Origin of the sequence: Kitasatospora sp. NPDC057198 (assembly GCF_042670125.1) — a bacterium.
GTDB lineage: Bacteria > Actinomycetota > Actinomycetes > Streptomycetales > Streptomycetaceae > Kitasatospora.
The window spans coordinates 1-55426 of record NZ_JBHUWH010000003.1; the positions used below are offsets into that span (position 1 = coordinate 1).

The 55426-nt window shown below is 75.1% G+C and carries 52 protein-coding genes and 1 riboswitch (1 of these 53 cut by a window edge); of the genes, 22 read left to right on the plus strand and 30 right to left on the minus strand.

Annotated features, from left to right (window positions below; all coding sequences use genetic code 11):
• Window positions 1-365: 365 nt before the first annotated feature.
• Both ACFUEL_RS00590 and ACFUEL_RS00595 read left to right on the plus strand, forming a co-directional pair.
• Complete coding sequence (locus tag ACFUEL_RS00590) at window positions 366-1685, plus strand: diaminopimelate decarboxylase (protein WP_380233664.1); 1320 nt, start codon at window positions 366-368, stop codon at window positions 1683-1685.
• 21 nt (window positions 1686-1706) lie between these two features.
• Window positions 1707-1877: a hypothetical protein gene (locus ACFUEL_RS00595; RefSeq protein ID WP_380233665.1), complete on the plus strand. Its 171-nt coding sequence runs from the start codon at window positions 1707-1709 to the stop codon at window positions 1875-1877.
• Between the two features lie 56 nt (window positions 1878-1933).
• On the opposite strand, the gene ACFUEL_RS00600 is transcribed toward ACFUEL_RS00595, so the two are convergent.
• On the minus strand, window positions 1934-3397 hold the full coding sequence (locus ACFUEL_RS00600; RefSeq protein ID WP_380233666.1) for an NCS2 family permease: 1464 nt from the start codon (window positions 3395-3397) through the stop codon (window positions 1934-1936).
• A gap of 227 nt (window positions 3398-3624) precedes the next feature.
• On the opposite strand from ACFUEL_RS00600, the gene ACFUEL_RS00605 reads away from it, so the two are divergent.
• Complete coding sequence (locus ACFUEL_RS00605; protein WP_380233667.1) at window positions 3625-3897, plus strand: DUF2530 domain-containing protein; 273 nt, start codon at window positions 3625-3627, stop codon at window positions 3895-3897.
• Window positions 3898-3996: 99 nt separating this feature from the next.
• Complete coding sequence (locus tag ACFUEL_RS00610; protein WP_380233668.1) at window positions 3997-6420, plus strand: HAD-IC family P-type ATPase; 2424 nt, start codon at window positions 3997-3999, stop codon at window positions 6418-6420.
• Between the two features lie 173 nt (window positions 6421-6593).
• Here ACFUEL_RS00610 and ACFUEL_RS00615 read toward each other — a convergent pair whose 3' ends face one another.
• Window positions 6594-9881 carry a sacsin N-terminal ATP-binding-like domain-containing protein gene (locus ACFUEL_RS00615; RefSeq protein WP_380233669.1) on the minus strand — a complete coding sequence of 1096 codons (3288 nt, stop codon included), beginning with the start codon at window positions 9879-9881 and terminating at the stop codon, window positions 6594-6596.
• A gap of 193 nt (window positions 9882-10074) precedes the next feature.
• Window positions 10075-10950 carry a DUF3027 domain-containing protein gene (locus tag ACFUEL_RS00620; RefSeq protein ID WP_380233670.1) on the minus strand — a complete coding sequence of 292 codons (876 nt, stop codon included), beginning with the start codon at window positions 10948-10950 and terminating at the stop codon, window positions 10075-10077.
• Window positions 10951-11433: 483 nt separating this feature from the next.
• Here ACFUEL_RS00620 and ACFUEL_RS00625 point away from each other — a divergent pair, with 483 nt between their 5' ends.
• From ACFUEL_RS00625 to ACFUEL_RS00640, 4 genes are all read left to right on the plus strand, one after another.
• Window positions 11434-12774, plus strand: coding sequence for an MFS transporter (locus ACFUEL_RS00625; RefSeq protein WP_380233671.1), 1341 nt, complete (start codon window positions 11434-11436; stop codon window positions 12772-12774).
• Window positions 12775-12882: 108 nt separating this feature from the next.
• Entirely contained in the window at window positions 12883-13419 is a 537-nt protein-coding gene (locus ACFUEL_RS00630) for a hypothetical protein (RefSeq protein ID WP_380233672.1), read from the plus strand.
• A gap of 11 nt (window positions 13420-13430) precedes the next feature.
• The gene (locus ACFUEL_RS00635; RefSeq protein WP_380233673.1) at window positions 13431-14111 is read left to right on the plus strand and encodes a futalosine hydrolase; all 681 of its coding nucleotides are present in this window, start codon (window positions 13431-13433) and stop codon (window positions 14109-14111) included.
• Between the two features lies 1 nt (window position 14112).
• On the plus strand, window positions 14113-14964 hold the full coding sequence (locus ACFUEL_RS00640; protein WP_380233674.1) for a 1,4-dihydroxy-6-naphthoate synthase: 852 nt from the start codon (window positions 14113-14115) through the stop codon (window positions 14962-14964).
• A gap of 19 nt (window positions 14965-14983) precedes the next feature.
• Here the strand turns inward: ACFUEL_RS00640 and ACFUEL_RS00645 are convergent, their stop codons facing one another.
• Both ACFUEL_RS00645 and ACFUEL_RS00650 read right to left on the minus strand, forming a co-directional pair.
• Window positions 14984-15367: a cold-shock protein gene (locus ACFUEL_RS00645; RefSeq protein ID WP_014137515.1), complete on the minus strand. Its 384-nt coding sequence runs from the start codon at window positions 15365-15367 to the stop codon at window positions 14984-14986.
• A 325-nt stretch (window positions 15368-15692) separates the two neighbouring features.
• Window positions 15693-16826, minus strand: coding sequence for an alpha/beta hydrolase (locus ACFUEL_RS00650; RefSeq protein WP_380233675.1), 1134 nt, complete (start codon window positions 16824-16826; stop codon window positions 15693-15695).
• Window positions 16827-17031: 205 nt separating this feature from the next.
• Here ACFUEL_RS00650 and ACFUEL_RS00655 point away from each other — a divergent pair, with 205 nt between their 5' ends.
• The gene (locus tag ACFUEL_RS00655) at window positions 17032-17283 is read left to right on the plus strand and encodes a hypothetical protein (RefSeq protein WP_380233676.1); all 252 of its coding nucleotides are present in this window, start codon (window positions 17032-17034) and stop codon (window positions 17281-17283) included.
• Window positions 17284-17318: 35 nt separating this feature from the next.
• On the opposite strand, the gene ACFUEL_RS00660 is transcribed toward ACFUEL_RS00655, so the two are convergent.
• Window positions 17319-17927 (minus strand): HAD family hydrolase, encoded by a 609-nt coding sequence (locus ACFUEL_RS00660; protein ID WP_380233677.1) that lies wholly within the window; start codon window positions 17925-17927, stop codon window positions 17319-17321.
• Window positions 17928-18061: 134 nt separating this feature from the next.
• On the opposite strand from ACFUEL_RS00660, the gene ACFUEL_RS00665 reads away from it, so the two are divergent.
• Complete coding sequence (locus ACFUEL_RS00665) at window positions 18062-19096, plus strand: ABC transporter substrate-binding protein (RefSeq protein WP_380233678.1); 1035 nt, start codon at window positions 18062-18064, stop codon at window positions 19094-19096.
• 65 nt (window positions 19097-19161) lie between these two features.
• Here ACFUEL_RS00665 and ACFUEL_RS00670 read toward each other — a convergent pair whose 3' ends face one another.
• Window positions 19162-20085, minus strand: a complete 924-nt coding sequence (locus tag ACFUEL_RS00670; protein ID WP_380233679.1) for a hypothetical protein — start codon at window positions 20083-20085, stop codon at window positions 19162-19164.
• A gap of 49 nt (window positions 20086-20134) precedes the next feature.
• Between ACFUEL_RS00670 and ACFUEL_RS00675 the strand changes: the two genes are divergently transcribed.
• Complete coding sequence (locus ACFUEL_RS00675) at window positions 20135-20608, plus strand: hypothetical protein (protein WP_380233680.1); 474 nt, start codon at window positions 20135-20137, stop codon at window positions 20606-20608.
• A gap of 118 nt (window positions 20609-20726) precedes the next feature.
• On the plus strand, window positions 20727-23219 hold the full coding sequence (locus ACFUEL_RS00680; RefSeq protein WP_380233681.1) for a helicase-associated domain-containing protein: 2493 nt from the start codon (window positions 20727-20729) through the stop codon (window positions 23217-23219).
• Window positions 23220-23380: 161 nt separating this feature from the next.
• Here the strand turns inward: ACFUEL_RS00680 and ACFUEL_RS00685 are convergent, their stop codons facing one another.
• Entirely contained in the window at window positions 23381-23662 is a 282-nt protein-coding gene (locus ACFUEL_RS00685) for a hypothetical protein (RefSeq protein WP_030458111.1), read from the minus strand.
• Between the two features lie 169 nt (window positions 23663-23831).
• On the opposite strand from ACFUEL_RS00685, the gene ACFUEL_RS00690 reads away from it, so the two are divergent.
• Both ACFUEL_RS00690 and ACFUEL_RS00695 read left to right on the plus strand, forming a co-directional pair.
• Window positions 23832-25442 (plus strand): DUF2079 domain-containing protein, encoded by a 1611-nt coding sequence (locus ACFUEL_RS00690; protein ID WP_380233682.1) that lies wholly within the window; start codon window positions 23832-23834, stop codon window positions 25440-25442.
• A 71-nt stretch (window positions 25443-25513) separates the two neighbouring features.
• Window positions 25514-27145: a DNA repair helicase XPB gene (locus ACFUEL_RS00695; protein ID WP_380233683.1), complete on the plus strand. Its 1632-nt coding sequence runs from the start codon at window positions 25514-25516 to the stop codon at window positions 27143-27145.
• Window positions 27146-27151: 6 nt separating this feature from the next.
• Here ACFUEL_RS00695 and ACFUEL_RS00700 read toward each other — a convergent pair whose 3' ends face one another.
• The 5 genes from ACFUEL_RS00700 to ACFUEL_RS00720 form a co-directional block, all read right to left on the minus strand.
• Entirely contained in the window at window positions 27152-27325 is a 174-nt protein-coding gene (locus ACFUEL_RS00700; protein WP_344555032.1) for a hypothetical protein, read from the minus strand.
• Window positions 27326-27452: 127 nt separating this feature from the next.
• Entirely contained in the window at window positions 27453-28676 is a 1224-nt protein-coding gene (locus ACFUEL_RS00705; RefSeq protein ID WP_380233684.1) for an ABC transporter permease, read from the minus strand.
• On the minus strand, window positions 28673-29386 hold the full coding sequence (locus tag ACFUEL_RS00710; RefSeq protein WP_380233685.1) for an ABC transporter ATP-binding protein: 714 nt from the start codon (window positions 29384-29386) through the stop codon (window positions 28673-28675). Before ACFUEL_RS00710 ends, ACFUEL_RS00705 begins: the two co-directional genes overlap by 4 nt.
• Window positions 29383-30801 (minus strand): peptidoglycan-binding protein, encoded by a 1419-nt coding sequence (locus ACFUEL_RS00715; protein WP_380233686.1) that lies wholly within the window; start codon window positions 30799-30801, stop codon window positions 29383-29385. Before ACFUEL_RS00715 ends, ACFUEL_RS00710 begins: the two co-directional genes overlap by 4 nt.
• 156 nt (window positions 30802-30957) lie before the next feature.
• Window positions 30958-31461, minus strand: a complete 504-nt coding sequence (locus tag ACFUEL_RS00720) for a hypothetical protein (RefSeq protein ID WP_380233687.1) — start codon at window positions 31459-31461, stop codon at window positions 30958-30960.
• Between the two features lie 376 nt (window positions 31462-31837).
• Between ACFUEL_RS00720 and ACFUEL_RS00725 the strand changes: the two genes are divergently transcribed.
• Together ACFUEL_RS00725 and ACFUEL_RS00730 are read left to right on the plus strand one after the other, a co-directional pair.
• Window positions 31838-32779 (plus strand): hypothetical protein, encoded by a 942-nt coding sequence (locus tag ACFUEL_RS00725; RefSeq protein ID WP_380233688.1) that lies wholly within the window; start codon window positions 31838-31840, stop codon window positions 32777-32779.
• A 45-nt stretch (window positions 32780-32824) separates the two neighbouring features.
• Window positions 32825-33028 (plus strand): hypothetical protein, encoded by a 204-nt coding sequence (locus ACFUEL_RS00730; protein WP_380233689.1) that lies wholly within the window; start codon window positions 32825-32827, stop codon window positions 33026-33028.
• A 65-nt stretch (window positions 33029-33093) separates the two neighbouring features.
• Here ACFUEL_RS00730 and ACFUEL_RS00735 read toward each other — a convergent pair whose 3' ends face one another.
• On the minus strand, window positions 33094-33390 hold the full coding sequence (locus tag ACFUEL_RS00735) for a response regulator transcription factor (protein WP_380233690.1): 297 nt from the start codon (window positions 33388-33390) through the stop codon (window positions 33094-33096).
• A gap of 350 nt (window positions 33391-33740) precedes the next feature.
• On the opposite strand from ACFUEL_RS00735, the gene ACFUEL_RS00740 reads away from it, so the two are divergent.
• Entirely contained in the window at window positions 33741-35828 is a 2088-nt protein-coding gene (locus ACFUEL_RS00740) for a HelD family protein (RefSeq protein WP_380233692.1), read from the plus strand.
• A gap of 252 nt (window positions 35829-36080) precedes the next feature.
• On the opposite strand, the gene ACFUEL_RS00745 is transcribed toward ACFUEL_RS00740, so the two are convergent.
• The 5 genes from ACFUEL_RS00745 to ACFUEL_RS00765 form a co-directional block, all read right to left on the minus strand.
• The gene (locus ACFUEL_RS00745; protein ID WP_380233693.1) at window positions 36081-36767 is read right to left on the minus strand and encodes a copper homeostasis protein CutC; all 687 of its coding nucleotides are present in this window, start codon (window positions 36765-36767) and stop codon (window positions 36081-36083) included.
• A gap of 110 nt (window positions 36768-36877) precedes the next feature.
• Window positions 36878-37858, minus strand: coding sequence for a hypothetical protein (locus ACFUEL_RS00750; protein WP_380233694.1), 981 nt, complete (start codon window positions 37856-37858; stop codon window positions 36878-36880).
• Window positions 37855-38199, minus strand: coding sequence for a PadR family transcriptional regulator (locus tag ACFUEL_RS00755; RefSeq protein ID WP_380233695.1), 345 nt, complete (start codon window positions 38197-38199; stop codon window positions 37855-37857). Before ACFUEL_RS00755 ends, ACFUEL_RS00750 begins: the two co-directional genes overlap by 4 nt.
• Window positions 38200-38323: 124 nt before the next feature.
• A complete protein-coding gene (locus ACFUEL_RS00760; protein WP_380233696.1) occupies window positions 38324-41023 on the minus strand; it encodes an FtsX-like permease family protein in 2700 nt (899 codons plus the stop codon).
• The gene (locus tag ACFUEL_RS00765) at window positions 41020-41751 is read right to left on the minus strand and encodes an ABC transporter ATP-binding protein (protein WP_380233697.1); all 732 of its coding nucleotides are present in this window, start codon (window positions 41749-41751) and stop codon (window positions 41020-41022) included. Before ACFUEL_RS00765 ends, ACFUEL_RS00760 begins: the two co-directional genes overlap by 4 nt.
• Before the next feature lie 140 nt (window positions 41752-41891).
• Between ACFUEL_RS00765 and ACFUEL_RS00770 the strand changes: the two genes are divergently transcribed.
• Both ACFUEL_RS00770 and ACFUEL_RS00775 read left to right on the plus strand, forming a co-directional pair.
• Entirely contained in the window at window positions 41892-42530 is a 639-nt protein-coding gene (locus tag ACFUEL_RS00770) for a hypothetical protein (protein ID WP_380233698.1), read from the plus strand.
• 78 nt (window positions 42531-42608) lie between these two features.
• Window positions 42609-43148, plus strand: a complete 540-nt coding sequence (locus ACFUEL_RS00775; protein WP_380233699.1) for a DUF5336 domain-containing protein — start codon at window positions 42609-42611, stop codon at window positions 43146-43148.
• A gap of 6 nt (window positions 43149-43154) precedes the next feature.
• Here the strand turns inward: ACFUEL_RS00775 and ACFUEL_RS00780 are convergent, their stop codons facing one another.
• From ACFUEL_RS00780 to thrC, 7 genes are all read right to left on the minus strand, one after another.
• Window positions 43155-43451, minus strand: a complete 297-nt coding sequence (locus tag ACFUEL_RS00780) for a DUF4031 domain-containing protein (RefSeq protein ID WP_380233700.1) — start codon at window positions 43449-43451, stop codon at window positions 43155-43157.
• Window positions 43448-43807, minus strand: coding sequence for a hypothetical protein (locus ACFUEL_RS00785; RefSeq protein WP_380233702.1), 360 nt, complete (start codon window positions 43805-43807; stop codon window positions 43448-43450). Before ACFUEL_RS00785 ends, ACFUEL_RS00780 begins: the two co-directional genes overlap by 4 nt.
• Window positions 43808-43829: 22 nt before the next feature.
• Window positions 43830-44384, minus strand: coding sequence for a Uma2 family endonuclease (locus ACFUEL_RS00790; RefSeq protein ID WP_380233703.1), 555 nt, complete (start codon window positions 44382-44384; stop codon window positions 43830-43832).
• A 174-nt stretch (window positions 44385-44558) separates the two neighbouring features.
• Window positions 44559-46181: a chaperonin GroEL gene (groL, locus tag ACFUEL_RS00795; RefSeq protein ID WP_123553427.1), complete on the minus strand. Its 1623-nt coding sequence runs from the start codon at window positions 46179-46181 to the stop codon at window positions 44559-44561.
• 331 nt (window positions 46182-46512) lie between these two features.
• Complete coding sequence (locus ACFUEL_RS00800; RefSeq protein WP_014137493.1) at window positions 46513-46719, minus strand: cold-shock protein; 207 nt, start codon at window positions 46717-46719, stop codon at window positions 46513-46515.
• A 581-nt stretch (window positions 46720-47300) separates the two neighbouring features.
• Window positions 47301-47579, minus strand: a complete 279-nt coding sequence (locus tag ACFUEL_RS00805; RefSeq protein WP_380233704.1) for a MoaD/ThiS family protein — start codon at window positions 47577-47579, stop codon at window positions 47301-47303.
• Between the two features lie 39 nt (window positions 47580-47618).
• Window positions 47619-48899 carry a threonine synthase gene (gene thrC, locus ACFUEL_RS00810; protein ID WP_380233705.1) on the minus strand — a complete coding sequence of 427 codons (1281 nt, stop codon included), beginning with the start codon at window positions 48897-48899 and terminating at the stop codon, window positions 47619-47621.
• A gap of 17 nt (window positions 48900-48916) precedes the next feature.
• A riboswitch (SAM riboswitch) is annotated at window positions 48917-49044 on the minus strand.
• 138 nt (window positions 49045-49182) lie between these two features.
• Between thrC and ACFUEL_RS00815 the strand changes: the two genes are divergently transcribed.
• From ACFUEL_RS00815 to ACFUEL_RS00825, 3 genes are all read left to right on the plus strand, one after another.
• The gene (locus ACFUEL_RS00815; protein WP_380233707.1) at window positions 49183-50181 is read left to right on the plus strand and encodes a glucosyl-3-phosphoglycerate synthase; all 999 of its coding nucleotides are present in this window, start codon (window positions 49183-49185) and stop codon (window positions 50179-50181) included.
• A 50-nt stretch (window positions 50182-50231) separates the two neighbouring features.
• Window positions 50232-50702 carry a hypothetical protein gene (locus ACFUEL_RS00820; RefSeq protein ID WP_380233708.1) on the plus strand — a complete coding sequence of 157 codons (471 nt, stop codon included), beginning with the start codon at window positions 50232-50234 and terminating at the stop codon, window positions 50700-50702.
• 71 nt (window positions 50703-50773) lie between these two features.
• Window positions 50774-52243 carry a trehalose-6-phosphate synthase gene (locus tag ACFUEL_RS00825; RefSeq protein ID WP_380233709.1) on the plus strand — a complete coding sequence of 490 codons (1470 nt, stop codon included), beginning with the start codon at window positions 50774-50776 and terminating at the stop codon, window positions 52241-52243.
• A gap of 72 nt (window positions 52244-52315) precedes the next feature.
• On the opposite strand, the gene otsB is transcribed toward ACFUEL_RS00825, so the two are convergent.
• The 4 genes from otsB to ACFUEL_RS00845 all read right to left on the minus strand — a co-directional run.
• The gene (gene otsB / locus ACFUEL_RS00830; protein ID WP_380233710.1) at window positions 52316-53164 is read right to left on the minus strand and encodes a trehalose-phosphatase; all 849 of its coding nucleotides are present in this window, start codon (window positions 53162-53164) and stop codon (window positions 52316-52318) included.
• Between the two features lie 46 nt (window positions 53165-53210).
• Complete coding sequence (locus tag ACFUEL_RS00835) at window positions 53211-53441, minus strand: DUF3263 domain-containing protein (protein WP_380233711.1); 231 nt, start codon at window positions 53439-53441, stop codon at window positions 53211-53213.
• Window positions 53442-53486: 45 nt separating this feature from the next.
• Window positions 53487-54749, minus strand: coding sequence for an extracellular solute-binding protein (locus ACFUEL_RS00840; RefSeq protein WP_380233713.1), 1263 nt, complete (start codon window positions 54747-54749; stop codon window positions 53487-53489).
• 215 nt (window positions 54750-54964) lie between these two features.
• A protein-coding gene (locus ACFUEL_RS00845) for a DeoR/GlpR family DNA-binding transcription regulator (RefSeq protein ID WP_380233714.1) crosses the window boundary here: on the minus strand, window positions 54965-55426 show its 3' portion. It continues 327 nt past the right edge of the window; only the last 462 of its 789 coding nucleotides appear in the window; the start codon falls outside the window, past its right edge; its stop codon occupies window positions 54965-54967.

Below are 55426 nucleotides of genomic sequence, written 5' to 3' on the forward strand. Positions count from 1 at the left end.
CACCGGATCCGCCCGTCGATCCGGTGCCCGCGCACCGCCCCGGCCCGGTCCGGGCGCCGGACACCGCCGCCCGCGCCGCCGAAGGCCCCGCACCCGGTCTCCCCCGCCCGTCCGCGCCCGCCGGACGCCCCCGCCCGGACCGCCCGCACCGCTCCGGCCCGGCCGGTCCGCCGCCCCGGACCGCGCCGGCCGCAACCGGCACCCGCGGCGGCGCCCGGCCGCCGGTCCGACCCGGGGAACCCGGCCCGGCCGGTACTACTCGGCCCCCGCGCCCGCGGCCATCCTGGAAGCACGGCCCCGGCGCCGGTCCGCCGGCCCGGCCCCTCCCTCCTTCCCGAGCACCGACCCGTGCGGAGTGTGTCCCCATGCCCGAGCACCGCCCCTCCCCGCCCCCGATCAGCGCCGAGCGGCGCGAACTCGTCCTGCGCGCGGCCGTCCGGCAGGGCCTGCTCGACCCGGAGCGGGCCCCGCTGGCCGCCTTCCTCGACCTGGACGCCGTCGCCGGGACGGTCGCCGCCCTGCACGCCGCGTTCCCCGCCGGCCCGGAGGTGCGGCACGCCTTCGCCGCCAAGGCCAACCCGCTCGGACCGGTGCTGCGCCGGCTGCGCGAGCTGGGCATGGGGTGCGAGGTGGCCAGCCCCGGGGAGTTCGCGCAGGCGCTGGCTGCGGGCTTCCCGCCGGAGCTGATCGTGCTGGACTCCCCCGCCAAGACCCGCGCCGAACTGGATCTCGCGCTGGACCTCGGCGTCAGCGTCAACATCGACAACTGGCAGGAGCTCGCCCGGGTCGACGCGGTCCTGGCCGGCCGCCGCAGCTCCTCCCGGATCGGCGTCCGGATCAACCCGCAGGTCGGTGGCGGCCGGATCGCCGCGATGAGCACCGCCACCGCCACCTCGAAGTTCGGCGTCCCGCTCGCCGACACCGGCAACGCGGCCCGCCTGGTCGAGGCGTTCCGCGCCCGCCCCTGGCTCACCGAACTGCACTGCCACGTCGGCTCCCAGGGCGTCGACCTGGACCTGATGGCCACCGGCATCGCCGGCACCGCCGCCTTCGCCGAACGGATCAACCGGGAGCTGGGCCGCCGCCAGGTCACCGGCATCGACATCGGCGGCGGCCTCCCGGTCAACTTCGCCGGCGACCGGATCGCCCCCGGCTGGGACGCCTACGTGGAGCGGCTGCGCGCGCACGCCCCCGTCCTGTTCGACGGCCGCTACCGGCTGACCACCGAGTTCGGCCGCTCCGTGCTGGCCAAGTCCGGCTTCGTCGCCTCGTACGTCGAGTACACCAAGGTGGCCGGCGGCCGCCCCATCGCGATCGGCCACGCCGGCGCCCAGGTCGCCACCCGCACCGTCTTCGCGCCGGACAGCTGGCCGCTGCGGATCAGCACCCACCACCCCTCCGGCGCCGCCAAGCACGGCGTCCCCGTCCTCCAGGACGTGGCCGGCCCGTGCTGCTTCGCCGGCGACCTGGTCGCCCGGGCCCGCCCGCTCCCCCTGCTGGAGCCCGGCGACCTGTACTGCCTGCTCGACTGCGGGGCCTACTACCCCTCCAACCACTTCTCGTACAACAGCCTCCCCGAGCCCGCCGTCCACGGCGCCACCACCGCCCCCGACGGCACCGTCCGCTTCGAGACCCTGCGCGCCGCCCAGAGCATCGACGACCTGGTCGCCCGCACCACCGCCTGACCCTCCGACGAAGGACCGCCCGTGCCCCGCACCCGCCACCCCCGCCGCTTCCCGCCCGCCGACCGCACCCTGCTGGTCGTCATCGTCATCCTCCTGGCCCGCACCCCCGACCCCGCCCACCTGCTCGCCGCCGCCACCCTCCTCACCACCCGCCTCGCCCCGCTCCCGCGAACGCGCCCGCACACCCCCTGACACCCCGAACGGCCCTCCCCCGCAACAGGCGGAAGAGGGCCGTTCGGGGCGGGGCGTCAGAGCAGGCCGAGGGCCGGCATCAGGTAGTAGAAGGCGAAGACGGCGGCGACGCCGTACATCGCGACCGGGACGGTGCGGCCGCGGCCCGCGACGAGGCGCAGGACGCAGAAGGTGATGAAGCCGAAGCCGATGCCGTTGGTGATCGAGTAGGTGAACGGCATCATCACGATGGTGACGAAGGCGGGCATCGCGATGGTGTAGTCGGACCAGTCGATCTCCTTGACGGAGTTCGCCAGGATCAGGAAGCCGACGGTGACCAGGGCCGGGGTGGCGGCCTGGGCGGGGACCATGGTCGCGAGCGGGGTGAGGAAGAGCGCGAGCAGGAAGAGCGCGCCGGTGACGATCGAGGCGAAGCCGGTGCGGGCGCCCTCGCCGACGCCGGCGGTGGACTCGACGAAGCAGGTGTTGGCGGAGGCGGAGGTCGCGCCGCCCGCGGCGGTGGCGATGCCGTCGACCATCAGGACCTTGTTGATGCCCGGGAGGTCGCCCTTCTCGTCGAGCAGGTGGGCCTCGTCGGCGACGCCGAGGATGGTGCCCATCGCGTCGAAGAAGCAGCTCATCAGCACGGTGAAGACGAACAGGATGCCGGTCAGCACGCTGACGTGCTGGAAGCCGCCGAACAGGCTGAAGTGGCCGACCAGGCCGAAGTCGGGGGTGGCGACGGGGTTGCCGGGCCAGGCGGGGACGGTCAGGCCCCAGCTCTTGGCGGAGAGGTCGGCGAACTGCTGGATGACCACCGCGACGGCGGTCATCACGGCGATGGAGATCAGGATCGCGCCGGGCACCTTGCGGACGACCAGGGCCATGGTGAGCAGCAGGCCGAGGATGAAGATCAGCACGGGCCAGCCGTGCAGGTGTCCGCCGACGCCGAGCTGGAGCGGGACGGTGGTCTGGGCGGCGTCCGGGATGCGGGTGACGAAGCCGGAGTCGACCAGGCCGACCAGGGCGATGAACAGGCCGATGCCGATCGCGATGGCCTTGCGCAGGCCGAGCGGGACGGCGCTCATGACGCGCTCGCGCAGGCCGGTGGCGACCAGCAGCATGATCGCGAAGCCGGCCAGGACGACCATGCCCATGGCGTCGGGCCAGGTCATCTGGGGGGCGAGCTGGAGCGCCACGATGGTGTTGACGCCCAGGCCGGCGGCGAGGCCGATCGGGACGTTGCCGATGACGCCCATCAGCAGGGTGGTCAGACCGGCGGTGAGCGCGGTCGCGGTGACCAGCTGCCCGCCGTCGAGGTGCGTGTTGTTCATGTCCGTGGCCGAGGCCAGGATGATCGGGTTGAGCACCAGGATGTACGCCATCGTGAAGAACGTGGCGACACCACCGCGGATCTCGCGCGGCAGGGAGGAGCCCCGCTCGGAGATCCGGAAGAAGCGGTCCAGGGCGCCGGACGGGGGCTGCGGCGCGTTCTGGGAGGGCTCGGGCGACGCGGTGGTCGACTGGGCCTGCGGAGACATGTCGGGTGTCCTCGATCGGGGGGAGGCCGGGGGAGACCGGGTGGAGCGGGGTTGGGGGGATTTTCAGTATGTCGACACCGGTCGTGCACGCGCCATCTTCGCGCGTAGAGTCAGCCCATTACGGTCACCACCGGTCACGTTCGGGCCTTCCGGGTTGCGCGGGCCCCCGCACCGCCGACCCGACCGCCACTGCCGGAGCGCCGGGGCCGCCCCGTAGGCTAGGGCCCATGCCCAAGACCGCTCTGCGCGCCGCTCCCCCGCCCCTGGAGGGCAACGACGTCGCCATCGTCGGCACCGGCACGGTGCTGTGGTTCGTCGGCTTCGTGGCGCTGGTGCCGTTCCAGGGGTGGCTCTCCGACCACGGCCACGGCAGCTGGCCGTGGATCTGCCTCTCCGGCGGCCTGCTCGGCCTGATCGGCCTCAAGTACTGCACGGCCCGCCGCGCCGCGATCCGCCGCGCCCGCGCCGCCGCCGAGACGGCCGGGGAGCCGGTCTCCTAGCAGGCCCCGGACAGCAGGCCCCGGACCCGCCACCCGTCCGGCCGGAATCCGTCCCGAGGCGGGGCGCACCGGACAAAACGCCCACCTAGAGTCGGTGCCATGACGCACTCCGCGGAAGGCACCGCCCCGCACGGCCCCGGCGCGCACCCCACCGGTGCGGGCGGCGCGTACCACCCCGGGCTGAGCGCGGCCGAGGTCGCCGAGCGGGTCGCCCGCGGGCAGGTCAACGACGTCCCGGTGCGTTCCAGCCGCTCGGTGCGGGAGATCGTCCGGGCCAACGTGTTCACCCGGTTCAACGCGATCATCGGGGTGATGTTCGGCATCATCCTGGTGGTCGGCCCGATCCAGGACGGCCTGTTCGGCCTGGTCATCGTCGCCAACACGGCGATCGGCATCGTCCAGGAGCTGCGCGCCAAGCAGACCCTGGACAGCCTCGCGCTGATCGGCGAGGCCCGCCCCCAGGTCCGCCGGGACGGCGCCGCCGTGCAGGTCACCGCCGGAGAGATCGTGCTGGACGACACGGTGCTGCTCGGCATCGGCGACAAGGCCGTGGTGGACGGCACCGTCACCGAGGCGGACGGCCTGGAGATCGACGAGTCGCTGCTGACCGGCGAGCCCGACCCCGTCCTCAAGCACCCCGGCGACCACGTGATGTCCGGCTCCTTCGTGGTGGCCGGCGCGGGCGCGTTCACCGCGACCAGGGTCGGCAGGGAGGCGTACGCCGCCAGGCTCGCCGAGGAGGCCAGCCGGTTCACCCTGGTCAGGTCCGAGCTGCGCACCGGCATCGACCAGATCCTGCGCTTCATCACCTTCCTGCTGGTGCCGACCGCGATCGGCCTGGTGATCAGCCAGCTCGCGGTGCAGCGCAACGACTGGAAGGAGGCGGTGCGCCGGATGGTGGCGGGCATCGTGCCGATGGTCCCCGAGGGCCTGGTGCTGCTCACCTCGGTGGCCTTCGCGATCGGCGTGATCCGGCTGGGCCGCAAGCAGTGCCTGGTCCAGGAGCTGCCCGCGATCGAGGGCCTGGCCCGGGTCGACACCGTCTGCCTCGACAAGACCGGCACCCTCACCGAGGGCGGCATGGACCTGGTCGACCTGCGCCCGCTCCCCGCCCCGGACGGGGAGCCGCCGACCGACCGGGCGGTGCTGGCCGAGGCGCTCGGCGCGATCGGCGCCGCCGACACCCGCCCCAACCCCAGCATGCGGGCCGTCGTCGACGCGTACGGGCCGCCGCCGGAGGGCCGCTGGCGGCTGCTGGAGGCCGTTCCGTTCTCCTCGGCCCGCAAGTGGAGCGGCGTCCAACTGCTCGAACCCGGCGGCACCGAGGGCAGCTGGCTGCTCGGCGCCCCGGACGTGCTGCTCCCGGCCGGCTCCCCCGCGCTCGCCGAGGTCGACGAGCTCGGCGCGAAGGGCCTGCGGGTCCTGCTGCTGGGCCGCAGCCCGCTGCCGCTGGACGACCCCGACCCCGCCGCCCGGCTGCAACCGCTCGCCCTGCTGGTCCTCCAGCAGCGGCTGCGCGAGGACGCCGCGGACACCCTGCGCTACTTCCGCTCCCAGGACGTCCGGGCCAAGGTCATCTCCGGCGACAGCGCCGTCTCGGTCGGCGCCGTCGCCGCCCACCTCGGCCTGCCCGGCGCCGACACCGCCACCGACGCCCGCACCCTGCCCACCGACCCCGCCGAGCTGGCCGAGGCCGCCGACCGCACCGCCGTCTTCGGCCGGGTCACCCCGCAGCAGAAGCGCGCCCTGGTCGGCGCCCTGCAGTCGAAGGGCCACACCGTCGCGATGACCGGCGACGGCGTCAACGACGTGCTCGCCCTGAAGGACGCCGACATCGGCGTGGCGATGGGCACCGGCTCGGACGCCACCCGGGCCGTCGCCCAGATCGTGCTGCTGGACGACCGCTTCGCCACCCTGCCCTCGGTGGTCGCCGAGGGCCGCCGGGTGATCGGCAACATCGAGCGCGTCGCCGGGCTGTTCCTGGTCAAGACCGTCTACTCGGTGCTGCTGGCCCTGCTGGTGGTCTTCACCCAGGTGCCGTACCCGTTCCTGCCCCGGCACTCGACGGTGCTGTCCTCGCTGACCATCGGCATCCCGGCGTTCTTCCTCGCCCTCGCCCCCAACAACGAGCGCGCCCGCACCGGCTTCGTCCGCCGCGTCCTGCGGCTGGCCGTCCCCGGCGGCCTGATCTGCGGCGCGGCGACCTTCACCGCCTACGCGCTGGCCCGCGGCGACGACGAGACCACCCTGAAGGCCGACACCTCGGTCGCCACCCTGACCCTGTTCATCACCGCCATCTGGGTCCTCGCCATCGTCGCCCGCCCCTACACCTGGTGGCGCCTGCTCCTGATCGGCACCATGTCGGGCGCGTTCGCCCTGGTCCTGGTGGTCCCCTGGCTCGCCGACTTCTTCCAGCTCCAACTCGCCGGCTGGCGCGACCCGCTGACCGGCGTCGCGATCGCCCTGATCGCGGGCTGCCTCCTGGAGGCCACCTCGCGGATCTTCGTCGAACGGAACCCCTAACGGAGCGCGAGATCAGGGGCCCGGGGAACGGCGGGTCCGAGCTGCTGACGGCCGGAGCCCATCGAAGGTCCGTGCTGCTGCGTGCCGTAACGGAACCAGAAGCGGCGGCACCCAACGGCAGTGAACCGCCAGCAGCCACGAGCTCGCCGTTCCCCGAGCCCCTGGCGGGGGCTCTACTCGTAGTCGCGCGCCGCCAGCAGCTCGTACGCCCGGTCCGGTTCGGTGAGGGCGGCGAGGATCTCGAAGCGGCGGTGCCACTGGTGGACGGACCAGGCGAGGCCGGCGGCGAGGCCCTCGGGGGTGGCGGCGTGCAGCAGGCCGGGTACGGGCGGGACGTCGAACTCGTCGTCCTCGTCGGCGGCTTCGGTGTCCTCCGGGTCGTAGGGCAGTTCGGGGGCGCTCGCCCCGGTGTCCCAGCGCCAGGCGACGTGGGCCTCCTCGCCGTCGGGGCCGACGACCAGGAGTTCGTCGTGCTCCTCGTAGACGGCGGGGCAGCCGGGGAGGAGTTCGCGGACCACGGCGGGGGTGCGGTGCAGGGTGCCCTCGGAGAGGACGCGGCCGCCGGCCACCTCGCTGGCCAGCGAGACGTGCAGGCGCTCGGCGAGGGCGGGGGCGAGGAGCGGGTGGACGGGCAGCACGGCGTGGTCGTGGAGGAGTTCGACCAGGTCGGGGGCGTCGGCAACGACCGCGGTGGTGGCGTCCGCGATGACGGTGCGGTCGTCCCGGCGGCCGGTCTCGGTGTCCAGCGGGGCGAGCGCCCGGACGACGTCCAGCCCCTCCACCCGTTCGGCCGGGAGGGCGGCCAACAGGCTGTAGATGCCGTGCAGTTGGCGGTGGCTGACCTCGGAGCGCGGGTCGGTGAGCCGGTCGATCAGCTCCTCGGGGCCGTGCGGTTCGGCGAGCAGCGCGTTCAGCGTGGTGCGCACGCCGAGGGCGTGCAGGAACTGCGGGTCGAGGTCGGTGCGGGCCTCGTCGTAGAGGCCGCGCAGCAGCGGGTCGGCCCCGGCGGCGCGCAGGCCGGCCGGTTCGCGGCCGTCCAGGACGGGGTGGTCGCGCAGCCACCAGGCGGTGTACGGGGGCAGGTCGGTGTAGCTGCCGTCGGGCAGCAGGGTGCGCACGGGCGTCACCACGGCGTCCCGGTACGGGGGCTGGGCGAGCAGGGCGAGGGCTTCGGGCCAGGCGTCGTCGGCGACCAGGTCGAGGTCGCGGACGGCGAGCAGTTCGGCGGCGACCGGCGGAACGCCCAACTCCCCGGCGTCGTCGGCGTGCAGGGCTTCGAGGGCGTCCTCGCACCATTCGGCGAGGCCGTCGGGGGCCTCGTCGATCAGGCCGGTGGGGCGGCCGCCGGCGGCCCGGTCGGCTGGGGCGGTGGGGTCGAGGCGCTCCAGGTCGTCGGGGTCGAGGACGACGTCCTCGGCGCGGACCAGGGTGAAGGCGGTGAGCGCGCCGACCGCGGCCAGCACGTCGGGGCCCCAGCGGTCGTACAGGTCGTCGTCGACGAAGGCGGCGTCGTCCTCGTCCACCAGGCGGGCCAACGGGCTGTCGGGGAGCAGGAGTTCGCCGGCGCGGGCGAGTTCGCCCTCGTCGTCGGGGAGGGCGAGGCGGGCCAGCCAGGGGTGTTCGCCGGGGGCGGGGGCGGCGGCCTTGACCAGGGCGAGGACGGCGTCGGCGAGGTCGACGGCGGCGTCGTAGTCGTCCTCGCCGAGTTCCAGCGAGCGGGCGACGGCGGCGCGCACCTCGGGGGTGTCCAGGACGCCGGCGGGGGTGGCGGTGGCGGCGCCGAGCCGGCCGAGCAGCGGGTGGGCGGCCTCGGGGTGGGCCAGGCGCAGGTCGAGCAGGTCGAGGGCCTCGGCGAGGGTCTCGGGGTAGCCCTCGTAGCCGGCCCAGTCGGCGGCGTCGGAGGGCAGCAGGACGCGGCGCGGGCCGGTGACGGTGCGGCCGTCGGCGAGCGGGACGGGCAGCGCGCCGAGGGCTTCCGGGTCGGCGCCGGCCAGCGCCGCGTACAGGCTCCGCCACCAGGCGGGTCGGCGTTCCAGGCCGCCGAGTTGGTCGACCACCTCGGCGAGCGGGGTGCGGCGCACGGCCAGGGTGCGCAGTTCGGTGCGGCGCTCCAGGCCGGCCGGGAGCAGGCCGGGGAAGATCGGGGCGAGCGCCTCGACCACCGAGTGGTCGGCGCCCTCGAGCACGACGGCGTCGCGCGGGCGCAGCGCGGGGGTGCCCTCCTCGGCGCCCTCCGGGTGCGGCAGGAAGGGCGTCTCGGGCAGGCGGGCCAGCACGGCGGTGCGCAGCGCGTTGTCCAGGGCGCCCTGGCCGAGCGGGGCGGGGACGAGGTCCAGCGAGTGGAGGTCGGCGCCGCGGGCGCGCAGCAGGTCGGCGTAGGCGTCGGCGGCGCGCTCGGTGAGGAAGTCGGTGAGCGGGCCGGGTGCGACGTGCCGCCGGGTCGGGTCGAGCGGGTAGGAGGCGATCAGCAGCGCGGGCACGCCGAGCGGTTCGTCGCTGGGCGTGGGCGCGTGCAGCACGGCGGCGGTGCGCGGGCGCTGCGGGCGGCCGGCCTCGTCGACGGGGACGGCCCAGGTGAGCGTCCAGTGCGGGCGGGCGCGCTCCTCGGTGGTGCGGTCGGCGAGGAGTTCGGGGGCGGCGGTGCCGAAGGCGCTGACGGTCTGCCAGGTGGTGCTGTGCCCGCCGTCGGTGATGGTGACGGTGGGGAGCTGTTCGGGGCGCGGCGGGTGCGCGGTGCGGGTGAGGGTGCGCACGCCCTCGGGGGTGTCGACGACCACCTCGGCCAGGCCGGGCAGGGTCAGCAGCAGGGCGTCGTCGACCTCGGCGAGCAGCCGCCGGGTGAGGTCCTCGGCGGCGGCGTCGCGCAGCGGCAGGACGACCACGGTGTGGTAGCCCTCGGGGGCCTCGCCCTCGGCCGGGAACGGCACCCGGAGCACCGGCAGGTGGCCCTCGCGGCGGGTCAACTCCTCGGTGAGCTGCGGGATTCCGGCGACCAGCGCGCGGGCGTCGGTGAGCGACCAGCGGACGCCGCCGGTGTGCCCAAACACGGCGGGCTCGTCGCTGACGGCCAGCACGGCGGCGAAGCCGACGCCGAACCGGCCGACCACCTCGCGCTCGTCCTCCCGCTTGGCGGAGGCCCGCAGGGTGGACAGCGACTCGACCGCGGCGGCGTCCAGCGGGGCGCCGGTGTTGGCGGCGGCCAGTACGCCGTCGCGCAGGGTCAGCCGGAGCCGGCCGGTGACGCCGGCCCGGGCGGCCGCGTCGGCGGCGTTCTGGGCGAGTTCGACGATCAGCCGGTCCCGGTAGCCGCCGAGCGCGAGTTCCTCCTCGGCGTTGGCGTCCTCCCGGAATCTGGCGGGCGCGGCCGTCCAGGCGGTGAGCACGGTGTGCCGCAGCCGGGCCGTGTCGAAGACGTCCGACTCCTCGGGGGACGCCGCGCTGCCGATGATCCGAGACTCCACGTGCCGAGCCGCCCTTCGCGTGGTCTGCGTACGAGTCGGCATTCTGCCAGTCGTCCCCGACGGGCCGTGCGCGGAACCGGGGGCGCGGGGGGCTGCGCGCGGCGGGGGCGGACGTCAGCAGGACCGCGGCACGGGCGGTGGGTTGCCGCCGCTTCGCGGTCCTGCTGTGCGCGCACCTGTCGGAGCGCGGCGCTTACGCGTGGCCGAGTTCCTCGGCGGGCGCGTCCGGTTCGACCGAGCCGGAGGCGCGGTCGGGGTGCAGCGGGAGGGGTTCGACGACGGTCTCGTCGAGGATGAGTTCGCTGGGGACGGGCGGGGCCGGCAGGACGGCGGCCTCGGAGTGGGCGCCGCAGCCGTAGGCGAGCGAGACGACCTGGCCGTCGGCGGGGCCGAACTCGTTCCCGCAGACGCCGAACGCCTGGCCGAGCGAGCCGCCGATCGGGACGAGGAAGCCGCAGGTGTCGCAGGAGGCGGGGGCGGACTGCGCCATCGGGGTCTGCGGGCCGTACGCGGTCTCCCAGCGTTCGGCGGCCTGGTGCAGACCGTGCCGGGAGAGCACCCGGGGCCGGACCAAGCCGAGTTCCTCGGCGATCGCGCTGATCTTGGCGCGGGCGGGCGCCGGCTGGATGTCGGCGGGCGGGGCCTCGTCCTCGGCGGCCTCGGCGAGCGCCGAGTTGGGGGCGATCTCGTCCTCGCCGGTCCAGCCGGGTTCGAGGCGCAGGTCGTCGGCGCCGGTGGGCAGCAGGTCGCCGGGGCCGAGGTCGCCGGGGCGCAGGCGCTCGCTCCACGGGACCCACTGCGGGGCGAGCACGGCGCCCGCGCCGGGGAGCAGGGCGACCTCGTCCAGGGTGACGTTCTTGGCGCGCGGGGCGCGGGCGACGGTCACCGCCCAGTGCCAGCCGCGGTAGGCCGGGTCGAGGCATTCGAAGGTGTGGGTGACGACGCGCTCGGCGTCCGCGCTCGCCTTCACGTGGGGGCCGACGACGGCCTCTCCGACGCTGTCCACCACGGCCCGGCGGGCGAGGTCGACGGCCTCTGCACAGAGCCGGTCAGGGGTACGGCTTCGCATAGCAGCACTCACGGCGTCGGTTCTCTCCCAGTCCTGTCATCCTGCGGCCCGCGGCGGCTCCCGGCGGGCGGGCCCGCGCCGGCTGCCGCTTCGGGTGTCCGGGCGACCCCCGCGAGCACGGGGCCGGTCCATTCTGCTAGACCCGGGACCACTCCGTGGCCGGGCCGCGCCGCCCAGGTCGGCCACCCCCCTGCGGGAGGCCGGGCATGCGCGTAGTGCAGGCTACCCGCCGGTCGGCGGTGCAGCACAGTCCGGGCCGTGGGGGCGGGCGCGCCGACGCCCGGACAATCACTCGTTAGGTCGGCGATTCTCGGGCAGGATGGGTGTGTGGCGGAGGAGAAACCGCCGCAACACGGACCGCGTCCCGGGCCGTCCGAAGGCCGTTCCGGGGCGTCCGCCGTGTCGCGGCCGCACCCGGTGGCCCCCGGTGAGCCGGAGGCGGCCGAGGCGCGCCCGACGGACCGTCAGGAGGAGGCGCCGACGGTGCGCGCCCGCGGTTTCTGGGCGCGCCGGGCGTCGGCGGTGGGGGTGCGCACCGGCCGGCTGGTGCACGGGACGGGCCGGCGGATCCGGCGGGCGACGTCGGCGGAGGGCGCGGGCGAGTCCGGCCTGGCGAAGCTGATCGAGCTGCACGCGCTGAACTCGTTCGGCGACATGCTGATCACGGTGGCGCTGGCGTCCACCATCTTCTTCTCGGTGCCGACCGGCGAGGCCCGCGGCCGGGTCGCGCTGTACCTGCTGATCACGATGGCGCCGTTCGCGGTGCTCGCCCCGGTGATCGGCCCGCTGCTGGACCGGCTGCCGAACGGCCGCCGGTCGGCGATGGCGATGTCGATGCTGGCGCGGGCCGCGCTGGCCTGGGTGATGGCGGCGACGGTGACCGACGGCGGGCTGGCGCTGTACCCGGAAGCGCTGGGCGTGCTGGTGGCGTCGAAGGCGTACGGGGTGGTGCGCAGCGTGGTGGTGCCGCGGCTGCTGCCCGCCCAGTTGTCGCTGGTGAAGGCGAACTCGCGGGTGACGCTGGCGGGTCTGCTGACCACGCTGGTGGCGGGCGGGGTGGGCGGGCTGCTGCACCTGCTCGGGCCGGGGTGGCCGCTGCGCGGGGCGTTCGTGGTGTTCGTGATAGGGACGCTGATGGCCTTCCACCTGCCGCACCAGGTGGACTCGGCGAAGGGCGAGCAGCGGGCGGAGCTGCTCTCCGGGCCGCCGGAGCCGCGCCCCAAGGGGGTGCTGCGGGCGGTCGGCCCGTCGGTGGTGATGGCGCTGCGCGGGGTGGCGGCGCTGCGCTGGCTGGTCGGGTTCCTGGTGATGTTCCTGGCGTTCCTGATCCGCCGGGAGCCGCCGGGCGGCCTGCCGGGGACGGTCGCGCTGGGCCTGGTCGCGGCGGCGGCGGGGCTGGGCAACGCGCTGGGGTCGGTGCTGGGGTCGTGGCTGCGCACCCGCGGTTCGGAGGTGCTGGTGACGTCGGTGCTGGCGCTGGCGACGGTGGCGGCGGGCGCGGCGGCGCTCTGGTACGGGGTGGTGACGGTGACGGTGGTGGCGGGCGTCGCGGGGATGGCGGCGTCGCTGGGGAAGCTGGCGCTGGACGCGCTGATCCAGCGGGACGTGCCGGAGGCGGTGCGGACGTCGGCGTTCGCCCGGTCGGAGACGGTGCTACAGCTGTGCTGGGTGGCGGGCGGCGCGGTGGGCATCGCGCTGCCGCTGAACCCGGTGCTGGGGCTGACGGTGGCGGCGGCGGTGATGACGGTGATGCTGCTGTGGACGTTCCGCTCGCTGCTGCGGGTCGGGCCGCGCCGGCCGGCGGCCCGGCCCCGGGTGGCCTGAGCGACGGCCCCGGCCGGGATTGCGCGGCGCGCCCGCGCACGGCCTAACCTCGGACGACTCGGGCACCCCGGCGTCGTGTGATCACGGAAGGCGAGTAGCCTCTTGCGCATGAGCCTCAGCACCCGTGCCATCGCCGGTATCGCCGGCGTCGTCGTCGTCGGCGCCGCCTCCCTCGGTACCGGTATCTACTGGGCGAACGACGCCGGCAAGCCCCGCGAGAACGTGGCGACGATGGTGGTCGGCACCTCCACCACCACCGCGGCCCCCTTCTGCTACAACGACGGCAAGCCGATCGAGACGGCCGCGCTCAACGCCTGCGCCAAGAAGGCCCAGACGGACAGCGAGAACAAGAAGCTTCCGCGCCTGGACGTCCGGTCCAGCGACCGGATCGGCGTCGGGGTGCCGAAGGACCTGGCCGAGAAGGGCTGGTACGCGATCACCGACGGCGGCGGCAGCAGCAGCAGCGGCGGCGGCCGCGCCACGATCATCAGCAACGCCCAGGGCGTGACGTACTCCGGCTCGAAGCCCGCGTCCGGTCTGCTGGCCAGCGGCGACCTGACCTCGGTGACGGTGGTCTCGCAGGACTCGAAGACCGACGACATCTACGCGGTGTGGTTCTTCGACCTGAACAACAAGACCAGCTGACGCTCCGGTCGATGACCGCTGAGCGCACCGACGAGCAGCCCGGCCCCGCCGCCGGGCTGCTCGTCGTCGTGGCCGTGGAGGCGGAGGCCGAGGCGGTGCGGCGCGGGCTGGGCGCGGGTTCGGGGGCCGGGGTGCTGGCCGCCGGGGTCGGTCCGGCGGCCGCGGCGGCGGGGACGGCGGCGGCGCTGGCCCGCGGCCGGTACCGGCTGGTGCTGTCGGCGGGCATCGCGGGCGGTTTCGCGCCCGCCGCGCCGCTCGGCTCGCTGGTGGTGGCGGACGCGGTGGTGGCGGCCGACCTGGGCGCCGAGACGCCGGACGGTTTCGCGGACGTCACCGAGCTGGGGTTCGGCACGGTGCGGCACCCGGTGCCGCCGGGCCTGGTCGCGGCCCTCGCGGGGGCCTGCGGCGGGGCGGTCGGCGAGGTGCTGACGGTGTCCACGGTGACCGGCTCGGCGGAGCGCGCGGGGGCGCTGCTCAAGCGGCACCCGCGGGCGCTGGCCGAGGCGATGGAGGGTTTCGGGGTGGCCGAGGCGGCCGCCCGGTTCGGGCTCGCGGCCGGTGAGCTGCGGGCCGTGTCCAATGCCGTCGGGCCGCGCGACCGCGCGTCCTGGCGGATCGGCGAGGCGCTGGCGGCCCTGGAGCGGGCCTTCGCGGCGCTGCCGCCGCTGCCCCACCTGCTCAAGGAGGTCTGAGATGGCCGAGCCGCTCAGCGTCGCGTACTCGCCCTGCCCGAACGACACCTTCGTCTTCCACGCCTGGGCGCACGGCCTGGTACCGGGCGCCGGCGCGCCCGAGGTCAGCTTCGCGGACATCGACGTCACCAACGGGCTGGCCGAGCGCGGCGAGCTGGACGTGCTGAAGATCTCCTACGGCCAACTGCCCTGGGTGCTGGACGAGTACGCGCTGCTGCCGTGCGGCGGGGCGCTCGGCCGGGGCTGCGGGCCGCTGGTGCTGACGGCCGGTCCGGTGGAGGCGGCGGCGCTGGCCGGGCGGAAGGTCGCGGTGCCCAGCGAGCGCTCGACGGCGTACCTGCTGTTCCGGCTGTGGGCGGCGGAGGCGGTGCCGGGCGGGTTCGGCGAGATCGTGGTGCTGCCGTTCCACGAGATCATGCCGGCCGTGCGGGCGGGCGAGGTGGACGCCGGGCTGGTGATCCACGAGGCCCGGTTCACCTACCAGCGGTACGGGCTGCACTGCCTGGCCGACATGGGCGAGGCGTGGGAGGCGGCCACCGGGCTGCCGATCCCGCTGGGCGCGATCGTGGCCCGGCGCTCGCTGGGCGCCGAGCGGCTGCGCGAACTGGCCGACACCGTGCGGCAGTCGGTGCGGGCGGCCTGGGCCGACCCGGCGGCCTCCCGGGAGTACGTGCTGGCGCACGCCCAGGAGATGGACCCGGCCGTCGCCGACCAGCACATCGCGCTGTACGTCAACGAGTTCACCGCGGACCTCGGCGAGGAGGGCTACGCGGCCGTGCGCGGCCTGCTCACCCGGGCCGCCGGGCAGGGACTCGTCCCCGCCGTCGACCCGGGCGCGCTGGCCTTCCCCTGAGCGGTCGTCAGGGTGGGGGTCAGACGTCGAACTGGTCGGCGATGGCGCGCAGCACCATGGCGATCTTCTGCCCCTCCGGCTTGCCCGGGTAGCGGCCGCGCTGCAGGCCCGGCAGGACGCTGTCCAGCTTGGTGATCAGGTCCTGGACGATCGGGGCCATGTCGTCGGCGCTCTTGCGCTGGGCGGCGGCCACCGAGGGCAGTGCGTCGAGCAGTTGGACGCTCATCGCCTGGTCGCCGCGGTGGCCGGCGGCGACGCCGAACTCGACCCGCTGGCCCGGCCGCAGCGTGGTGACGCCCGCGGGCAGCGCCTTGGTGTGGACGAAGACCTCGCCGCCGTCGTCGCGCGACAGGAAGCCGTAGCCCTTCGTCTCGTTGAACCACTTGACCTGGCCGGTGGGCATCTCGAACAGTCCTCGGTATCGGGTGCGTGCGGCCCCCTCGGGCCGCGGGTGGATGTGCGGACGGGCGCCCCTGGCGGGCGGCCGGTTTCGCTCAGTGGAGCAATGATCCCTCAGCGTTCACCGGAACGGCGAAGGGATTCCGGACCGGGGCGCGGCCGTGCCTCGCGCCTGCTGCGCCGTCCACTGGCTCACACCCCCGATCGGTGACGGGCGGGCGTTCGTGGACCATCCGTCAGGTCCGCCCGCGCGATGGCTGCATACCCGGGCGCGGCGAGGGTCGAAACTCCTTGCGCGCAGGGAGTTGCGCGCTGTGACGCGTGGCCGGTCAGGCGGGGTCGGCCAGGTGGTCGGAGAGCCAGCCGAGCGAGGTCGGGAGCATCCGGGACCAGGTGCTGAAGTTGTGGCCGCCGCTGTCCAGGGTGATCGCGGAGACCTTGGTCGCGGTGCCCTTCGCGGCGGCCCGGAACCGCTCGGTCTGGTCGTAGTAGTCGCCGTCGCCCTCCCGGCTGCCGCCGACCAGCAGCGCGGTGGCCGGCGCGGGCAGGTGGGCCAGGCGCCATGCGAGGTCGGCCCGGTCGCGGCGGGCCCCGTCGCCGCCGAACAGGTCCCCGGTGGTCGGGTCCTCGGCGGCCCGGTAGTAGCCGGACAGCGACACCGCGGCGGCGAACACGTCGGGGTGGCGCATCGCCAGTTTCAGCGCGCAGTAGCCGCCGGTGGAGTTGCCGATCACCCCGAGGGAGCCGGGCCCGGTCGCGATCCGGTAGGAGGCGCGCAGCGCGGCGGGCACGTCGGCGCTGAAGTAGCGGTCGCTCTGCGGGCCGCCCGGCACGTCCTCGCACTCGGTGTCGCGGGGCATCGCCGGGGAGGGCCGCATCAGCACCAGCACGGTCGGCCTGGCGCTGCCCCGCTCGGTCAGCTTCAGCTGCACGGACGGGTAGTTGAGCTTGGTGACCAGGTTCTTCGCGTCCCCGGGGAAGCCGGTGATCGCGATCACCGCGGGGAAGCGCCGCTCCCGGTAGCCGGGCTGGAAGTACTGCGGCGGCAGGTAGACGTAGCCCTCGGTGGACAGGCCGGTGGACGCCCCGGGCAGCCGGACCTTCTCCAGCCGGCCGACCTGCTCGGGGGCCCGGCCGGTGGCGCCGGTGCCCTGGACGTTCTCGGTGGACAGCTGCTGGACGCCCGGGTCGCGGCCGAGCAGCTGGTTCTGGATGGTCACCGGGCCGTCCGCGCCGGTGCCCAGCAGGTCGTCCCAACTGCTGTAGAAGGCGAAGTAGTTGTTGGCCAGCAGGGCGAGCGTGCAGAGCACCGACAGCTGGGTGCCGGCGATGGTGCCGAGCCGGCCCAGCACCGGCAGCCAGCCGCGCCCGGCCAGCCGGGGCCAGAGCAGGACGGTGCCCGCCACCGCCAGCACCGACAGCAGTGCCGACAGCGCCAGCACCTTGTGACTGGTCAGTCCCATCCCGCCGCTCGCCCCGCTCGTCCGTCGCCGTTCCCGCTCTTGTTCCGATCATCAGCATGCCTGAGGGATTCCTGGGAATCCTGAGCGTTCAGTCGGAGTGCGCGTCGCCGCGCCCCCGCCGAACGGAGTCGCCGCGCCCCCGCCGAACGGAGGGGGCGCGCGGTGGGAGAATCGGGGGAGCGACCCGCGCGAAGGAGTGGTGAGAGTGAGCGACCGGCCCGGCAGCACCGGAGACGTCCTGGTCCGCGTCGGCGGCATCGTGTTCGGCCTCGGCATGCTGTCCGTCGTCGCGGTCTTCGTGCCGTACGTCTTCGACCTGACCAGGCTGCCGTCCTTCGCGTACTGGCTGGCGATGCTGATGCCGCTGGGCCTGCTGGTGGCGCTGTCCGGCCTGTTCGCCGACGCCCGGGCGGGCGCCCGGCGGCGGCGCGCGAAGCAGGTCGCCGCCGCGGGCTGAGCGCCGCGGGCCGGGCGGCGACGGGCCGGCGGGCCCTACGCGGCCAGGTGGCCGGCCAGCCAGGCGGGGAACTCGGTGAGGTCGCGCAGCACCGCGTCCGCGCCGGCCGCGGTCAGCTCGGCCGCGCCGTACGGGCCGGTGGCCACCCCGACCGCGACGGCCTCGGCCGCCCGGGCACCGCGGATGTCGCCCAGGTGGTCGCCGACGTAGACGTCCGCGCCGTGCGCGCGCAGCGCCTCGCCCTTGGTCTCCGCCCACAGGTCGCCGACCAGCGCGTCCACCTCCAGCCCGAAGGCGTCCAGGTGGCGGCGGGCGTTCGGCTCCCACTTGCCGGTGATCACCAGCACCCGGCCGCCCGCCGCCCGGACGGCGGCCACCGCGGCCAGCGCCCCGGGCAGCTCCAGCGTCGGCGCGATGGCGTGCTCGACGTACAGCTCCCGGTAGCGCTCCACCACCGCGTCCAGCCGCTCCGCCGGGTACCAGTTGGCGAGCTCCCGCACCAGCGGCGGCCCCAGCCGGCTGACCACCAGGTCGGAGTCGATGACGGTGCCGGTCTCGGCGGCCAGCACGTCGTAGGTGGCCTTGATGCCGGGGCGGGTGTCGAGGAGCGTCATGTCGAGGTCGAAACCGACGGTGAGAGCCATGCCGCCAGCCTAGCCAGCGGGGTTTCCGGCCGGAAAAGCCGGGGGCAAAACCGCATTGCGGACATACTTGCCCGTACCGCCCCCGCTGCCCGCCCCGTCCGACCGCTCCGTCCGACCGCCGCCGGAGGTCCCAGGTGCCACCCCCGCTCTCCCGCCGGGCCGCCCTCGCCGGGCTCGGCGCCGCCCTGCTCGCCGGCTGCGGCCCGCACGTGCTGCCCGCCGAACCGCCGCCGTCCGGTTCCGGCACCGGCACCGCACCCGGTGCCGCACCCGGCACGCCCACCGCGCCCGTGCCCAGCCCGAGCCCCAGCCCGCGCCCCGACGTCACCGTGGCCTCGGCCGACGGCCCGGTCACCGTGCCCGGCGGGGCGGTGCGGGTGGTCGTCCTGGGCACCGCCGAACTGGACTCCGCGATGACCCTGGGCATCACCCCCGTCGGCGCCGCCAAGGCCCCGCTGGACGCCGCGCTGCCCGACTACTGGCCCGCCTCCCGGCTGGCCGGGGTCGCCGTGGTCGGCGACGTCGGGGCCGCCCCCGACACGGCGGCGATCGCCGCCCTGCGTCCGCAGCTGATCCTCACCGACCTGACCCGCGACGCCGACCGCACCGGGGCGCTGCGTGCGGTCGCCCCGACCGTCGCCACCCGGACCACCGGCGCGTCCTGGAAGGAGGACTTCCAGCTGCACGCCACCGCCCTGGACCGGCGCGAACAGGCCGCCGCCGTGGTCGCCGCGTACGGGCGGCACGTCGACCAGGCCCGGGGCGCGCTGGACGCGGCCGGGGCCGCCGGGACGCGGATCAGCCTGGTCCGGTTCGTCGAGGGCTCGCCCGGCGTCCGGCTCTACGCCCGGCAGAACTTCCCCGGCAGCGTCCTGTCCGACCTCGGCCTGCCCCGCCCCGACGCGCAGAACGCCGACCGGCCCGACCTCGGGACCGCCCCCGAGCAGCTCACCGCCGCCGACGGCGACCTGCTGCTGTACGCGGGCTACGGCGACCCCGGCCGCAACGGCCTGACCGCCGCCCTCGCCTCCCCCGCCTGGCACGCCCTGGGCGCCGTCCGCGCGCACCGCGCCTTCCCGGTCGACGACCAGCTGTGGTTCCAGGGCGTCGGCTACACCGGCGCGCACTTCCTGATCGCCGAACTCCTGCACGTCCTGGGCGCCGACTGAACCCGGGCCGGGCCGTCAGCCCCGCGGCGCATCAGCCCTCACGGCGCGTCAGCCCCCGCGGCGCGTCAGCCCTTGCGGCGGCGCAGCGTCACCGCCAGCACGAACAGCGCCGTCAGCAGCGCCGCCACCCGCAGCACGCCCGGCGCGGCCGCCCAGGTGATCGCGCCCGCGTCCGTCCCCGGGGACAGCGGGCTGCCCCAACGGCCCTTCTCCCGGCCCCAGTTCCACACCGTCAGGCCGGTCACCGTGATCAGCGGGATGCCCAGCACGGCGAACTTCTTCATCAGGTCGGTCCAGCCCCGCGACAGGTACGCCACCGCCCAGCCGAGCAGCATCACCAGCAGCATGCCGGTCGCCGCCCCGCCCAGCAGCAGGGCCGCCCCGAGCAGCAGCAGCGGCGCGGGCTTCCGCACCCCCGCCGCCGCGGGCGGCGGCGCCGACGGGGCGTCGGGGGCGCCCTTCGGCCTGCCGAACAGCGCCGCCAGGACGATCCGGCCCACCCCCGGCCGCGGCTTCCCGGGCTCGGGCGCCGGCCCGGCCTCCGGCTCCGGCTCCGGCTCCGGCGCGGAGCCGGGGCCGGGGTCGGGTTCCGGTGCGGGCTCGGGCTCCGCCGGGTCGTCGTAGGTGACGGTCCATCCTGGGCTGCCCGCGCCGGGCCCCGGGCCGTCCAGGTCCTCCGTGTACGCGAAGACCTGGTCGACCTCGGCCGGGGAGGACCGGGGCGGCGCCGCCGGGGACGGCTTCGCCGGCGGGGGCACCACCGGGGGCCGGGCCGGAGCCGGGGGCGCTGCCGGTCGGGCCGGGGGCGCTGCCGGTCGGGCCGGGGGCGCGGGGTCCGGCGCGTCCACCGCCTGCTTGGGCAGGTAGACGCTGTCCCCGCCGTCCGCCCCGTCCACCGGTCCGCCCTCGCGCCACCAGGAGCCGCCCGCCATCGCCCCGTCACCCGCCCTCACGTCCACGAACCCGCCGCCCACCGAGACGGTACCCACCCGCACCCTCCCGAAGCGAGCGCCGTCCGGCCCTGGGACACTGCCCACCGTGCGCACGACCCACTGGGACGCGGGGGACCCGCGCCGCCTGTTCCCCGCCCTCGACGACCCGTCAGCCCTGCTGCCGCCCCTGCGCGCCGCCGCCGGGGCGCTGCGCGAGTTCGCCGAACGCTTCGGCGGGGACTGGCAGTTGAGCTGGCACGAGCTGCCCGCCGGGCTCTGCGGCCTGTCCGGGTACGCCGAGGGGCCCGGCATGTGGTGCGAAGCCGAACTGGACGCCCCGCGCGACCCGCTCGAATGGCACCCGCTGCCCGGACCGCCCTGGGAGCTGTCCGTCCGGACCGCGGTGCGCTGCGCGGCGCCGGTCGACTGCGGCTCGCACCGCGTCCACGAACTGCCCGAGCGCGCCTTCGACGACCCGGTGGCCGCCGTCACCGCACTCGCCGAGGGCGTCCGGTGGGCCGTGGAGCGCGCCCTCGCCGCGCCGCCCGACAGCTGGGCCCGGCACGCCCGGCGCTGCTGAGCGGGCCCGCCGGCCCCGCCCCGGCGGGCGCCCCGGCCCTGCTCGGCGGGCACCGGTTCACCCCGAGTTCCGCCGCCGTTCTGGGCCCGGACGGGAGGCGTTGACTAGTCTGGACCGGATGACCGCACCGCAGAGCGCGCCGCGCGCCACCCGCGCCACCGCCCCCCGCACCCTGGCCGAGGAACTCCGCGGCCGGGGCGACGAGGCCGTCGCCGCGCTGCTCAGGGCCCGCCCGGACCTGCTGAACCCGGTGCCGACCGACCTCACCCAGCTGTCCGCGCGGCTCTCCAGCCGGGCATCCGTGCTGCGCGCCCTGGAACGGCTCGACCGGTTCACCCTCCAGGTCGCCGAGGCGCTCGCCGCCGCCCCCGAGGGCGCCTCCGACACCACCGTGCGCAACCTGCTGACCGGGCCCGCCCGGGTCAAGCCGCACCCCGGCGCCGAACCCGTCGACCGGGCCGCCGTCGCCGCCGCCTTCCCCGCCGCGCTCGACCGACTGCGCGAACAGGCCCTGCTGTGGGGCCCGGACTCCGCGCTGCGCCTGGTGCTGGCCGTCCGCGAGGCGCTCGCCCCCAGCGCGCTCAACCCCGGCCGCACCGGCCTCGGCCCCACCTTCGCCGAGGCCACCACCGGCATGTCGCCCGCCCGGCTGCAACAGCTGCTGGCCGGCGCCGGCCTGCCGCCCACCCCGGACCCGGTCTCCGCCGTCGCCGCGCTCACCGCCCTGCTCGGCGACCGCAAGCGGCTGGGCGCCCTGCTCGACCAGGCCCCGCCGCCCGCCCACGGCCTGCTGGAACGCCTGGTCTGGGGCCCGCCCACCGGCACCGTGCCGGACGCCGCCCGGCAGGTCACCGCCGAGGAGGCCCGCAGCCCGGTCGAGTGGCTGCTCGCCCGCGGCCTGCTGCTGCCCTCCAGCCCCACCTCCGTCGTGCTCCCCCGCGAGCTCGCCCTGCACCTGCGCGGCGGCCGCACCCACCGCACCGCCGACCCGGCCCCGCCCGCCGTCGCCCCCGTCGTCGAGCGCGACCCGGCCACCACCGACCGCACCGCCGCCGGACAGGCCCACGCCGCCGTCCGCACCGTCGAGGAACTCCTCGAAGCCTGGAGCCTCACCCCGCCGCCCACCCTGCGGGCCGGCGGCCTCGGCGTGCGCGACCTCAAGCGCGCCGCCGTCCTGCTGGAGGGCTCCGAGGCCGACGCCGCGTTCTGGATCGAACTCGCCCACACCGCGGGCCTGCTCGCCCCCGACGGCGAGGTCGACGAGGTGTGGGCCCCGACCCCCGCGTACGACGGCTGGCTCCAGCAGGACACCGCCGAACGCTGGACGCTGCTCGCCCGCGCCTGGCTCGCCGCCACCCGGATCGGCCGGCTCACCGGCACCCCCGACGGCAAGGGCCGACCGCGCGCCGCCCTCGGCCCCGAACTCGACCGCACCCTCGCCCCGTCCGTGCGCCGCGCCGCGCTGACCCGGCTCGCCGAACTCCCGCCCGGCACCGCCGCCGCCGCCGACGCCCTGCTGCCCGCCCTGCGCTGGCACCGCCCGCTGCGCGGCGGACCCACCGGCCCCGACGGCCACGACCTGCGCGACCAGCTCACCGGCTGGACGCTGCACGAGGCCGAACTGCTCGGCGTCACCGGCCGCGGCGCCCTCGCCGCCCCCGCCCGCGCCCTGCTCGACGGCGCCGACCCCGCCCCCGTCCTGGCCCCGCTGCTGCCCGAGCCGCTCGACCACGTCATCCTGCAGCCCGACCTCACCGCGATCGCCCCCGGCCCGCTGCTCACCCCGCTCGCCCAGGCCCTCGCCCTCGCCGCCGACATCGAGTCCAAGGGCGGCGCGACCGTCTACCGCTTCACCCCCGACTCCGTCCGCCGCGCCCTCGACGCCGGACGCACCGCCGCCGACCTGCAAGCCTTCCTGGCCCAGCACTCCCGCACGCCCGTCCCGCAGCCGCTCGCCTACCTGATCGACGACGTCGCCCGCCGGCACGGCATCCTCCGGGTCGGCGCCGCCTCCTCCTACCTGCGCTGCGACGACCCGCGCCTGCTCGGCGAGGTGCTCGCCGACCGGCGCGCCGCCGAACTCCGGCTGCGCCTGCTCGCCCCGACCGTCCTCGCCGCCCAGGCCGGGCCCGAGACGCTGCTCACCGTCCTGCGCGCCATGGGCTACGCGCCCGCCGCGGAATCCGCCGAGGGCGACGTCGTCATCACCCGCCCCGACAGCCGCCGCACCCCGCCGCGCACCCCGCCCCTGCCCGTCCCCGACGGCCCCGCCCGCCCCGACGACGCCCTGCTCGGCGCCGCCGTCCGCGCCATCCGGGCCGGCGACCGGGCCGCGACCGCCGTCCGCAAGGACGCCGTGGCCGGCCCCGCCGCGAACAGCGCCGTCCCGCGCACCGCCGCCGCCGACACCCTGGCCGCCCTGCAGACCGCCGTCCTGCTCGGCGAACGCATGTGGATCGGCTACATCAACGCGGAAGGGCTCTCCTCCCAGCGCGTCATCGACCCGGTCAAGGTCGAGGGCGGCTTCGTCACCGCCTACGACCACCTCTCCGACGAGGTCCGCACCTTCGCCCTGCACCGCATCACCGGCGTCGCCGAGGTCGAGGAGTAGCCCCGCCCGGGGAGCCGGAACCGGAGAACGCGAAACCGGGGGCGCGGGGAACCGCGCGGCCGACCGAGCACGCACGGCCGGATCGCGGAGCAGGACACGGACTCGCACTGTCCCGCGATCCTGCTGACGTGCTCCTCCCGCCGTGCCCCCGGGTCCCGCGCCTACTTGCCCGCGTGCTGCTTCGCGTCCTCTTCGGCCTTCTGCTTCTTCGCCTCGTCCACGATCGCGTGCGGGTCCGGCATCTTCGGCTCGACGCCCGTCAGCAGGCCGGTGCCGGTGAAGGCGACGGTGCCGATCAGGCCGCCGGGCTGGCCGATGTCGGCGACCTGGTCGAGGGCCATGGCCTCGGTGTCGGCGGCGTGGGCGGGCGCCGCCCCGAGGGCGGTGGCGAGGGCCGCGCCGGAGAGTGCCAGGCCGGCCAGGAATCGGTTGGGCTTGATCATGCCCTGTCCAACGAGCGAGCCCGGCGCGGGTCACTGTTGCGGCGGGTCGGCTTCCGCTTCAGGACGCGCCGGGGCCGCCGCAGGACCGGCGGTTAGACTGCGGAGCGACCGGGGGTGGTGGGTCCACCCGTGCGCACGGGCCGTGTCGGCCCCCGACAGGACCGAAACCGTGACCACTACCTCCGCCTTGCAGCCCCCCGCCGCCCGTGGGGCCGCGGCCCGCGCGTCCGGGGTCCGGGTCCGGCTGTCGTCCCGCCGGTCCCGCACCGTGCTGCTGACCCTGCTGTGCTTCGCCGCCTGCCTGGCGCTGGGCGTCCAGCAGTGGACCTCGCTCCAGTTGGGCGGCTTCGACCTGGGCATCTTCGACCAGGGCGTGCGCGGCTACGCGCACTTCGGGCTGCCGGTGTCGACGCTGAAGAGCGTGCACCACGAGTTCCCGCCCGGGTTCTCGCTGCTCGGCGACCACTTCTCGCCGGTGCTGGCGCTGCTCGCCCCGCTGTACTGGATCTGGGACGACCCGCGGATGCTGCTGGTCGGCCAGGCCGCGCTGTACGCGGCGGGCGTCCCGCTGGTGCGCCGGATCGCGACCCGGGCGTTCGCGGACGCGGAGCAGCGGGTCCGCACCCGGGTGCGGGACGTCGCGGCGCTGGTGTACGGCCTGGGCTGGCCGCTGCTGATCTCCTCCCGGAGCGGTTTCCACGAGGTGGGGTTCGCCGTCCCGCTGTTCCTGCTGCTGTTCGAGCGGGCGGGGGCGCGGCGCTGGGGCGGGGCCGCCCTCGCGGCGCTGCTGCTGTGCGCGACCAAGGAGGACGTCGGCCTGGCGGTGGGCGCCTTCGGCGCGGTGCTGCTGTGGCGCGAGCGCGGCGGCGCGGACCGGCGGGCCAAGGTGCTGGGCTGGGCGCTGCTGCTGGGCGGGCCGCTGTCCAGCGCGGTGGAGATCACCTACCTGATCCCGGCGATGGGCGGCGTCCCCGGCTACTACTGGAACTACGAGCAGCTCGGCGCGGACGGCGGCGAGGCGCTGCGGCACGTGCTGGGCAACCCCTGGCTGCTGGTCGAGTCGGCGTTCTCCAGCCCGCTGAAGCCGATGCTGCTGGGCTGGCTGGTGCTCACCACGGCCGCCCTCCCGCTGCGCTCGGGGACGGCCCTCGTCGCGCTGCCGCTGCTGGCCGAGCGGGTGTTCTCCGACAACCCGAACCACTGGTCGATCGCCCGGCACTACGACGCCTTCCTGTGGCCGATCCTGGTGACCGCCGCGATCGAGGCCCTGGGCGTGCTGTGGTCCCGCGGCCTGCACAGGCGGGCCCGCCGCCTCGGCACCACCGCCGCCGTCCTCTCCCTGGCGGCCTCCGCCGCCCTCGGCCTGTACCACCTGGCCGTCCCGTACGAATGGCAGCCGAAGGCCCCCACCGCGGCACTGGCCCGGGCGGCGAAGCTGATCCCGGACGGGGCCACCGTCGAGGCCGACAACCAGATCGCCCCGCGGCTGACCAACCGCACGAAGGTGATGCTGGCCGACGGCACCCCGCGCGGCCAGGAGTACGTCATCCTGCGCTACACCCAGCGCGCCTTCCCGTTCCAGCGCGACCCGGAGCAGGCCGAGTACCGCGCCCTGCTGCTCGCCCACGGCTACCAGGAGCTCTTCGACCAGGACGGCGTCACCCTGCTGCACCGCACCGGCACCGGGACCGTCCCCGGCACCCACCTGCCCGGCCCCGGCTCCACCCCGTACGAGGAGAAGATCCCGCCGGACGTCGGCCACGACTTCTTCCTGGGCTGACCGCCGGGCCCGGTGGCCGCGCCGATGCGGCACACTGGAGGTTTGGCCCGCGCGGAAGGGGATGCACAGGCGTGGACGGACCGCTGATCGTGCAGAGCGACAAGACGCTGCTGTTGGAGATCGACCACCCGCGGGCGGCGGAGTGCCGGCGGGTGATCGCGCCGTTCGCCGAGCTGGAGCGGGCGCCGGAGCACGTGCACACGTACCGGGTGACGCCGCTGGGGCTGTGGAACGCGCGGGCGGCGGGGCACGACGCGGAGCAGGTGGTGGACGCGCTGGTGACGTACTCGCGCTACCCGGTGCCGCACGCCCTGCTGGTGGACGTCGCGGACACCATGGCGCGGTACGGGCGGCTGCAGCTGCAGAAGCACCCGGTGCACGGGCTGGTGCTGACCACCACCGACCGGCCGGTGCTGGAGGAGGTGCTGCGCTCGAAGAAGATCGCGCCGCTGGTGGGGGCCCGGGTCGACCCGGACACCGTGGTGGTGCACCCCTCGGAGCGCGGGCAGATCAAGCAGGTGCTGCTGAAGCTGGGCTGGCCGGCCGAGGACCACGCCGGGTACGTGGACGGCGAGGCGCACCCGATCGACCTGCGCGAGGACGGCTGGGAGCTGCGCCCGTACCAGCGGCACGCGGTGGACGGCTTCTGGCACGGCGGCTCGGGCGTGGTGGTGCTGCCGTGCGGCGCGGGCAAGACGCTGGTGGGCGCGGCGGCGATGGCGGAGGCCAAGTCGACGACGCTGATCCTGGTGACGAACACCGTCTCGGCCCGGCAGTGGAAGCACGAGCTGGTGAAGCGGACCTCGCTGACCGAGGACGAGATCGGCGAGTACAGCGGCACCCGCAAGGAGATCCGCCCGGTCACCATCGCCACGTACCAGGTGATGACGACCAAGCGGAAGGGCGTGTACGCGCACCTGGAGCTGTTCGACGCCCGCAACTGGGGCCTGGTGGTGTACGACGAGGTGCACCTGCTGCCCGCGCCGGTGTTCAAGTTCACCGCGGACCTCCAGGCCCGCCGCCGGCTCGGCCTGACCGCGACGCTGGTGCGCGAGGACGGCCGGGAGGGCGACGTGTTCTCGCTGATCGGCCCGAAGCGGTTCGACGCCCCGTGGAAGGAGATCGAGGCGCAGGGCTACATCGCGCCCGCCGACTGCTGCGAGGTGCGGGTGACGCTGACCGACTCCGAGCGGCTGGCGTACGCGACGGCCGAGCCGGAGGAGAAGTACCGGTTCTGCTCGACCACGGCGACCAAGCGCCGGGTGGTGGAGCGGCTGGTGGCCAAGCACGCGGGCGACCAGACCCTGGTGATCGGCCAGTACATCGACCAGTTGGACGAGCTGGGCGAGGCGCTCGGCGCCCCGGTGATCAAGGGCGAGACCTCGAACGCGCAGCGGGAGAAGCTGTTCGAGGCGTTCCGGTCGAAGGAGATCGGCGTGCTGGTGGTCTCGAAGGTCGCGAACTTCTCGATCGACCTGCCGGAGGCCACCGTCGCGATCCAGGTCTCGGGCACCTTCGGCTCCCGCCAGGAGGAGGCCCAGCGGCTGGGCCGGGTGCTGCGTCCGAAGGCGGACGGGCACGCGGCGCACTTCTACTCGGTGGTCGCCCGGGACACCGTCGACCAGGACTTCGCGGCGCACCGCCAGCGCTTCCTGGCGGAGCAGGGCTACGCGTACCGGATCGTCGACGCCGACGACCTCTGAGCGCGGCTAGAGCTTGACGCCGTCGCGCCCGAGGAACAGGACGCGCGCGGCGGTGTCGAGCACGATGCCGACGTTGCGGACGGCGTTGGCGACGGGGTGGCGGCGGCGCTCCTCGGCCGGGTGCGCGCCGTGGACGCGGGGGGCGCCCTTGGCCTGCGGGTTCACTCGTTCGGTGGTCATGTCTCCACGGTATGTTCACGACCGGGGCGGGCACATCGGCCGAAAGGCCCGTACCTGCGGTGGCGCGCCTCGTCCTGCGGGTGTACGGCCCCTACCCCGGCCCCCGGGGGTTCCCCGGGGGCGCGGGTCAGCGGCGCAGCGCCTCGGCGGGCTGGATCCGGGCGGCCCGCCAGGCGGGGTAGACCCCGGCCAGGACGCCGGTGGCCAGGCCGATCGCGGGGGCGGCGGCCACGGTGAGCGGGTGCAGGACGGGCGTCCAGTCGCGGACGACCGCGATGGCGACGACGGTGCCGGTGCCGAGGCAGGTGCCGACGAGCCCGCCGAGCGCGCCGAGCGCCCCGGACTCGGTGAGGAACTGCAGGGTGACGTGCCGGCCGCGGGCGCCGAGGGCCCGGCGCAGCCCGATCTCGCCGGTGCGCTCCAGGACGGCGACCAGGGTGGTGTTGGCGATGCCGACGGCGCCGATGGCCAGGCAGACCGCGGCGAGCAGCAGGAACAGCTGGTCGAGGTCGGAGGTGACCTCCTCGCGCAGGCTGCGCGGATCGGGCGGCGAAACGGACTTCAGGTACTCGGGGTGGTCGGGCCGCAGCGCGGTGGGCGCCTCGTCGGCGACCTGCGCGGCGGCGCCCATCCGGGTGCTGACGATCATGCGGGCGCCGGAGTCGGGGAGGCCCCAGATCCGTTCGGCGGTGGTGCGGGGGACGAGCACGGCGAGCGCGAACTCGGGGCGGCGCGGGCTGTCGTCGATGACGCCGACCACGGTGAAGGGCTGGTCGCCGACGAAGACGGCGGGGTGGGTGTCGAGGGTGGTGATGCCGAGCCGGTCCGCGACGGAGGAGCCGATCACGGCGACCTCCCCGTCGACGGCGGCGGGCAGCCCGTCGTAGAGCCGGCCCTCGGTGACGTGCGCCCCGGCGGCGAGCAGGGCGCCGGGCGAGGCGGCGACCACGGAGATCCGTTCGCCGCTCCCGGCGCCGGTGCCGACGGGCGAGGAGCGCACCGGGTCCTGGGTGCGGACCGTCCAGTGCACCCCGGCGTGCTCGACGCCGCCGAGCCGCTCGATCCGCCGGTCGGCGTCGGCGGGGAAGGCCGGTCCGGCGAACTCGTCCTGTTGCCGGGCGATGTCCTCGACGTCGACCTGGGTGGCGGTGAGCGGGTCGAAGCGGGAGCCGATCTGCGAGGAGGTGGTGGCGGTGAGCCCGAGGACGGCGACGAAGGTGCCGACGCCGAGGACGGTGCCGAGGGCGGTCAGCGCGGACCGGGCGGGGCGCTGCAGCATCCCGGCCAGTGCCTCGGAGAACAGGTCGCGAACGGTCAGCCGGGACGGTTCGACCGTCCGGCGGCGCCTCATGCCCGCGCCTGTTCGGTGAGGACGCCGTCGCGGATGGCCAGCACCCGGCTGCCGCGGGCGGCGACGGCCGGGTCGTGGGTGATCACCAGCACGGTCATCCCCTCGGCGTGCAGGTCGTCGAGCAGCCCGAGCACGTTCTCGGTGTTGGCGCTGTCCAGGTTGCCGGTCGGCTCGTCGCACAGCAGGATCGACGGCCGTCCGACCAGGGCCCGGGCGATGGCGACGCGCTGGCGCTCGCCGCCGGACAGCCGGGTGGGCAGCGCGGCGGCGCGGTGCCCGAGGCCGACCTGGCGCAGCGCCTCGCGGGCGCGGGCCAGGCGCTGCCGGGGCTTCTCGGCGCGGTAGACCATGGCGAGGGCGACGTTCTCGGCGGCGCTGCGGTGCGGCAGCAGGTGGAAGGACTGGAACACGAAGCCGATCCGGCGTCCGCGCAGCGCGGTGCGGTCGGCGTCGCCCAGGCTCGCGGTGTCGATGCCGTCGAGCAGGTAGCGGCCGGCGGTGGGGCGGTCGAGCAGCCCCGCGATGTTCAGGAAGGTCGACTTGCCGGAGCCGGACGGGCCGATCACGGAGACGAACTCCCCGCGTCCGACGGTCAGTTCGGACGGCCGGAGGGCCTCGACGGCGGGCGGCCCCGGGTAGCTGAGGCCGACCCCGCGGAACTCGATCACCGGCGGCCCGGCCGGGTCCCGGACGGTTCCCGGCCCGGTCACGGCCTGCTGCCCTTGCGCACCCCGGTGACGACCCGTTCGCCCTCGGCGAGGGCCGCGCCGCCCTCGGGGGCGACCTCCACGTAGCCGTCGCCGGTGGTGCCGGTCCGCACCGGCACCGTGCGCCGCCGCCCGTCGGGCTCCAGGACGGCGAGCGTGGTGCGGCCGTCGGCCCCGGCGGTCACCGCGGTGACCGGGACGACCAGGACCGGCCCGTCGGTGGCGGCGGCCTCGACGGTGAGCCGGACGTCCTGGCCCGCGAGCCGGCCGTCGAGCGGCCCGTCGGGCTGGACGACCATCGGGTAGCCGCCCGGCACGCCCTGCCCGACCCCCTGCCCGACCCCCTGCGCGGTACCGCCCTGCGCGCCGCCGTCCTGCGCGGCCGGGGCCGGCTGGCCGGGCTGGTCGGCGACCGAGAGCACCTTCGCGGACGCCTGCACGCCGCTCACCTCGGAGACGATCTCGACCCGCTGGCCGGGCCGGACCAGCCCCTTCTGATAGGCGAGCAGGCTGCCGCGGACCTCCAGCGCGCCCGCCGAGACGGTCAGCACGGTGCCGGACACCCTGCTGCCGACCTTCACCGCCACGCCGTCCACCCGGGCCGGGAAGCCGGACAGGAAGACCAGTTCGGCTGCGGGCACCATCGGTCCGTCGGCCGCCCGGAGTTCGGCGAGCGCCTTCCGGGCATCGGCCAGGTCCTGTCCGGCCCGGTCGAGCGCCCGCTGCGCCGCCCGGTCGCCGGCCGGGGCGGCGGCCCTGGCGTCGGTGGCGTCCTGGACGGCGCGCTCGCCCTGGGTGACCGCCTGCTCGGCGGCCTTCAGCGCGGCACCGCCGTCCGCGGCGGCGGGCAGCGGGTCGTAGCCCAGCGAGCGGTAGAACGCGGTGACGGCGGCCTTCGTCCCGGCGCCGTACACGCCGGGCCGGTCGCCGCCGCTGCGGTGGCCGAGCGCGGCCAGCGCCTGCTGGAGCTGGGCGACGTCGTCGCCGGTGACGCCCGGCTTGAGGTCCCGGTACACCGGCAGCGCGCCCTGCAGGGCGAAGACCGGGCGCCCCGACACCTCCGCCAGCAGCCTGCCCTGCTCGACCGGGCTCCCGGCCGGGAGCGGCAGCCTGGTGACCACCGCCCCGCCCGCCGCACCCGAGACCACCGGCGCGACCTCCACCGACTGCCCCGCGACGACCGTGCCGCGCAGGATCACCGAGTCCTTCAGCACCCGCCGCTCGACCTGCGCCGTCAGCACGTCGGGCGGCGGCGGGGCGCTGTCCGCCGCCACCTGCGCGGGCGACTTCACGAACGCCGCCGCCCCGATCCCCGCCCCGGTCAGCAGGACCGCGCCGACCGCGATCCCCACCACCCAGCGCCGCCGGCTGCCGCTCCCGTGCTCGCGCCCGGTCGTCTCGTCAGGATGCTGTTCCACCGATGTCCTTCGTTCCGGGGCCGCCGCGGCCGGTCGCCGACCTCGGCCGAGGGGCCCTCAACTCCGCCGTTCCACAGAAGAACCGCCAGGTGCCGCCCGCCGGGCGGTCCCGTCCCCGCGCCCCGGGAGACGCACCCGTCCCCCGCCCGGCGGCCGTCAGTAGGCCGGCCCGCCGTCCCCGCCCGGCGGGGCGACGCAGGCGCGGTAGGCGGCCAGCGCGGTCGGGTCCTCCTGGAGCTTGCGGGCCAGCGCGTCGTCGAGGTCGACCTGCCGCCCGGACGGATCCGGGTCCGGGTACTCGGGCACCCCGTGCTCGCGCATGCAGCGCGCCTCGTCCTTCGCCGCCTCCGGGTCGACCTTCCGCGGGGTCGGGCTCGGCCGGACGGAGGCGCACTTCTCCTCGGCCCGGATCCCGACCTCCACCGGTGTCCGGTCCTTGTCGAGGACCGTGTCCGTGTCGGGGTTGGTCGTCATGACGGCGCCCTCGGCAACCATGCAGGCGATGTACGCCTTGCTCTCGGGCCGGACGGAGGCCGCGGCTGCGGAGGTCGTCTCCTGGTCGTCCGGCGTTCCACGGGTACAGCCCGCCAGCAGCAGGGACGCCCCCAGGAGCGCCCCGACCGCCACGGTCGCGGCCCGCCGTGTCCGTTGTGCCCGCATGGCTCCCGCCCCTCGCCCGGACCGACCGCATCGCCGTCAACTCGCGGTAATAGTAGGAGGGTTGACGGAAAGAGGTAACTGTCCGAACGGACAGTGGCCGACCCGTTCGGGCACGTGCTGAACTCCCTGGGCCGGAGCCGCACCGTCGCGCCGGGTCTGAGCGTCGCCGCGCCGAGCACCGGCGCGCTCGCCACGGCCGGCACCGCGTCCGCCGGGTTCGGCCTGCACTACCACCGAACCAGGGCGTCTGCGACTGGGTTCCCGAGTGCACGAAGAGCAGCGCCTCCAGCGACTTCAAGAACCGGATCCCCTCCGCGTCCTTCGTCCGATCCGCCGGACGGAACCGACGCACCCGCCCCGCCCGTGGAGGCCCCCGATGAACCGTCCCCGCCCCGTCGCGGCCGGCCTGCTGCTCGTGGCCGTCCTGCTCACCGCCGGCTGCGACGGCGACGCCAAGTCCTCCGACAGCGGCGAGCCCTCCATCGGCACTCCCGCCCAGCTGCTCGACAGCAACCAGGTCGCCTTCCCGCTCCAGGCGTACGAGGCGAGCCCGCAGCAGGTGGCCGTCCTCGAACAGGCCCAGGACGTGCTGATCGGCCAGTGCATGAAGCGCTTCGGCTTCGACTTCCGGCCGATGCCCGCCTCCCCGCCGGACGAGGTGGGCCGCAACGCCTTCCGCTACGGCGTCTCGGACCCGGCCCTGGTCGAGAAGTACGGCTACGGCCGCCCGCACGGGACGACCCGGCCCGACGCCGGGCGGCCGAGCATGGGGCCGAACGAGCAACTGGTGCTCAGCGGCGGCGACTCGCTCACCCCGCAGGACCTCCCGAACAACCAGGAGGGGGCGGAGAAGCGCGGCGGCGGCACCGAGGTCAACGGCCGGCGGGTCCCGATCGGCGGCTGCGGCACCGAGTCCGCGCTGAAGCTGTACTCCCCGACCGCCGCCACCGTGGACATCCAGTTCGCGCAGAACCTGGAGCAGCAGGCCAACAGCGACTCCCGCAGGGACTCCCGGGTGGTCAAGGTGGTCGCCGACTGGTCCGCCTGCATGGCCGGCAGGGGCTACCGCACCGGCAACCCGCTCACCGCGATCAAGGACATCGGTCTCGGCGGCGACCGGATCTCCTCCCCCGAGGCCGTCACCGCCGCCCGCGCCGACCTCGACTGCAAGCGCAGCACCAACCTGGTCGGCATCTGGTCCGCCGTCGAGACCGCCTACCAGAAGCGCCTGGCCGAGAAGAACGCCCAGACCCTCGAACTGGCCCGCACCCAGCAGGACGAGCGGATGCGGCTGGCCGATTCGCTGCTGCACCCCTGAGCAACCGGCTGCCCGCCGACTCCCTTATCGAATAGGCGAGTCGGTGTGCTGCTGGTACTGGCCGAAGGGGCGGTCACCGTCCCGCCGCCACCATGTCGGACTCCTCGGTCCGGGGTGTCCGCCCCGCGCCGGACCGGTCCGGTGTTCGCCCCGGCCGACTCGGACGGGGACTTCTCCGACGACACCCACTCCGGTTCCACGTCATCGGCCGCCTTCGCCGACCAGGTCTCGTCGGCCTACCGGGGCTGACCCCGGCGGGGCACGCGTGAGCCGCTCCCTGCCCGTAAGCGCCGGGCAGGGAGCGGCCACCGACATCATCGCACCCGCGCGCCCAGCGCCCCCGGCCGGGAGAAGGACCACTCGTAGGCGATCACCGCTATCTCCACCCTGGTCCGCAGGGAAAGCTTCTTGGCGATCGACCCGAGGTGGAATTTCACGGTGCTTTCCGAGATTCCCAGGTTCCGGGCGATCATCCGGTTGGACAGGCCGTCCGGCAGCAGGGCGAGGACCTCCGCCTCCCGTTCGCTCAGACCACCCACCCGGTCGAGCGCCGCCCGGACCCAGTACGGCACTTCGGCCTCGGCCTCGGCCGCTCTCGCAACTCTTTCCATTGCGCCACCCCCGCCACCCCCGTGGTCCCGGAATTCTCGGAGCGCCCGCCGGAAGGCCGCCGGGAACTCCCGGCGATCCTACCTATGGTCCAGACCATTCATCCGGGAAAGCCGAAATCCCGTACGGGTAAAGGAACATCGGGGTGGAACTCCGCACCGGACGCACCGGCGCCCCCGGGGCGGCGATCCGTGCACGGCTATACTGTCCGGTCTGCCCCTCCCGAACCGTGGTGCCAGCACCTCCGGCAGCCGTGGGAGTGCCGGCCGTTCGGCAACCGGCCGGTGTCCTTTCACCGTGAGCCCAGACGAGTCCGCCGCCCCCTTGTGCCGGGCGGCCGGGAAGGTCAGCCGTGCACTCCCCCACCCCTACCAACACCGCCGCGCCCACCGCCGACAGCGGCGCCGACACCGGTCCGCTCGGCCGCGAGCGCGCCCACCTGGCCGCCTCCAGGGCCGCGCTGACCGCGATGCGCGAGGACGTCGAGGCGCTCGACCTGCGCGACGTGGCGGGCACCTGGGTGTCCGCCCAGGTGCTGCAGAAGCAGATCGACGAGCGGATCAAGGCCCTCGCCGACCTCTCCCACACCCCGCTGTTCTTCGGCCGCCTCGACTACCTGCACGCGATCAGCGAGGCCGCGTCCGAGGGCAGCGGCGGCGAGCGCTTCTACATCGGCCGCCGCCACGTGCACGACGCCGGCGGCGACCCGATGGTGATCGACTGGCGCGCCCCGGTCTCCCAGCCGTTCTACCGGGCCAGCCGCACCGAGCCGATGGACGTCGCCAAGCGCCGCCGCTTCGGCTACACCGGCGGCGAGTTGACCGCCTACGAGGACGAGAACCTCTCCGACCCGGACGAGGCCGACACCGGCTCCGCGCTGCTCGCCGCCGAGATCGAGAAGCCCCGCGTCGGCCCGATGCGCGACATCGTCGCCACCATCCAGCCCGAGCAGGACGAGATCGTCCGCGCCGACGTCACCGGCACCATCTGCGTCCAGGGCGCCCCCGGCACCGGCAAGACCGCCGTCGGCCTGCACCGCGTCGCCTACCTGCTGTACGCGCACCGCGAGCGCCTCGCCCGCACCGGCACCCTGGTGGTCGGCCCGAACCGCTCCTTCCTCCAGTACATCGAGCAGGTCCTGCCCGCCCTGGGCGAGTTGGACGTCGCCCAGGCCACCGTGCAGGAGCTCGTCGGCCACGTCGAAGTCCGCGGCACCGACAGCGCCGGCACCGCCCGGATCAAGGGCGACGCCCGGATGGCCCGCGTCCTGCGCAACGCCGTCCGGGCCGGGATCACCCTGCCCACCGAACCCTGCACGGTCGTCCGCGGCTCCCGCCGCTGGCGGGTGCCCGCGTACGAACTCGAGGAGATCGTACGGGAGTTGATGAACCGCGAGATCCGCTACGGGGCCGCCCTGGAGGCCCTCCCGCAGCGGATCGCGCACGCCGTCCTGGTCAAGATGGAGCAGGGCGGCGAAGCCCCCGACGACCGGGTGCAGGACGCCGTCGCCCGCAACGCCGCGGTCAAGGCCACCGTCAAGGCGTGCTGGCCCGCCGTCGACCCGGTCAAGCTGGTGCACCGGCTGCTCGGCGACCCGGAGTTCCTCGCCACCGCCGCGGACGGGATCCTGGACGCCGGTGAACAGGCCGCCCTGCTCTGGGCCAAGCCCCCGCGCAGTGCCCGCACCGCGCCCTGGTCCGCCGCGGACGCCGTCCTGATCGACGAGGCCGCCGACCTGGTCCACCGCACCCCCTCGCTCGGCCACGTGGTCGTCGACGAGGCCCAGGACCTCTCCCCCATGCAGTACCGGGCCGTCGGCCGCCGCTGCACCACCGGCTCCGCGACCGTCCTCGGCGACCTCGCCCAGGGCACCACCCCGTGGGCCACCGGCAGCTGGCAGGAGGCCCTGCACCACCTCGGCAAGGACGGCGCCCACGTCGAGGAGCTCACCCAGGGCTTCCGCGTCCCCGGCGAGGTCATCGCCTACGCCTCCCGCCTGCTGCCCGCCATCGCCCCCGGCCTGGCCCCCGCCACCTCCGTCCGCGACCTGCCCGGCTCACTCGTCCTGCGGCACGTCCCCGACGGGCTCGACACCGCCGTCCTGGACGCCTGCCGGGCCGCGCTGCGGCACGAGGGCTCGGTCGGCCTGATCGCGGCGGACGCCCGGATCCCGGCCCTGGCCGGGGCGCTCGGCGCCGCGGGGCTGCCCTTCCTCGACCCCGGCACCGAGACCACCGCCGAGGCCCGCCTCACCCTCGTCCCGGCCTCCCTCGCCAAGGGCCTCGAGTACGACCACGTGGTCCTCGACGAACCCGCCGCGATCGTCGCCGGCGAACCCGACCACCGCACCGGCCTGCGCCGCCTCTACGTCTCGCTGACCCGAGCGGTCTCCGGCCTGGCGGTCCTCCACACCCAGCCGCTGCCGGCCGAACTGGCCTAGGACCCGGGAAAGCGGAAGGCGCACCGACAGGGGCGCGGGGAAACTGCTGCGCGCCGGACGTTGCGAAACCGGGGGCGCGGGGAACTGCGCGGGCAACCGAGCACGCACAGCCGGATCGCGACGCAGGACAGTGTCTTGCTCCCCCAGCCCCAAGGGGGGCTGGGAGGTGCCCCCTTACCCGCGATCCCGCTGACGTGCGACTCCAGCTGCGCGCAGTTCCCCGCGCCCCTGGCGGTGCGCCCTCCGGATGGTTCAGGTGCCGATGAGCTCGCGCCACTCGGCGACCCTCGCCGGGTCGACCGCTCCGGCCCAGCCGCCCTCGCGGACCGCGCCGCCGATGTGGAAGGCGTCGAATCCGGCGGCGCGGAGCTCGGGGACGTGTTCGGTGCGCAGGCCGCCGCCGATCAGGATCCGCTGGCGGTAGCCGGGCTCGCCGGACTTGGCGAGTTCGCCGAGCAGGACCTCGCGGCCCGCGTCGACGCCGGCGGCCGCGCCGGAGGTGAGGAAGGTGTCGAGGCCGGGCAGGTCGGCGACGGCGGCGCGGACCTCGGAGCGGTCGGCGCTGTGGTCGATGGCCCGGTGGAAGGTCCAGTGGCAGCCGGAGACGGCCTCGGCGACGGCCCGGGTGGCGGGGAGGTCGACGGCGCCGTCGGGGGTGAGGAAGCCGAGGACGAACTCCTCGGCGCCCTCGGCCCGCAGCGCGGCGGTGCGGGCGAGCAGGTCGTCGAGGTCGCCGGGGGTGAAGCCGTCGCGGATGCGGAGCATGACCCGCAGCGGGATGCCGACGGCGGCGCGGATCGCGGCGAAGTCCTCGACGGACGGGGTGAGCCCGTCGGCTGCCATGTCGGTGACCAGTTCGAGGCGGTCGGCGCCGCCCGACTCGGCGGCCCGGGCGTCCTGGGGGGTCAGCGCGATGACTTCGAACATTGGTCTAGACATATCCGATAGCCTGCCACATCGGTCGGCCCCGGGCGAGCCCCCTCCGCCGTTCGGCCGCGCTTCCTCCTCCGTTCGCGTTCCGTTCGCCCGTCCGCGTCCCGTTCGTCCCGCTAGGCGGCCTTCGCCCGTCCCTCCTGACGGCCCGCCAGCACCCGCCCGGCCAGCAGCAGCGTCCCCGCGCCGACCGCCAGCGCGGGCGCCAGCCGCCACACCCCGCCGACCTGCTCCCAGAGGCTGAACAGGCTGAACCAGGCGGTCAGCGGCAGGACGGCCAGGCCGAGCGCCGCGGGCAGCAGCCGGTCGCGGGCGGCGCAGAGCATCAGCAGCAGCGGGGCGAGCAGGAGCAGCACCGGCATCCACCCGTCCATCAGGTGCCGGCTGTCGTAGCCGCCCTGGGCCCTGGTCACCAGCAGTCCGGCGGCCACGCCGATCGCGACCGGCAGGCGGGCGGGGCGCTCCAGCAGGTCGGCGGGCGCGGCGAGGATCAGGGCGCCCGCGACGAGGTGGGGCAGCAGGGCGGTGGCGTCCAGGAGCAGCAGCCAGACGTTGGCCTCGGTGAGCCAGGGGCCCCCGGGCTGGACGTTGGCGGTGGCCAGGCGGACCGCGAGCCGGACGGCGGCGAGCAGCACGACCACCCCGGCCAGCGTGCGCACCGCCCGCCAGGCGCCGAGCACCGCGGCGACGGCCAGCAGCGCCGGGACGACGGTCAGCCCGAGCAGGGCGAGGTTGTCGGGCAGCGCGGTCCACGGGGCGTCGAACCCGGCCCGTGCGGCGGCGCCCACCCGCCAGAAGCGCACGTCGCCGGGGAGCGCGACCAGCCCGACCAGGGTGCCGGCCAGCAGCGGCGCGGCGGCCGCGAGCAGCCGGCCGCCGAGCGCGGTGGAGGTGAGCCCGGTGCGCAGCCGCAGGCCGTACGCGGCGAGGTCGAGCACCTCGCGGACGGTGTCCAGGCGTCCGGCCCCGGCGGTGGAGTCGGCGAACACCTCGGCGAGTTCGGCGCCCCGGTCGCGGCGGTAGCGGGCGGGGTAGAGCGCGAGGACGGTGCGCAGGGCGGCACCCGTACGGGGCCTGCCGGGGGCCGCGGTACTCATGCCGTGACCCCCCGGGGCGCGGGGGCGCCGCCGAGGCGGCGCTGGGCCTCGGCGGCGACCGCGCGCAGGCGTTCGGCCTCGGCGGCGAGCAGGTCGCGCCCGCCGCCGGTGAGGGCGTAGGTGCGGCGGGCCCGGCCGTCGACGACCTCCTCGGCGGCGACCTCGATCAGGCCCTGCTGGAGCAGCCGGTCGAGCGCGCCGTACAGGGTGCCGGTGCGCATCTTCACCCGCCCCCCGGAGATCGCGTCGACCTCCTGGATCAGCGCGTACCCGTGCCGGGGGGCGTCCGCGAGGGCGGTGAGCAGCAGCAGGGTGGGTTCCTGCAGGGCGCGTTCGGTCATGCGACTACATATATCGCCGACCGTCCTATCCACGCCACCCCCGCACCCCGCAGCGCCGCCCCCACCCCCGCACACCGCACAACCGGCGCCGCACAGCCGCACGCCCCTCGCGGCCCGGTGCCCGCTACCCCCGCCACCCCGCCGGATCGTCCCGCCGCAGCGCGCCGAGCAGTCCGGCCAGCAGCGGCAGGCCCAGGGCGAGCAGGGCGATCGTCGCCCAGGGGGCGTCGGCGGGGCTGACGGCGGGGCCGCCGAGGACGCCGGAGGCCCGGGAGCGGAGCAGCGCGAAGGCGGGGACGAAGCCGCTGACGGTGCCGAGCAGGGCGCCGAGCAGGGCGATCAGTCCGGCCTGGAGCCCGGCGACGGTGCGCCGGGTGCGCGGTCGGGCGCCGATCGCGGAGAGCAGGGCGCGTTCGCGGCGGGCGTCGGCGGCGGCGAGCGCGGTGGAGACCACGGCGGCGCCGAGCACCACCAGCGCGGCGAAGCCGCCCAGCGCGACCCGGACCGTGCTGCCCTGCGGGCGGTAGCCGCGTTCGACGCCGAACTCGGCGTGCGGGGCGAGCCGGGCGACGGTCGCGGCGGCGCGCTGCTCGGCCCGTTCGCCGACCGGCGCGGCCGGCAGCCAGACCGCGCCGGCCGGGGCGACCCGCAGGCCGAGCCGCCGGACCGTCTCGGGGGCGACCACCAGCGGCGCGTAGCGCTGCCCGGCGGGGCGTTCGACCAGCAGCGCGTCGACCCGCAGTTCCCTGACCTCGCCGCCGTTGCCCTGCATCCGCAGCACGGCCTGTCCGTCGTGCAGGTAGGCGGGGTCGGTCACGACGGCCTTCCCGGCGAGCAGCGCGCGGTCGGCGCCCTGGTCGTGCAGGGCGAGCAGGTTGTGCAGCGCGGTGGGGTCGCCGACCACGGCGGGGACGGCGACGGCCTCGCCGTAGCGCTGCCCGCCCGCGGCGTACACGACGCCCGTGCAGCCTTCGCAGAACACGTACTCGGCCTGGTAGAGGTCGGCGCGCTCGCCGAGGTCGGGCAGGTCCTGCGGGAGGGCGGCGCTCAGTTGCGGCATGGTGTCGCCGTCGCCGTGCAGGGTGAGGCGGACGGCGCCGACGGGCTGGTCCAGCCGGTAGGCGGCCCGGTCCTGGACCTCGGCGCCGGCGGAGTGCACGCCGACCGCGACGGCGCCGGCCACGGCGGCGAGCACGGCGGCCACCGCGGGGGCGATGCGCGAGCGGTGCCGGGCGGCGTCGCGCAGCGCGAGGCGGGGGCCGACCGGCAGGCGGCGGGCGAGCCGGCCGAGCAGGGCCAGCAGCAGCGGGGTGAACAGCAGCAGGCCGAGTTCGGCGAGGACGGCGCCGCCGAGCACGGCCAGCGTGCGCGCGCTCAGCCCGGCCAGCACCGGCGGTCCGGCGACCGGCCCGGCGACCGCCCCGTACAGGGCGAGCGCGGCGCCGCCGAGGACGGCGGCCAGGCCGAGCAGCGGGGCACGGCGGGAGGGGCGGCGGTCCGGGTCGCGGTCGGTGAGTCCGGCCAGCACCTCGCGGCGGCCGGCCTGCAGCGCGGGCAGCAGGGCGGCCAGTACGGCGGTGGCGACGCCGACGGCGGCGATCGCGAGCAGTTCGGCGGGGCGCAGCGCGAGGCCGGCGAACCGGCTGCCGCCCCACTCCTCGATCCACGGGCGCAGGGCGGCCACCAGGCCGGTGCCGAGCAGGCTGCCGAGCGCGGCGCCGAGGGTGCCGAGCAGCAGGCCGCCGCCGAGCACCACGGCCCGGACGTGTCCGGGCCGGCCGCCGGCCGCGCCGAGCAGGGCGAGTTGGCGGCGGGAGCGGCGGGCGCCGACCGCGAAGGCCGGTCCGGCCAGCAGGGCGACCTCCAGCAGCGCCATCGCGGCGGTGGTGGCGGCGGTCATCAGGGCGCGTTCGCGTTCGCCCGCGGCGCCGACGGCCTCCTGCCGCTCCAGCGCCTCGGCGGGCGGGTGGGCGGCGACCTGGCGGCTGGCCAGGGTGTAGCCGTGCGCGTTGAGTTCGCGCACCCGGGGCCAGTCGAGGGCGGTCCCGGCGGGCAGGGTGACCAGCCAGGCGGCCTTGCGGGCGGCGGCCTGTTCGGCGGTCGGGGTCTGCGGGGCGAGTCCGGCGGCGGCCTGCGCCTCGTCCAGTTGCCGGTACAACTCGCCCGGCCGGGCGACGAGTTCGACGGCGTTCAGGTCGCCGGGGTGCTCGACGGTGCCGGTCAGGGTGAACGGGGTGGACTCCAGGCCGCGGACGGTGACGGTGTCGCCGGTCCGCAGGCCGGTGGCGGCCAGGAACGCCCGGGTGGCGGCGGCCTCGTGCGGGGCGGCGGGGGCCCGGCCGGAGACCAGGTCGATCCGGCCGCGCCAGAGCCCGCCGGTCAGGTCGGCCTCGAAGGTGTCGGCGGGGGCCAGCCCGTCGGCGGTGCGCACGGTGGCGACCGGGCCGGTGCGGGCCGGGGTCAGGGTGCTGCCGGGCGGCAGCAGCCCGCGGATCAGGGCGGTCGGTTCGGTGTCGGTGGCGCGCCGCTGCTCGGCGGTCGGTTCGGCGTCGGGGCGCTGCGGCAGGGTGCGGACGCCGTCGGCGGGGAAGACCGCCTGCTCGATCGTCCGGCCCGGGTCGTACGCGCCGACCAGGGCGTCGGCCCGGCCCATCAGCCGGTCGGCGCGCTGCTCGGCGGTGAGCTGTCCGCTGCGGTGCACCACGTCGACGCCGGTCGCGCCGAGCACCGGCAGCGCGATCATCGCGGCGACCAGGGCGCTGCGGCCCGCGGCCCGCCGGGCGTCGCGGCGGGCGATCCGCAGCACCGCCCGCAGGCCGCTCACCGGCGCACCGCCCCGGCGGTGCCCTGCCCGGCGGTGTTCTGCTCGGCGACGAGCCGGCCGTCGCGCAGGAAGACCACCCGGTCCGCCCAGGAGGCGTGGGCGGCGTCGTGGGTGACCATCACGACGGCCGCACCGGCGTCGCAGCGGGCCCGCAGCACCTCCAGCACGGCCTCGCCGGCGGTCGAGTCGAGCGCCCCGGTGGGCTCGTCGGCCAGCACCAGCCGGCGCTGCCCGGACAGCGCCCGGCCGATCGCGACGCGCTGCTGCTGGCCGCCGGACATGTCCTCCGGGAAGCGGTCGGCGAGTTCGCCGATGCCGAGTTCGCCGAGCACGGCCAGCGCCTCGGCGCGGGCGGTGCGGGCCGGTACGCCCTCCAACTCCCGTGGCAGGGCGATGTTCTCGGCGGCGGTCAGGGCCGGGAGCAGGTTGTACGACTGGAACACGTAGCCCACCGAGCGGCGGCGCACGTCGGCCAGCTCCGCCCGGTTCAGCCCGGCCAGCGGGGCGCCCTCCACCAGCACCCGGCCGGTGGAGGGCCGGTCCAGGCCGCCGGCCAGCGCGAGCAGGGTGGACTTGCCCGAGCCGGACGGGCCCATCACGGCCAGGAACTCCCCGGCCCGCACCTCCAGGTCGACCGGGTGCAGTGCGTGCACCTCGGCCGCGCCCCGGCCGTGCACCCGCCCGACCCCCTCCAGGCGCAGCACGGTCTGCGCGTCCGGTCCGGTCATGGCTCCCCCTCGGAACAGTGGAACTTCTTGCATACCGAGTATGTATAGCCGTCGGACGCCGACTACTCAAGTGTACGACATAAGTCGGCGAACTACCTATAGGATGGATCACACCCGCCGCCCGGTTCCCAGGGAGCAGAATGGGCGTCATGACCGCACCGCTGTCCGCTCGCTGGCACGACCTGCTCACCCGCTGCGGCGCCACCGCCGACCCCGAGCCCTACGCCCGCGACCTGCTCGCCCGCTGGGCCGAGCCGCAGCGCCGCTACCACACCACCGCCCACCTGGAAGCCGTCCTCGACCGCGTCGACGAACTCGCCGCCCACGCCGACGTCCCCGACGCCGTCCGGCTCGCCGCCTGGTTCCACGACGCCGTCTACCGCCCCGACCGCTCCGAGAACGAGGAGCGCAGCGCCGCCCTCGCCTGCCGCGCCCTGCGCGAGGCCGGCCTGCCCGAACCCCTGGTCCACGAGGTCGACCGCCTGGTCCGACTCACCACCACCCACCACCCCGCCCCCGGCGACCGCAACGGCGAAGTCCTCTGCGACGCCGACCTCGCCGTCCTCGGCGGCCCGCGCGAGGCGTACGACGCCTACGCCGCCGCGATCCGCGACGAGTACTCCTTCGTCCCGCCGGACGCCTTCCGCGCGGGCCGCGCCACCGTCCTGCGCCAACTCCTCGCCCTGCCCTCGCTCTACCGCACCCCCGAGGCCCACGCCCGCTACGACACCCGGGCCCGCGCGAACATGCACCGCGAACTGGCCGCCCTGGAAGGCTGACCACCCGCCCGACGGGCGATCACCCGCCCGCTGTGCTCGACTTGAATGCCGGGACACCAGCGATCGAGGAGGCCCGCCATGGCCTACCCTTCCCCCCACGCGGATACCGAACGGCAGGCGGGCGGGCCTCCGCGCTTCGACGCCGCCGGGGCGTGCCTGGTGGCGACGGCCGTGCTCGGCGCGGTGAGCCTGTTCCTCGGATTCACCAGCGTCATCGACGGCTGGTACGGCAACCAGTCCGTCTCCTACTACGACAGCCGCGGCGCCTACGCCTGGCTCCCCGCCCTGCTGTTCCTCGGCGGCCTGGCCGCCGTCCGGGCGCTGTTCCCGCACCACCGCAGCGACCGCAGCTGGCCGCTGCTGTTCACCGCGGCGGCCGTCGTCCCGTTCCTGCTCTCCCTGATCGCCTCCGACCACCCCAGCGGCCTGGCCACCGGCGAGATCCTCTACCTGGTGTTCGGGCTGCTCCAACTGCTGGCCGCCGCCGCGGCCGCGCTGCTCGGCATGGGCCGGATCACCTTCACCGCCCACCCCGGGCCCGCGGCACCCGCGGCACCCACGGCACCCGCGCCGCCCACAGCCCCCACGACACCCGAGAAGACCGACGGGGACGGCTGAACTCCGCTACCCCGCCCGCACCTTGCGCACCCGCAGCCCCGCCGCCGTCAGCCGGGCCACCAGCTCCCTGCTGCCGACCGGCACCGCGCCCAGCGCGATCGCCTTCTCGTACCAGGCCGCCGGAATGTCGAGGGGGGCACCTCCCAGCCCCCCTAGGGGCTGGGGGAGGTCGCGGTCGAACCCCCTGGCGGGAGCACCCAGCTCCGCCGCGAAGGCGTGCAGCTCCGCCGGCGACACGTCACTGACCAGGTGCGACCACCACTTGCCGTGCCCCGGCCAGTTCGGGGGGTCGATCAGGATCACGCGAGCCCGCCGACCGGCGCGACCACGACCCCGCGCTTGCCGCACACCCAGTGCGGGTCCGGCCCCAGCTCCGGCTCGACCCCCAGCGCGTGCGGGTCGTCCTCCTCCTCCGCGCAGGCGGTGCACAGCGGCCAGCGCCCGTACGACTCCAGCAGCGCGTCCTGGACGTCCTGGGCCACCAGCCCGAGCACGAACTCGCACCCGGCGGGCCACTGTTCGAGCCACCAGCGGCGGTGGGTGACGGCGTCCTCCACCAATGAGACGATCGCCGCGTCGGCGACGTCCCGGGCGGTGAGGTCGGCGAGGATCAGCGCCCGCGCACTGTGCAGGGCGGCTTCGATGTCGGAACTGGCCATCCGCCCATTGTCCCGCACCCGGCTACGGCAGCGGGAAGCCCGTGGTGTCCAGGGTGGTCCCGAACGGCTCCGGCAGCTCGACCGGCTTCCCGAACGGCACCCGCACGCTCTGCCCGTAGGCCCCGTCGGACGGCTCCGAGTAGAGCGTCACCGTCGGCCCCGGCCGGTCGAAACGGTCGATCAGCAGGTACAGCGGGACGGGCGCGTGCGCATAGCCCCGGAGCTTCTTCGTCCGGTCCTGCCGGGCCGTGCTGCGCGAGGTGATCTCGACCGCCAGCAGGACGTCCGACGCGTCCCTCTGCCCTTCCGCCGAGGACGCCGCCACCGCCAGCGTCGGAACGTACAGCTCCCCCAGCAGCGGGAGACCCACGCTCGGCCACCGGTGGAGGTACGCCTCGCCCGGCAGCCGCCGCGCCAGTGCCTCGTGCACCGCCCCGGCAAGGAGAAAGTGCCTCGCATCGGGCGGCGGCGCCAGGAGGACCATCTCGTCCATGATCTCGGCGCGCCAGCCCTCGGGGACGTCGAGCGTCCACCGTGCGTCCAGCAGGTAGTCCCAGTCGTGATCGCGCTCCGTCACCGTTCCTCCCGCCGCTCACGGTACGGACCTGCGCCGACGTTCCGACCCACTGCGGGTGCGACGTCCCACGAAGGGGTGACCCCGGCGAGAACGCCGCGAGGGCGGCCTCCCGAAGGAGACCGCCCTCACGGCGTGAGACTGACCGATCCGGGCCGGTGGAGACCGGCGGGCGGATCAGAAGTCCATGTCACCGCCCGGCATGCCGCCGCCGGCGGCCGCGGCGGCCTTCTCCGGCTTGTCGGCGATGACGGCCTCGGTGGTGAGGAACAGCGCCGCGATGGAGGCGGCGTTCTGCAGGGCGGAGCGGGTGACCTTGGCCGGGTCGATGATGCCGGAGGCGACCAGGTCGACGTACTCGTTGGTCGCGGCGTTCAGGCCGTGGCCGGCGGGCAGGTTGCGGACCTTCTCGACCACGACGCCGCCCTCGAGGCCGGCGTTGGTCGCGATCTGCTTGATCGGGGCCTCCAGGGCCACGCGGACGATGTTGGCACCGGTGGCCTCGTCGCCCTCCAGCTCCAGCTTGTCGAACGCGACACCGGCCTGCAGCAGGGCGACGCCGCCACCGGCGACGATGCCCTCCTCGACGGCGGCCTTGGCGTTGCGCACCGCGTCCTCGATGCGGTGCTTGCGCTCCTTGAGCTCGACCTCGGTGGCCGCGCCGGCCTTGATGACGGCCACGCCGCCGGCCAGCTTGGCGAGGCGCTCCTGGAGCTTCTCGCGGTCGTAGTCCGAGTCGGAGTTCTCGATCTCGGCGCGGATCTGGTTGACCCGGCCGGCGACCTGGTCGCTGTCGCCGCCGCCGTCGACGATGGTGGTCTCGTCCTTGGTGATGACGACCTTGCGGGCGGTGCCCAGCAGGTCGACGCCGGCGTTCTCGAGCTTGAGGCCGACCTCCTCGGAGATCACGGTGCCGCCGGTCAGGATGGCGATGTCGCCGAGCATGGCCTTGCGGCGGTCGCCGAAGCCCGGGGCCTTGACGGCGACGGACTTGAAGGTGCCGCGGATCTTGTTCACGACCAGGGTCGACAGGGCCTCGCCCTCGACGTCCTCGGCGATGATGACGAGCGGCTTGCCGCTCTGCATGACCTTCTCCAGCAGCGGGAGGAGATCCTTGACCGAGGAGATCTTGGAGTTGGCGATGAGGATGTACGGGTCCTCGAAGCTCGCCTCCATGCGCTCCAGGTCGGTGGCGAAGTAGGCGGAGATGTAGCCCTTGTCGAAGCGCATGCCCTCGGTGAGCTCGAGCTCCAGGCCGAAGGTGTTGCTCTCCTCGACGGTGATGACGCCTTCCTTGCCGACCTTGTCCATGGCCTCGGCGATGAGCTCGCCGATCTGGGTGTCGGCGGCCGAGATGGAGGCGGTGGAGGCGATCTGCTCCTTGGTCTCCACGTCCTTGGCCTGGGCCAGCAGCTGGTCGGAGACGGCGGCGACGGCCTTCTCGATGCCGCGCTTGAGGGCCATCGGGTTGGCGCCGGCGGCGACGTTGCGCAGACCCTCGCGGACGAGCGCCTGGGCGAGCACGGTGGCGGTGGTGGTGCCGTCACCCGCGACGTCGTCGGTCTTCTTGGCGACCTCCTTGACCAGCTCGGCGCCGATCTTCTCGTACGGGTCCTCGAGCTCGATCTCCTTGGCGATGGAGACACCGTCGTTGGTGATCGTGGGGGCGCCCCACTTCTTCTCCAGGACGACGTTGCGACCCTTGGGGCCGAGCGTGACCTTCACGGCGTCGGCAAGCTGGTTCATGCCACGCTCAAGGCCGCGGCGGGCTTCCTCGTCAAAGGCGATGATCTTGGCCATCAGAAGTGGTCCTCCGGGACACGGTCGACTGCTCGGACCAAGGGGTGCCCGCGACGGACGGCCCAGGAGAGCGGGGGTCCCTTCCCCTACCGCCTCCGGGGCCTCACCGGCCCGGTCCGTTTGTCACTCTCACACTGTGAGTGCTAACGCCAATGATTAGCACTCTCGGGTGGCGAGTGCAAGCCCATTGGGGGTCCGCCGGGCCCCGGCGGGGCGCCCGCGGGGCACCGGGAAACGCCCGGAAAAGCCGACGGGCCCGCCCCGGACGCCGTCGCGTCGGGGGCGGGCCTCGCCCGTGCGCCTGTGCACGGTCGTGCGGTCAGCCGGTGCCTCAGGCGCCGGCGGCGCGGACCATGTCGGCCTGCGGACCCTTCTGACCCTGCGAGATCTCGAACTCGACCCGCTGGCCCTCTTCCAGGGTGCGGTAGCCGTCCATCTGGATCGCGCTGTAGTGGACGAACACGTCCGCTCCACCGTCGACCGCGATGAAGCCGTAGCCCTTCTCGGCGTTGAACCACTTGACGGTGCCCTGAGCCATTCCGAACTCCCCTTGTGCTGTGCTGGCCCTTCAGAGATCCGCGGGACGCGGACCCGGAGGTCTGGAAGGCCGGCCTGGGGACTCCCCCCCGTACGGCGCAGCCTCTGTCGCGGCTGAATGTATCCGGATATGCGCCCTGTGCAACAGGCCCAATTTCCGGGGAAAGTCCGGGCCGGCAAAGGGATATGACGGGGCGAAAGGCGCACCGCCCGACAATTGCCACCGGACATAACGGACGGGATACCGCAAAACGCCGCGACAATTCTGACGGCGGCCTGACAGAACAGGCGGCCGCGAGCGGCGGCGGGCGACGAGCTGTCCGGCGCCTGTCTCGGCGCGCGGGACGGAACGGGGTCCTGCACGGGCGGGGCGCGGTGCGGAAAGCGAGGATTGAACCGGGCCGGGGAGGGGAACGGCCGCAACCGGAACTCTACTCCCCGGCCGCCGGCGGAATTGCGGCACCCCGCCCGGCGGGAAAGCCGCAGGTGTGCGGGGCATTGGGTCCGGGTATGCACGAGGCCGCCGTCCGGCCCGGAAAATTGAATTCCGAACCAAACGGCGGCCGCGGGAATGCGGGGCGGTCAGCAGCCGCCGGCCACCGCCGGAATGATCGACACCGAGGCGCCGTCCTTGATCTCGGTCTCCAGGCCGTCGGCGAAGCGCACGTCGTCGTCGTTCACGTACACGTTGACGAAGCGGCGCAGCTTGCCGGTGTCGTCCAGCAGCCGGGCGGCGATGCCGGTGTGGTTCGCCTCCAGGTCCGCGATGACGGCGGACAGGGTGGCGCCCTCGGCGGTCACCTCGGCGGCGCCGCCGGTGTAGGTGCGCAGGATGGTCGGGATGCGGACGGTGGCGCTCATGCGGGCTCCTCGGGGCGTGGGGTGTCCTACGGCTGGGGGTCAGGCGGTGGCGAGGCCGGCGGCGCGGAAGGACTCCAGCGTCGGGCGGATCACGGCGGCCATGCCGGCGTCGGCGACCGCGTCGAGGGTCTTGAGGCCGTCGCCGGTGTTGATCGCGACGGTCTCCTTGGACGGGTCCAACTGGCCGGTCTCGACCAGCTTCTTCAGCACGCCGACGGTGACGCCGCCCGCGGTCTCGGCAAAGATGCCCTCGGTGCGGGCGAGCAGCTTGATCGCCTCGACCACCTCGGCGTCGGTGACGTCCTCGACCGCGCCGCCGGTGCGGCGGGCGATGTCCAGCACGTACGGGCCGTCGGCCGGGTTTCCGATCGCCAGCGACTTCGCGATGGTGTCCGGCTTGACCGGCTTGATCACGTCGCGGCCGGCCTTGAAGGCGGCGGAGACCGGGGAGCAGCCCTCGGCCTGGGCGCCGAAGATCCGGTACGGCTTGTCCTCGACCAGGCCGAGCTTGATCAGCTCCTGCAGGCCCTTGTCGATCTTGGTGAGCTGGGAGCCGGAGGCGATCGGGATGACGATCTGGTCGGGCAGCCGCCAGCCGAGCTGCTCGCAGATCTCGAACGCCAGGGTCTTGGAGCCCTCGCCGTAGTACGGGCGCAGGTTGACGTTCACGAAGCCCCAGCCCTCGCCGGCCGGGTCGCCGATCAGCTCGGAGCAGAAGCGGTTCACGTCGTCGTAGTTGCCGTCGATGCCGACCAGCTCGCCGCCGTACACCCCGGCCATCACGACCTTGCCCTGCTCCAGGTCGTGCGGGATGAACACGCAGGACTTGAAGCCGGCCCGGGCGGCCGCGGCGCCCACCGCGCCGGCCAGGTTGCCGGTGGAGGAGCAGGAGAGGGTGGTGAACCGGAAGGCGCGGGCGGCCTCGATCGCGCAGGCCACCACCCGGTCCTTGAAGGAGTGGGTCGGGTTGCCCGAGTCGTCCTTGACGTACAGCGGGCCGGTGAAGCCCAGCTCGCGGCCCAGGTTGTCGGCCTTGACCAGCGGGGTCCAGCCCGGGTTCAGGTTCGGCTTGCCGGCCACGTCGGCCGGGACGGGCAGCAGCGGGGCGTAGCGCCAGATCGACGCCGGGCCGGCCTCGATCCGCTTGCGCAGCTCCTCCGCGTCGTAGCCCGCGTAGTCGTAGGCGATCTCCAGCGGGCCGAAGCACTCGAGACAGGCGAAGTCCGGGCCGAGCGGGGAGCGCGCACCGCACTCGCGACAGGACAGCGCGGTCGCGGGACCGAGGTCGACGGCGGTGGATGCGGCGGTGTCAACAGCCATGGTGGCGAGGCCCTTTCTCCTCATCTTCCCCGGATCGCGGTCGCGTCCGGGACGGAATTGGCACCTGTCCCGCCGGGCCTGCTGGCCGCGCGGGAGGGTTGCCGGGACTTCAACGGGCCGTTCCCTCAGTCCCTCTGGATGAGCTCTGTGAAGTTGTGGTCGTACGCTGCGAGCGACCCCCGCGTGCGAAGGCACGGTCGCAATACGAAGACTGTATCCGAAGGCCGGCGCGGACCGGCCCCCGCGTCCGACACCCGAGACGAACCGAGACAGGGAGCGAGACTTGCCGGAGCAGCCCGAGCCCGGGGTACTGCCGGAGGTGGCCGACTGGCTCCGCCGCCGCTCGTGGACGGCCGCCGACCGGCCGCTCGACCTGCTGCTGGCCGCCAAGCGCGCCGCCGGGGCGGCCGGCACCGTCAGCGTGGTGCTGCCCGCCCTGGACGAGGAGTCCACCGTCGGCGAGATCGTCGCCGCGATCCGCACCGAGCTGGTCGAACGCGTCCCGCTGGTGGACGAGCTGGTGGTGGTCGACTCCGGCTCGCGGGACGGCACCGCCGCCGCCGCGGCCGCCGCCGGCGCCCAGGTGGTGCACCGGGACGCGATCCTGCCCCGGCTGCCCGCCGAACCCGGCAAGGGCGAGGTGCTGTGGCGCTCGCTGCTCGCCACCAGCGGCGCGATCGTCTGCTTCGTCGACGCCGACCTGCGCGAGTTCGACCCGGCCTTCGTCTCCGGCATCATCGGCCCGCTGCTCACCGACCCGGACCTGCACCTGGTCAAGGCCATGTACGACCGCCCCTTCGAGGACGGGGGCGCCGTCGTCCCGGCCGGCGGCGGCCGGGTCACCGAACTGGTCGCCCGCCCGCTGCTCAGCCTGCACTGGCCGCAGCTCGCGGGCTTCGTCCAGCCCCTCGGCGGCGAGTACGCGGCCCGCCGCTCCCTGCTGGAACGGCTGCCCTTCCCGACCGGCTACGGCGTCGAGCTCGGCCTGCTGGTGGACGCCCTGGAACTGGCCGGGCTGGACGCGCTGGCCCAGGTCGACGTCGGCGTCCGGCACCACCGGCACCAGGACGGCCAGGCCCTGGGCCGGATGGCCGCCACCATCTACCGCACCGCCCTGGAGCGCCTGGACCGCACCCACCGCCTCAAGGCCGACCCGGACCTGGTCCGCCCGCTGCTCACCCAGTACACCCGCACCCCCGACGGCTTCGCCCCCCGCACCCACCCCGTCCCCGCCACCGAGCGGCCGCCGATGGCCACCGTCCCCGAGTACCGCGACCGCTGAGCCGACCGCCGGGCCGCAACCACCGGACCGCCGCCCGCGTCCGTCCCGGCATGGAGTCCTCCCCGCCCCGCGGACGCACCGGCACCGGCTGCCTCGCCCTGCTGCTCGCGCCCGTCCTGGGGTTCCTGGTCCAGACCCGGGTACTGGACCTGATCGCGGGCACCTGGGCCGACTGCGCGGGCCTGGCCCGGCAGGTCTCCCAGGACCTGACCGACGACCCCCGGTTCGACCTGCCCGGCCCGTACGACTTCGGCTACCTGCTGCTGCCGGTCGCCGCCGTCCTGCTCGCCCTCCACCTCACCCGCCGCTCCCCCGACCTCCTCACCCGCGCGCTCGCCGCGGCCTGCGCCGCCCTGCTGGCCGCCCTCGCCGTCGCCGCCGTCGACCTGGAGCGCAACCTGACCCCGCCGCACGGCGCCTACCTGCCCGCGAAGTGCCCGGACGGCCGTCCGCCCTGGCTGCCCGGCTTCCTCCCGGCCCGCGACTCCGGGCCGCCGAACGGCTCCGTGACCGGCGGCTGACCCCGAGAGTTCACCCGGCGCGGGCCGCGCCGAGTGGTTTGGTCGGCTGATCGCACGGCAAGGTTGGCTGTATGGCCGATCACGTGTCCGAACGCCCCCAGCAGTCCGGAGCCGCCCCGATCCTGGTGGCCTCCAACCGCGGCCCGGTGTCCTTCCGCACGGAGGACGACGGCTCGCTGACCCTCCGCAGAGGCGGCGGCGGCCTGGTCTCCGGACTCTCCGCGATCGACGACCCGAACGCGGTCTGGGTCTGCGCCGCGCTCTCCGACGCCGACCGCACCGCCGCCCGGCAGGCCCCCGACGGGCGCCTCGACCTGGCCGGGCACGACGTCGGCGGACAGGCCGTCCGGATGCTGGACATCGACCCGGAGACCTTCGCCCGCGCCTACAACGGCGTCGCCAACTCCACCCTCTGGTTCGTCCACCACCTGCTCTACCGGACGCCCGTGCAGCCCGCCTTCGACGCCGGCTTCCGCACCGAGTGGGACGCCTACCGGGCGTACAACGCCGCCTTCGCCGAGGCCCTCGCCGCCGAGGCCGCCCCCGGCGCGGTCGTCCTGGTGCAGGACTACCACCTCTCGCTGGCCCCCGCCCTGCTCCGCGGACTCCGCCCCGACCTGCGGATCGGCCACTTCTCGCACACCCCCTGGGCCCCGCCGGACTACTACCGGCTGCTGCCCGACGACGTCGCCGCCGCCGTCCTGGAGGGCATCCTCGGCGCCGACCGGGCCGCCTTCCTCACCCGCCGCTGGGCGCTCGCCTTCGCCGACTGCTGCGAGGCCGTCCTCGGCGCGGAGGTCGACCGGGGCACCCTGACCGTCACCCACGGCGGCCGCACCACCCGGCTCGGCGTGCACGGCCTCGGCGCCGACGCCGAGTTCCTGCGCGAACGCGCCCACCGGCCCGACGTCGACGAACGCCTCACCGCCCTGCGCGAGGCCGTCGGCGAGCGCCGCACCATCGTCCGGGTCGACCGCACCGAGCTCAGCAAGAACATCGTCCGCGGCCTGCTCGCCTACCGGCACCTGCTGCGCACCCGCTCCGAGTGGCTCGGCAACGTCGTCCACATCGCCTTCGCCTACCCCTCCCGGACCGACCTCGCCGAGTACCGCGAGTACACCGCCGAGGTGCAGCGCCTCGCCGAGGAGATCAACGCCGAGTTCGGCACCGACGACTGGCAGCCGCTCATCCTGCACGTCGACGACGACTTCCCGCGCTCCCTGGCCGCCTACCGGCTCGCCGACGTCGCCCTGGTCAACCCGATCCGCGACGGCATGAACCTGGTCGCCAAGGAGGTCCCCGTCGTCTCCGACCACGGCTGCGCCCTCGTCCTGTCCCGCGAGGCCGGCGCGTACGCCGAACTCGCCGACGACGCGATCACCGTCAACCCGTACGACGTCATCGCCACCGCCGACGCCCTCGCCGAAGCCCTCGCCATGCCCCCCGCCGAACGCACCGACCGCACCAAGCGCCTCGCCGCGGCCGCCACCGCCCTCCCGCCCCAGCAGTGGTTCCTGGACCAGCTCCACGCGCTCCAGTGACCGCGCGGGGCACGGAACCAGGACGCGCACCGACAGGGGTGCCTCCTGCCGGCGCGCCCCGGCTCCGCGCCCTCAGCCCCGCAGCAGCTCCGTCAGCCCGTTCAGCAGGTCGACCACCCCCGCCGGCCCGGCCACCACCAGGTCCGCGCGTTCGGCCAGCTCCGCGACCGGGGGTTCGCCGGTGACCGGCCCGCTGCACACCAGGAGGCCGGGGTGGCCGGCTTCGCGGCGGGCGGCGACCTCCGCGTAGGCCGCGAGGTCGCCGAGGTCGTCGCCGGCGAAGAGCACCGGCCCGGCGTCCCGTTCCGCCAGGAACTCCCGGAGGGCGACGCCCTTGTCGACGCCCGGCGGCCGCAGTTCGAGGACCATCCGGCCGGGTTCCACCACCAGCCCGTTGCGGTGCGCCAGTTCGCCGAGCGGGCCGCGCAGTCGCTCCAGCAGCCCGTCCGGATCGGGGGCCCGCCGGGTGTGGACGGCCAGCGCGCGCTCCTTGTCCTCCACGAACGTCCCCTCGGGCGTGCCCAACTCCCGCAGCAGCACGGGGATTCGTTCCCGGACGGCGGCCACTCCCGGCGGCGGCGGGGCGGCGGTGACGGCGTTGCTGGCCGCGTCCCAGCGCTCGGCGCCGTAGTGGCCGAGGACGGTGAGGTGTTCGAGGCCGGGGGCGGCGGCGAAGCCGCCGTAGGCGGCGGCGGTCGCGGCGGGCCGTCCGGTGACCACCACGACCGCGCCGATCAGCGGGGCGAGCGCGGAGAGGGCGGGGACGACGCCGGGGTGGGCGCGGGCCCGTTCCGGGTCGGGGACGATCGGGGCGAGCGTGCCGTCGAAGTCGAGCCCCACGACGGCGGACTTCGGGTCGGCGAGCAGGCCCGCCAGTCCGGTCCGCCCCGCCTGGGTCGTGATCTGTTCAGCGATTCCCATGCCCCGACGCTACCCGCCCGCGGGGGTCGGCAGCCCTCCCGGCACGTCACTGCCGGGCGTCGCGCCGCCCCTGCCGGACCCGGCGCAGCCGGTTGACCAGGACCGGGTCGTGGGCGAGCGCCTCGGCGCGGTCGAGCAGCGCGTTGAGCAGCTGGTAGTAGCGGGTGGCGGAGATGCCGAGCTCCTGCCGGATCGCCTGCTCCTTGGCGCCGGCGGTCCGCCACCCGCGCGCCTCCAGTGCGAGCACCGCCCGGTCGCGTTCGGTCAGTTCGGCCATCCCTCCAGGCTAGCCGCCCGCCCCGACAGCCCCGCCCCGCCGGCCTCAGCCCTGCCGGCTCTTGGCCGCCTCGGAGGAGGCGTTCGCCTGCAGGTCGCTGAGCACCTGGTCGCCGCCGCTCTCCACCGCGCCCCCGATCCGCTGCTTGACCATGCTGCTGACCTTGTCCCAGGAGGGGGCGCCGTAGGGGTAGAAGTTGGCGGTGGGCAGGTTCTGCAGGAACTGGGTGAGGTCCTGGTGCTGGGGGTTGTGCGACATGTCCTCCAGCGTGTCCTGGGTGACGGGGAGCATGTTGTACTCCTCGTCGAACTCCAGGGTGTTCTGCTTGGAGAGGGTGAAGTTGAGGAACTTCTTGATCTCCGCCCGGTGCCCGTTGGCCTTGAAGGCCATCAGCCAGTCGGCCACGCCGAAGGCGACCTCCTTGACGTCGGCGTTCTTGCGCGGGACGGCGGCGGTGCCGTAGTCCACGTGGGCGGCGGCCGCGTCCTTGAGCAGGGCGGGGTGGCCGTTGAGCATGGCGACCTCGCCCTTGGTGAAGGCGGTGAAGGCGGTCTTGCGGTCGACCTTGCCGGGGTCGGGGTAGGTCAGGCCCTTGTCGACCAGGTTGGTGCGCAGCCACTTGAAGGTGTCGCGGTTCTGCTGGCTGTCGATGGTGTAGTTGCCGACGCTGTCGGAGAGCGCGCCGCCGCCGCTCATCGCCCAGATCATCGATTCGGCCTGGGCCTCCTCGGGGCCGAGCGGCAGCGCGTACGGGATGACGCCCGGGACCTTGGACTTGATCAGGTCGGCGTCCTTGCGCAGTTCCTCCCAGGTGGCGGGCGGGGCGCTGATGCCGGCCTTCTGGAAGATCGCCTTGTTGTAGACGAAGACCCGGCTGGAGGAGATGAACGGGATGCCGTACTGGCTGCCGAGGACCTGGCCGGCCTTGTTGAAGGCGTCCAGCAGGTTGGCCTGGGTCTCCATGGAGAGCACGTCGCCGACGGGGTAGAGGCGGTCGGCGGCGACCTGGTCGGCGAAGCCGCCGGTCTGCACGACGTCGGGGGTCTCGCCCTTGGCGATCAGGTCGGCGACGTGCTTGTCGATGTCGCTCCAGGGGACCACCTCGACGTGCACCTTGATGCCGGAGTTGGCGGCCTCGAAGTCCTTGGCCAGCTTGTTCCAGTAGTTGCTGCTGCTGTTGGAGTCGTTGGTGCCGTAGTCGGCCGCGACCAGGTTCAGCGTCACCCCTCCCCCACCGGACAGGACGCCGCAGCCGGCCAGCAGCAGGCATCCGACGAGGGGCAGAGGGATCAGCGCTGATCGCTTCAAGGGGGACCGCCTTCGGGAGGGTGACAGGCGCGACCCTGGCAGTTTCCGTGTGCGGTGGTCCAGACCTCTGAGGGCGAATAGGCAAGGAAGTTATCGAAGTGTCGGATCAGGTTGCACTCCGCGCAACGTGCAGTGCGCATCTGCCCGTTATGTGACCACTCGCCCCACCGGGCCGATCTCCTCGGCGGCCCGGTCTCCCCACCGGGCCGGTCGCCTCACGCCGTCAGGACGGTCACCCCGGCGTCGGCGAAGGCGGCCGCCACCGCGTCCGGCACCTGGTCGTCGGTGACCAGGGTGTCGACCGCCTCCGCGCCGCAGATCCGGGCGAAGGCCCGGCGGCCCAGCTTGGAGGAGTCGGCGGCCACCACCACCCGCCGGGCCCGCTCGGCGAGCAGCCGGTTGACCGCCGCCTCGCCCTCGTGGTGGGCGGTCGCGCCGTGCCCGGCGTCGAACCCGTCCACGCCCAGCACCGCGGTGTCCAGGGCGAGTTCGCCGAGCACCTGGGCGGCCAGCGGGCCGATCAGCTCGTACGACTGGGGGCGGGCGACGCCGCCGGTGACCACGATCTTGACCTGCGGACGGACCGTCAACTCGTTGGCGATGTTGAGCGCGTTGGTGACCACGGTGAGGCGCCGGCCGCCCTCGGACTGCTCGGCCAGGTCGGGGCGGACGGCCAG

What these genes read in the sequence shown, in the direction of transcription:
- ACFUEL_RS00590 (WP_380233664.1), top strand. Translation starts at nt 366, where the DNA reads ATGCCCGAGCACCGCCCCTCCCCGCCCCCGATCAGCGCCGAGCGGCGC.
- ACFUEL_RS00600 (WP_380233666.1), bottom strand. Translation starts at nt 3,397, where the DNA reads ATGTCTCCGCAGGCCCAGTCGACCACCGCGTCGCCCGAGCCCTCCCAG.
- ACFUEL_RS00605 (WP_380233667.1), top strand. Translation starts at nt 3,625, where the DNA reads ATGCCCAAGACCGCTCTGCGCGCCGCTCCCCCGCCCCTGGAGGGCAAC.
- ACFUEL_RS00610 (WP_380233668.1), top strand. Translation starts at nt 3,997, where the DNA reads ATGACGCACTCCGCGGAAGGCACCGCCCCGCACGGCCCCGGCGCGCAC.
- ACFUEL_RS00620 (WP_380233670.1), bottom strand. Translation starts at nt 10,950, where the DNA reads ATGCGAAGCCGTACCCCTGACCGGCTCTGTGCAGAGGCCGTCGACCTC.
- ACFUEL_RS00630 (WP_380233672.1), top strand. Translation starts at nt 12,883, where the DNA reads ATGAGCCTCAGCACCCGTGCCATCGCCGGTATCGCCGGCGTCGTCGTC.
- ACFUEL_RS00635 (WP_380233673.1), top strand. Translation starts at nt 13,431, where the DNA reads ATGACCGCTGAGCGCACCGACGAGCAGCCCGGCCCCGCCGCCGGGCTG.
- ACFUEL_RS00640 (WP_380233674.1), top strand. Translation starts at nt 14,113, where the DNA reads ATGGCCGAGCCGCTCAGCGTCGCGTACTCGCCCTGCCCGAACGACACC.
- ACFUEL_RS00645 (WP_014137515.1), bottom strand. Translation starts at nt 15,367, where the DNA reads ATGCCCACCGGCCAGGTCAAGTGGTTCAACGAGACGAAGGGCTACGGC.
- ACFUEL_RS00650 (WP_380233675.1), bottom strand. Translation starts at nt 16,826, where the DNA reads ATGGGACTGACCAGTCACAAGGTGCTGGCGCTGTCGGCACTGCTGTCG.
- ACFUEL_RS00660 (WP_380233677.1), bottom strand. Translation starts at nt 17,927, where the DNA reads ATGGCTCTCACCGTCGGTTTCGACCTCGACATGACGCTCCTCGACACC.
- ACFUEL_RS00680 (WP_380233681.1), top strand. Translation starts at nt 20,727, where the DNA reads ATGACCGCACCGCAGAGCGCGCCGCGCGCCACCCGCGCCACCGCCCCC.
- ACFUEL_RS00685 (WP_030458111.1), bottom strand. Translation starts at nt 23,662, where the DNA reads ATGATCAAGCCCAACCGATTCCTGGCCGGCCTGGCACTCTCCGGCGCG.
- ACFUEL_RS00700 (WP_344555032.1), bottom strand. Translation starts at nt 27,325, where the DNA reads ATGACCACCGAACGAGTGAACCCGCAGGCCAAGGGCGCCCCCCGCGTC.
- ACFUEL_RS00705 (WP_380233684.1), bottom strand. Translation starts at nt 28,676, where the DNA reads ATGAGGCGCCGCCGGACGGTCGAACCGTCCCGGCTGACCGTTCGCGAC.
- ACFUEL_RS00720 (WP_380233687.1), bottom strand. Translation starts at nt 31,461, where the DNA reads ATGCGGGCACAACGGACACGGCGGGCCGCGACCGTGGCGGTCGGGGCG.
- ACFUEL_RS00725 (WP_380233688.1), top strand. Translation starts at nt 31,838, where the DNA reads ATGAACCGTCCCCGCCCCGTCGCGGCCGGCCTGCTGCTCGTGGCCGTC.
- ACFUEL_RS00735 (WP_380233690.1), bottom strand. Translation starts at nt 33,390, where the DNA reads ATGGAAAGAGTTGCGAGAGCGGCCGAGGCCGAGGCCGAAGTGCCGTAC.
- ACFUEL_RS00745 (WP_380233693.1), bottom strand. Translation starts at nt 36,767, where the DNA reads ATGTCTAGACCAATGTTCGAAGTCATCGCGCTGACCCCCCAGGACGCC.
- ACFUEL_RS00750 (WP_380233694.1), bottom strand. Translation starts at nt 37,858, where the DNA reads ATGAGTACCGCGGCCCCCGGCAGGCCCCGTACGGGTGCCGCCCTGCGC.
- ACFUEL_RS00755 (WP_380233695.1), bottom strand. Translation starts at nt 38,199, where the DNA reads ATGACCGAACGCGCCCTGCAGGAACCCACCCTGCTGCTGCTCACCGCC.
- ACFUEL_RS00765 (WP_380233697.1), bottom strand. Translation starts at nt 41,751, where the DNA reads ATGACCGGACCGGACGCGCAGACCGTGCTGCGCCTGGAGGGGGTCGGG.
- ACFUEL_RS00770 (WP_380233698.1), top strand. Translation starts at nt 41,892, where the DNA reads ATGGGCGTCATGACCGCACCGCTGTCCGCTCGCTGGCACGACCTGCTC.
- ACFUEL_RS00775 (WP_380233699.1), top strand. Translation starts at nt 42,609, where the DNA reads ATGGCCTACCCTTCCCCCCACGCGGATACCGAACGGCAGGCGGGCGGG.
- ACFUEL_RS00785 (WP_380233702.1), bottom strand. Translation starts at nt 43,807, where the DNA reads ATGGCCAGTTCCGACATCGAAGCCGCCCTGCACAGTGCGCGGGCGCTG.
- groL (WP_123553427.1), bottom strand. Translation starts at nt 46,181, where the DNA reads ATGGCCAAGATCATCGCCTTTGACGAGGAAGCCCGCCGCGGCCTTGAG.
- ACFUEL_RS00800 (WP_014137493.1), bottom strand. Translation starts at nt 46,719, where the DNA reads ATGGCTCAGGGCACCGTCAAGTGGTTCAACGCCGAGAAGGGCTACGGC.
- ACFUEL_RS00805 (WP_380233704.1), bottom strand. Translation starts at nt 47,579, where the DNA reads ATGAGCGCCACCGTCCGCATCCCGACCATCCTGCGCACCTACACCGGC.
- thrC (WP_380233705.1), bottom strand. Translation starts at nt 48,899, where the DNA reads ATGGCTGTTGACACCGCCGCATCCACCGCCGTCGACCTCGGTCCCGCG.
- ACFUEL_RS00820 (WP_380233708.1), top strand. Translation starts at nt 50,232, where the DNA reads ATGGAGTCCTCCCCGCCCCGCGGACGCACCGGCACCGGCTGCCTCGCC.
- ACFUEL_RS00825 (WP_380233709.1), top strand. Translation starts at nt 50,774, where the DNA reads ATGGCCGATCACGTGTCCGAACGCCCCCAGCAGTCCGGAGCCGCCCCG.
- otsB (WP_380233710.1), bottom strand. Translation starts at nt 53,164, where the DNA reads ATGGGAATCGCTGAACAGATCACGACCCAGGCGGGGCGGACCGGACTG.
- ACFUEL_RS00835 (WP_380233711.1), bottom strand. Translation starts at nt 53,441, where the DNA reads ATGGCCGAACTGACCGAACGCGACCGGGCGGTGCTCGCACTGGAGGCG.